53 protein-coding genes, 1 tRNA gene and 2 riboswitches (1 of these 56 running past the window's edge) are annotated in these 56,501 nt (G+C 67.8%); of the genes, 20 read left to right on the top strand and 34 right to left on the bottom strand.

Features of this window, described 5'->3' with window-relative positions:
* Both LSI54_RS04065 and LSI54_RS04060 read left to right on the top strand, forming a co-directional pair.
* Positions 1-347, top strand: the end of a protein-coding gene (locus tag LSI54_RS04065) for an acetyl/propionyl/methylcrotonyl-CoA carboxylase subunit alpha (RefSeq protein WP_241477816.1). Its footprint begins 1,447 nt before the window's first position; 347 of the gene's 1,794 nt are visible here — the last part of the coding sequence; the start codon falls outside the window, past its left edge; it ends in the stop codon at positions 345-347.
* A gap of 54 nt (positions 348-401) precedes the next feature.
* Positions 402-1,079 carry a GntR family transcriptional regulator gene (locus tag LSI54_RS04060; protein ID WP_241465301.1) on the top strand — a complete coding sequence of 226 codons (678 nt, stop codon included), beginning with the start codon at positions 402-404 and terminating at the stop codon, positions 1,077-1,079.
* An 81-nt stretch (positions 1,080-1,160) separates the two neighbouring features.
* On the opposite strand, the gene LSI54_RS04055 is transcribed toward LSI54_RS04060, so the two are convergent.
* The 4 genes from LSI54_RS04055 to LSI54_RS04040 form a co-directional block, all read right to left on the bottom strand.
* On the bottom strand, positions 1,161-2,012 hold the full coding sequence (locus LSI54_RS04055; protein ID WP_241465300.1) for an FHA domain-containing protein: 852 nt from the start codon (positions 2,010-2,012) through the stop codon (positions 1,161-1,163).
* A 27-nt stretch (positions 2,013-2,039) separates the two neighbouring features.
* Complete coding sequence (locus LSI54_RS04050) at positions 2,040-2,288, bottom strand: hypothetical protein (protein ID WP_241465299.1); 249 nt, start codon at positions 2,286-2,288, stop codon at positions 2,040-2,042.
* A gap of 148 nt (positions 2,289-2,436) precedes the next feature.
* Complete coding sequence (locus LSI54_RS04045) at positions 2,437-3,153, bottom strand: spermidine synthase (protein ID WP_241465298.1); 717 nt, start codon at positions 3,151-3,153, stop codon at positions 2,437-2,439.
* Positions 3,154-3,207: 54 nt separating this feature from the next.
* Positions 3,208-5,076, bottom strand: coding sequence for an ABC transporter ATP-binding protein (locus tag LSI54_RS04040; RefSeq protein ID WP_241465297.1), 1,869 nt, complete (start codon positions 5,074-5,076; stop codon positions 3,208-3,210).
* Positions 5,077-5,628: 552 nt separating this feature from the next.
* Between LSI54_RS04040 and LSI54_RS04035 the strand changes: the two genes are divergently transcribed.
* Together LSI54_RS04035 and LSI54_RS04030 are read left to right on the top strand one after the other, a co-directional pair.
* Positions 5,629-6,825 carry an NRAMP family divalent metal transporter gene (locus tag LSI54_RS04035; protein WP_241465296.1) on the top strand — a complete coding sequence of 399 codons (1,197 nt, stop codon included), beginning with the start codon at positions 5,629-5,631 and terminating at the stop codon, positions 6,823-6,825.
* Positions 6,822-7,724 (top strand): putative hydro-lyase, encoded by a 903-nt coding sequence (locus tag LSI54_RS04030; protein WP_241476015.1) that lies wholly within the window; start codon positions 6,822-6,824, stop codon positions 7,722-7,724. The genes LSI54_RS04035 and LSI54_RS04030 overlap by 4 nt, the downstream gene beginning before the upstream one ends.
* Here the strand turns inward: LSI54_RS04030 and LSI54_RS04025 are convergent.
* Positions 7,712-8,989 carry an MFS transporter gene (locus LSI54_RS04025; RefSeq protein WP_241465294.1) on the bottom strand — a complete coding sequence of 426 codons (1,278 nt, stop codon included), beginning with the start codon at positions 8,987-8,989 and terminating at the stop codon, positions 7,712-7,714. The two genes, LSI54_RS04030 and LSI54_RS04025, sit on opposite strands and share 13 nt — an antisense overlap.
* Positions 8,990-9,095: 106 nt before the next feature.
* Between LSI54_RS04025 and LSI54_RS04020 the strand changes: the two genes are divergently transcribed.
* From LSI54_RS04020 to LSI54_RS04010, 3 genes are all read left to right on the top strand, one after another.
* A complete protein-coding gene (locus LSI54_RS04020) occupies positions 9,096-10,469 on the top strand; it encodes a 5-oxoprolinase subunit C family protein (protein ID WP_241476014.1) in 1,374 nt (457 codons plus the stop codon).
* A 62-nt stretch (positions 10,470-10,531) separates the two neighbouring features.
* Positions 10,532-11,539 (top strand): DUF368 domain-containing protein, encoded by a 1,008-nt coding sequence (locus LSI54_RS04015; RefSeq protein WP_241477815.1) that lies wholly within the window; start codon positions 10,532-10,534, stop codon positions 11,537-11,539.
* Positions 11,540-11,541: 2 nt separating this feature from the next.
* Positions 11,542-11,958, top strand: a complete 417-nt coding sequence (locus tag LSI54_RS04010) for a hypothetical protein (protein ID WP_241477814.1) — start codon at positions 11,542-11,544, stop codon at positions 11,956-11,958.
* Between the two features lie 99 nt (positions 11,959-12,057).
* Here LSI54_RS04010 and LSI54_RS04005 read toward each other — a convergent pair whose 3' ends face one another.
* From LSI54_RS04005 to LSI54_RS03995, 3 genes are all read right to left on the bottom strand, one after another.
* Entirely contained in the window at positions 12,058-12,243 is a 186-nt protein-coding gene (locus LSI54_RS04005) for a hypothetical protein (RefSeq protein ID WP_241470529.1), read from the bottom strand.
* 15 nt (positions 12,244-12,258) lie between these two features.
* A complete protein-coding gene (locus LSI54_RS04000; protein ID WP_241477813.1) occupies positions 12,259-13,320 on the bottom strand; it encodes a glycosyltransferase in 1,062 nt (353 codons plus the stop codon).
* 217 nt (positions 13,321-13,537) lie between these two features.
* Complete coding sequence (locus tag LSI54_RS03995) at positions 13,538-14,242, bottom strand: class I SAM-dependent methyltransferase (protein WP_241465288.1); 705 nt, start codon at positions 14,240-14,242, stop codon at positions 13,538-13,540.
* A 154-nt stretch (positions 14,243-14,396) separates the two neighbouring features.
* Here LSI54_RS03995 and LSI54_RS03990 point away from each other — a divergent pair, with 154 nt between their 5' ends.
* From LSI54_RS03990 to LSI54_RS03970, 5 genes are all read left to right on the top strand, one after another.
* Positions 14,397-15,071 carry a M23 family metallopeptidase gene (locus tag LSI54_RS03990; RefSeq protein WP_241470527.1) on the top strand — a complete coding sequence of 225 codons (675 nt, stop codon included), beginning with the start codon at positions 14,397-14,399 and terminating at the stop codon, positions 15,069-15,071.
* A gap of 36 nt (positions 15,072-15,107) precedes the next feature.
* Positions 15,108-16,406 carry an FAD-dependent oxidoreductase gene (locus tag LSI54_RS03985; RefSeq protein WP_241477812.1) on the top strand — a complete coding sequence of 433 codons (1,299 nt, stop codon included), beginning with the start codon at positions 15,108-15,110 and terminating at the stop codon, positions 16,404-16,406.
* Between the two features lie 55 nt (positions 16,407-16,461).
* Positions 16,462-16,592: riboswitch (glycine riboswitch) on the top strand.
* A gap of 1 nt (position 16,593) precedes the next feature.
* Positions 16,594-16,718, top strand: a riboswitch (glycine riboswitch).
* A 36-nt stretch (positions 16,719-16,754) separates the two neighbouring features.
* Complete coding sequence (gene gcvP, locus LSI54_RS03980; RefSeq protein WP_241477811.1) at positions 16,755-19,700, top strand: aminomethyl-transferring glycine dehydrogenase; 2,946 nt, start codon at positions 16,755-16,757, stop codon at positions 19,698-19,700.
* Complete coding sequence (gcvT, locus tag LSI54_RS03975; RefSeq protein ID WP_241476008.1) at positions 19,697-20,848, top strand: glycine cleavage system aminomethyltransferase GcvT; 1,152 nt, start codon at positions 19,697-19,699, stop codon at positions 20,846-20,848. Before gcvP ends, gcvT begins: the two co-directional genes overlap by 4 nt.
* A gap of 24 nt (positions 20,849-20,872) precedes the next feature.
* Complete coding sequence (locus LSI54_RS03970; protein ID WP_241465283.1) at positions 20,873-22,378, top strand: L-serine ammonia-lyase; 1,506 nt, start codon at positions 20,873-20,875, stop codon at positions 22,376-22,378.
* A gap of 58 nt (positions 22,379-22,436) precedes the next feature.
* On the opposite strand, the gene LSI54_RS03965 is transcribed toward LSI54_RS03970, so the two are convergent.
* Together LSI54_RS03965 and LSI54_RS03960 are read right to left on the bottom strand one after the other, a co-directional pair.
* The gene (locus LSI54_RS03965; protein ID WP_241465282.1) at positions 22,437-23,678 is read right to left on the bottom strand and encodes an acyl-CoA dehydrogenase family protein; all 1,242 of its coding nucleotides are present in this window, start codon (positions 23,676-23,678) and stop codon (positions 22,437-22,439) included.
* Between the two features lie 296 nt (positions 23,679-23,974).
* A complete protein-coding gene (locus LSI54_RS03960; RefSeq protein ID WP_241477810.1) occupies positions 23,975-25,126 on the bottom strand; it encodes a sensor histidine kinase in 1,152 nt (383 codons plus the stop codon).
* A 434-nt stretch (positions 25,127-25,560) separates the two neighbouring features.
* Between LSI54_RS03960 and LSI54_RS03955 the strand changes: the two genes are divergently transcribed.
* The gene (locus LSI54_RS03955; protein ID WP_274617524.1) at positions 25,561-26,244 is read left to right on the top strand and encodes a response regulator transcription factor; all 684 of its coding nucleotides are present in this window, start codon (positions 25,561-25,563) and stop codon (positions 26,242-26,244) included.
* 33 nt (positions 26,245-26,277) lie between these two features.
* Here the strand turns inward: LSI54_RS03955 and thiD are convergent, their stop codons facing one another.
* The 9 genes from thiD to LSI54_RS03910 form a co-directional block, all read right to left on the bottom strand.
* A complete protein-coding gene (gene thiD / locus LSI54_RS03950) occupies positions 26,278-27,102 on the bottom strand; it encodes a bifunctional hydroxymethylpyrimidine kinase/phosphomethylpyrimidine kinase (RefSeq protein ID WP_241477808.1) in 825 nt (274 codons plus the stop codon).
* A complete protein-coding gene (locus LSI54_RS03945; protein WP_241465278.1) occupies positions 27,095-27,613 on the bottom strand; it encodes a hypothetical protein in 519 nt (172 codons plus the stop codon). Before LSI54_RS03945 ends, thiD begins: the two co-directional genes overlap by 8 nt.
* 33 nt (positions 27,614-27,646) lie before the next feature.
* The gene (locus LSI54_RS03940) at positions 27,647-28,186 is read right to left on the bottom strand and encodes an NUDIX hydrolase family protein (RefSeq protein WP_036473357.1); all 540 of its coding nucleotides are present in this window, start codon (positions 28,184-28,186) and stop codon (positions 27,647-27,649) included.
* Between the two features lie 54 nt (positions 28,187-28,240).
* Positions 28,241-28,984: an AMIN domain-containing protein gene (locus tag LSI54_RS03935; RefSeq protein WP_241477807.1), complete on the bottom strand. Its 744-nt coding sequence runs from the start codon at positions 28,982-28,984 to the stop codon at positions 28,241-28,243.
* 35 nt (positions 28,985-29,019) lie between these two features.
* Positions 29,020-30,750: a hypothetical protein gene (locus LSI54_RS03930; protein ID WP_241477806.1), complete on the bottom strand. Its 1,731-nt coding sequence runs from the start codon at positions 30,748-30,750 to the stop codon at positions 29,020-29,022.
* Between the two features lie 77 nt (positions 30,751-30,827).
* Complete coding sequence (locus tag LSI54_RS03925) at positions 30,828-31,481, bottom strand: DedA family protein (protein WP_241465275.1); 654 nt, start codon at positions 31,479-31,481, stop codon at positions 30,828-30,830.
* Positions 31,478-32,497, bottom strand: coding sequence for a pseudouridine synthase (locus tag LSI54_RS03920; RefSeq protein ID WP_241470519.1), 1,020 nt, complete (start codon positions 32,495-32,497; stop codon positions 31,478-31,480). The genes LSI54_RS03925 and LSI54_RS03920 overlap by 4 nt, the downstream gene beginning before the upstream one ends.
* A 37-nt stretch (positions 32,498-32,534) precedes the next feature.
* Positions 32,535-33,200, bottom strand: coding sequence for a VOC family protein (locus LSI54_RS03915; RefSeq protein ID WP_241465273.1), 666 nt, complete (start codon positions 33,198-33,200; stop codon positions 32,535-32,537).
* 85 nt (positions 33,201-33,285) lie between these two features.
* Positions 33,286-38,181 (bottom strand): DNA glycosylase AlkZ-like family protein, encoded by a 4,896-nt coding sequence (locus LSI54_RS03910; protein ID WP_241477805.1) that lies wholly within the window; start codon positions 38,179-38,181, stop codon positions 33,286-33,288.
* A gap of 140 nt (positions 38,182-38,321) precedes the next feature.
* On the opposite strand from LSI54_RS03910, the gene LSI54_RS03905 reads away from it, so the two are divergent.
* Positions 38,322-38,759 (top strand): dihydrofolate reductase family protein, encoded by a 438-nt coding sequence (locus LSI54_RS03905; RefSeq protein WP_342357795.1) that lies wholly within the window; start codon positions 38,322-38,324, stop codon positions 38,757-38,759.
* Positions 38,760-38,782: 23 nt separating this feature from the next.
* Here the strand turns inward: LSI54_RS03905 and LSI54_RS03900 are convergent, their stop codons facing one another.
* Together LSI54_RS03900 and LSI54_RS03895 are read right to left on the bottom strand one after the other, a co-directional pair.
* Entirely contained in the window at positions 38,783-39,499 is a 717-nt protein-coding gene (locus LSI54_RS03900) for an NADPH-dependent F420 reductase (RefSeq protein WP_241477804.1), read from the bottom strand.
* Positions 39,492-39,950: a 23S rRNA (pseudouridine(1915)-N(3))-methyltransferase RlmH gene (locus LSI54_RS03895; RefSeq protein ID WP_241465269.1), complete on the bottom strand. Its 459-nt coding sequence runs from the start codon at positions 39,948-39,950 to the stop codon at positions 39,492-39,494. Before LSI54_RS03895 ends, LSI54_RS03900 begins: the two co-directional genes overlap by 8 nt.
* Positions 39,951-39,986: 36 nt before the next feature.
* Between LSI54_RS03895 and LSI54_RS03890 the strand changes: the two genes are divergently transcribed.
* Positions 39,987-40,457, top strand: a complete 471-nt coding sequence (locus LSI54_RS03890; RefSeq protein WP_241477803.1) for a GNAT family N-acetyltransferase — start codon at positions 39,987-39,989, stop codon at positions 40,455-40,457.
* 54 nt (positions 40,458-40,511) lie between these two features.
* Here the strand turns inward: LSI54_RS03890 and LSI54_RS03885 are convergent, their stop codons facing one another.
* Complete coding sequence (locus LSI54_RS03885) at positions 40,512-40,769, bottom strand: hypothetical protein (protein ID WP_241477802.1); 258 nt, start codon at positions 40,767-40,769, stop codon at positions 40,512-40,514.
* A 17-nt stretch (positions 40,770-40,786) separates the two neighbouring features.
* Entirely contained in the window at positions 40,787-41,701 is a 915-nt protein-coding gene (locus LSI54_RS03880; protein ID WP_241477801.1) for a thermonuclease family protein, read from the bottom strand.
* A gap of 268 nt (positions 41,702-41,969) precedes the next feature.
* Between LSI54_RS03880 and LSI54_RS03875 the strand changes: the two genes are divergently transcribed.
* Complete coding sequence (locus LSI54_RS03875) at positions 41,970-43,178, top strand: globin domain-containing protein (RefSeq protein WP_241465265.1); 1,209 nt, start codon at positions 41,970-41,972, stop codon at positions 43,176-43,178.
* On the opposite strand, the gene LSI54_RS03870 is transcribed toward LSI54_RS03875, so the two are convergent.
* The 4 genes from LSI54_RS03870 to tadA form a co-directional block, all read right to left on the bottom strand.
* Positions 43,133-43,954, bottom strand: coding sequence for a helix-turn-helix domain-containing protein (locus LSI54_RS03870; protein WP_241465264.1), 822 nt, complete (start codon positions 43,952-43,954; stop codon positions 43,133-43,135). The genes LSI54_RS03875 and LSI54_RS03870 overlap by 46 nt on opposite strands.
* Positions 43,955-44,125: 171 nt before the next feature.
* Positions 44,126-44,216, bottom strand: a tRNA-Ser gene (locus LSI54_RS03865).
* 76 nt (positions 44,217-44,292) lie between these two features.
* Complete coding sequence (locus LSI54_RS03860) at positions 44,293-44,844, bottom strand: adenine phosphoribosyltransferase (protein WP_241470510.1); 552 nt, start codon at positions 44,842-44,844, stop codon at positions 44,293-44,295.
* Between the two features lie 10 nt (positions 44,845-44,854).
* Complete coding sequence (gene tadA, locus LSI54_RS03855) at positions 44,855-45,340, bottom strand: tRNA adenosine(34) deaminase TadA (RefSeq protein WP_342357800.1); 486 nt, start codon at positions 45,338-45,340, stop codon at positions 44,855-44,857.
* Between the two features lie 275 nt (positions 45,341-45,615).
* Here tadA and upp point away from each other — a divergent pair, with 275 nt between their 5' ends.
* From upp to LSI54_RS03840, 3 genes are all read left to right on the top strand, one after another.
* Entirely contained in the window at positions 45,616-46,251 is a 636-nt protein-coding gene (upp, locus tag LSI54_RS03850) for a uracil phosphoribosyltransferase (RefSeq protein WP_241465262.1), read from the top strand.
* Between the two features lie 221 nt (positions 46,252-46,472).
* On the top strand, positions 46,473-47,264 hold the full coding sequence (locus LSI54_RS03845; RefSeq protein ID WP_241465261.1) for a winged helix-turn-helix domain-containing protein: 792 nt from the start codon (positions 46,473-46,475) through the stop codon (positions 47,262-47,264).
* A gap of 7 nt (positions 47,265-47,271) precedes the next feature.
* On the top strand, positions 47,272-47,778 hold the full coding sequence (locus LSI54_RS03840; protein WP_241465260.1) for a SixA phosphatase family protein: 507 nt from the start codon (positions 47,272-47,274) through the stop codon (positions 47,776-47,778).
* 18 nt (positions 47,779-47,796) lie between these two features.
* Here LSI54_RS03840 and LSI54_RS03835 read toward each other — a convergent pair whose 3' ends face one another.
* From LSI54_RS03835 to LSI54_RS03820, 4 genes are read right to left on the bottom strand one after another with little or no spacing between them, the layout of a single operon-like run.
* On the bottom strand, positions 47,797-48,063 hold the full coding sequence (locus LSI54_RS03835; RefSeq protein WP_241465259.1) for an HPr family phosphocarrier protein: 267 nt from the start codon (positions 48,061-48,063) through the stop codon (positions 47,797-47,799).
* Entirely contained in the window at positions 48,060-50,105 is a 2,046-nt protein-coding gene (locus tag LSI54_RS03830) for a PTS fructose transporter subunit IIABC (protein ID WP_241477800.1), read from the bottom strand. Before LSI54_RS03830 ends, LSI54_RS03835 begins: the two co-directional genes overlap by 4 nt.
* A complete protein-coding gene (locus tag LSI54_RS03825; protein ID WP_241475992.1) occupies positions 50,102-51,172 on the bottom strand; it encodes a 1-phosphofructokinase family hexose kinase in 1,071 nt (356 codons plus the stop codon). Before LSI54_RS03825 ends, LSI54_RS03830 begins: the two co-directional genes overlap by 4 nt.
* A complete protein-coding gene (locus LSI54_RS03820) occupies positions 51,169-51,966 on the bottom strand; it encodes a DeoR/GlpR family DNA-binding transcription regulator (RefSeq protein ID WP_241477799.1) in 798 nt (265 codons plus the stop codon). The genes LSI54_RS03825 and LSI54_RS03820 overlap by 4 nt, the downstream gene beginning before the upstream one ends.
* A gap of 235 nt (positions 51,967-52,201) precedes the next feature.
* On the opposite strand from LSI54_RS03820, the gene LSI54_RS03815 reads away from it, so the two are divergent.
* On the top strand, positions 52,202-53,266 hold the full coding sequence (locus LSI54_RS03815; protein ID WP_241465255.1) for a universal stress protein: 1,065 nt from the start codon (positions 52,202-52,204) through the stop codon (positions 53,264-53,266).
* Positions 53,267-53,291: 25 nt separating this feature from the next.
* On the opposite strand, the gene LSI54_RS03810 is transcribed toward LSI54_RS03815, so the two are convergent.
* The 3 genes from LSI54_RS03810 to LSI54_RS03800 form a co-directional block, all read right to left on the bottom strand.
* Positions 53,292-54,278, bottom strand: coding sequence for a zinc-dependent alcohol dehydrogenase family protein (locus tag LSI54_RS03810; RefSeq protein ID WP_241470508.1), 987 nt, complete (start codon positions 54,276-54,278; stop codon positions 53,292-53,294).
* Between the two features lie 7 nt (positions 54,279-54,285).
* Positions 54,286-55,464 (bottom strand): DUF4389 domain-containing protein, encoded by a 1,179-nt coding sequence (locus LSI54_RS03805; RefSeq protein WP_241470507.1) that lies wholly within the window; start codon positions 55,462-55,464, stop codon positions 54,286-54,288.
* 79 nt (positions 55,465-55,543) lie between these two features.
* Positions 55,544-56,260, bottom strand: a complete 717-nt coding sequence (locus LSI54_RS03800; RefSeq protein WP_241477798.1) for an SRPBCC family protein — start codon at positions 56,258-56,260, stop codon at positions 55,544-55,546.
* Positions 56,261-56,501: the final 241 nt, after the last annotated feature.

Here is a 56,501-nt window from a genome sequence, read left to right as displayed (position 1 = left end):
CTGTGGAGATCGACGGCCGGGCGGTGAGCCTGGGGCTCCCTGCCGCCCTGCTCACCCTGCTCGGCAGCGGCACCGGAACAGGCGCCGGGACGACCACCGACGACGACGCTCCCACCACCCCCGCCGAGGCCGCGCCCGGCGCAGTGGTGACGAAGCTGGCCGGCAGCCTGGTCAGCTTCTCCGCCGTGGACGGTGCTGAGGTCTCCGCAGGGGATCCCCTCGCCGTGGTGGAGGCGATGAAGATGGAGTCCACCGTGGCAGCACCGCGCAGCGGGGTCTTCCGTCGGGAGGAGCTCGCCCCCGGCGCGGCGCTGCGGGCCGGCCAGGTGCTGGGTGTCATCGAGTGACCCGCGTGAAGCGAGGTTGAGGTGCGGGTTTCCCGTGTCCGCTAGATTGTTGTCATGACCGACGTGATGTGGAGCTCCTTGTCCGCCGAGGGACTCAGCGAGCATGCTCAGGTCCCGGAACGGGTGGCGGAGCTGCTGCGCGGGGCGATCTCGGCCGGTGCGATTCGTCCAGGCACCAAGCTTCCGGAGGTACAGCTGACCCGTCAGCTGGACATCTCGCGGCACACGCTGCGCAGCGGCTTCCAGATCCTGGCAGCTGAGGGTCTCGTGGAACGTCACCCCAACCGTGGGGTCTTCGTGCACCAGCCCACGGCCGCCGACATCGCCGAGGTCTACCGAGTCCGTCGGGTGCTGGAGGTCGGCGCGGTGCGCACCGCAGAGTTCCCCGCGGCGGAGCTGGAGCAGCTGCACCGAATCGTCTCAGCCGCGGAGGTGGCGCGCGAGCGCGGAGACATTCCCGCGATGGCCCAGGCCAATCAGGTCTTCCATCGGACCATCGCCGCCCAGGTTCGCAGCGCGATGCTCGATGCGCTCATGGAACAGGTGCTGGCGCGGATGCGTCTGGCCTTCCACGCCAAGTCCGAACAGCCCAGCTTTCATCACGCCTATATCGAGAGGAACCGCGAGCTGGCCCGGCTGCTCAGCCAGGGGGACCGGCGGGCCGCGGAGGCTCATCTGCTGGAATACCTCGACTCGGCCGAGGCTGAGCTGCTGGACCACCTGGGCAGCTGATCGGAGGAAGGTATCCGGGGGCCATGCTCGACCGAGTCCAGCCCCCAGATCCTTCAACGGTCTCCGGCTCCAGCTCCCAGCTCAGCTTCGCTGCCGATAGGGATCGTACTGCGGCTTCTGATACGCGAACTCCCCGCCCTGGCGTCCCCCGAAGGGCCGGCCGTGATCGGCGTACTCCTCGCGCAGGAACACCAGCCGCCACATGCCCAGGTCGATCCGCGACCCGGTGCGCAGCGTGACCGGCGCGCCGGGCTCGGCGCTGCGACTGCCGCCCATGGACCCATGGCGGACGATCACGTACTCATCGAACTCGTCATGGAGGATCTCGGCGTGGACCGGCTCCAGGCCCTTGAGCAACAGGTCCGAGGCTTCGTCGCTGCCGATCAGTGTGCGATCAGCCACCAGGTTGAACTCCAGCGGACCTGCGCCGGGCTGGTCGGTGCGGCTCATGATCAGCCGCGGACGTCCGGCCCCGCGGGGAGCGTGGGTGGTGGTGACCCGACGTCGGATTCTTCGGTTGAACGTCGGGGCCGGGGGCCACGGCGTCTCCGGAGGGATCAGCGACGATGAGCTCTGCGCGTCGCCTGAGCCGGTGCCGGCAAAGCGCGGCAGCGACTTCAGCGAACCCAGCCGAATGTGTTTCGAACGGGTGAGCGCCCGGCTCAGCACCGTGGTCTTCACCGCTCCCAGAGAGACGATCTCTCCTGCGGGACCGATCACGGAGAGCGTCAGATCGCGGGCCGCGAGCTGGCTCGCGAACACGTCGGCGGCTCGGGTGATCGAGCGCGGCATCCCGTCGAGCAGCGAGGAGTCCTCGGTGCGGACCTCGATGTGGCGGCCTGCCGCGGTGATGGTGGCGTTGATCGGTTCAGTCGGGGTGCCGTCTGCCCCGACCTGGGCGACGCTGAAGGCGAGGTCGATGTCTAGGCGCATGATGCCTCCTGCCTCAGTTGCAGTCGATCATCGGGAGCTCGCTTCGTCACTCGTGGTCACCCGCAGAGTCCCGTTGAACTTCCAGACCGCTCGTGGCGCATCCGGTCCGATGTCACGGGGGACCTCCACCGTCATGTCTTGGAGCGTGTAGTTCACCGCGGCGCCCCGGCCGGTGAGATAGGACCACATCTCTTGGCCCAGATCGGCCCAGTCGCCGATCTGGTGCGGCTCGTTTCCCTGCGGGTTCACGCTCTCGGTTCGGGTGCTCTCAGTCATGGCTGCGTCTCCTGAACAGTATCGGCGCCGCATCGCTGCGGCGCAGGTGGTGGGTGAGCTCTCGCTCACCGTCATCTTCACCCGGAGAAGCCGCTATTGGAAGACCTCGCGTGCCGCTGATCACACATTACGTCGTATTACGCAATGCTCAGTCGACGGGTTCGCGCTTGATCCCGACATAGACGGTGTTGGAGGAGGTCCTCCCGGTGAGGTGATTGGCGAACTCCACGACGTGGGCCTGGCAGTCATCGAAGACCGTCGAGAGCGTGACCATGAACTCCTCATCCGGCGGATCATCGGACCACAGCGTGAATACCCCGTGATCAGCGAGGTGCGCCGCCAGCGCGGTGAGCCCCTCGGTGGTGTAGAGGTCCGCGTGGCTCGGATCCAGCGTGTGCCGCGGGGAGTGGTCGACGTCGAGCAGGATCACGTCGTGGCGCTGCGCGTCCGGCGCCGGAGGCGTCCGCATCACGGCGAAGAAGTCATCCTGGCGCAGGGTGGTGCGCGCGTCCTCGACCAGCCGGCTCGAGACTGGCAGCAGCTTGCGCTGATGCCAGTCGATGACGGCCGGGAGCGCGTCGATGACCTCCAGCCGGTGGACCCGCTCATCAGCGAGCGCAGTGACCGCGGTGTAGCCCAGGCCGAGGCCGCCCACGACGACGTCGAGCTTGTCACCCGTCGCGGCGGCGAGGCCCAGAATCGACATCTGCTCCTCCGCCACGGTGAAGAGGCTCGACATGAGGAACTCCTCGCCGAGCTTCACCTCATAGATCTGCGTGCCCGTGCCGGGCTCGGTGCGCCGACGCAGCATCAGCTCACCCATCGGCGTCTGCTGCCAGTCAAGCTCTTCGAACCGTGCGATCATGCGGGTGCCTCTCCTCGATTGCCTGTCCATCCTACGCAGGGTGGGGGAGCGGCTTCAGGAGTCCTCGGTCGCGAACTGGGTCCGGTAGAGCTCGGCATAGCGCCCGTCGGCCGCGAGCAGCTCGGTGTGCGTGCCGCGCTCCACGATCATGCCTGCTTCGACCACGAGGATCGCGTCGGCGGCGCGCACGGTGGAGAGCCGGTGCGCGATCACCAGCGCGGTGCGGCCGACGAGCGCCTCGGTCAGCGCGGCCTGCACGGCGGCCTCGGAGGTGGAGTCCAGCGCGGCGGTGGCCTCGTCGAGGATGACCACCTGGGGCTGGGCCAGCAGCAGCCGGGCCAGAGTCATGCGCTGGCGCTCGCCGCCGGAGAGCCGGTAGCCGCGTTCCCCGACCACGGTGTCGAGCCCGTCGGGCATGGAGTGGACCACCGATTCCAGTCGGGCCCGGCGGATGGCGTCCCAGATCTGCTCATCGGTGGCGTCCGGGGCCGGCAGGGTGAGGTTGGCCCGGATGGTGTCGTGGAACAGGTGCCCGTCCTGGGTGACCACGCCCAGGGTGGCACGCAGCGAGGCGAACGTGGTGTCGCGCAGGTCCACCCCGGCCATCCGCACCGAGCCGGAGTCCACGTCGTAGAGCCGCGCGAGCAGTGCGGCGATGGTGGACTTGCCGGCCCCTGAGGAGCCCACGATGGCCACGGTCTGCCCGGGCTCCACGCGCAGGCTGATCCCATGGAGCACCTCTTCGCCGCCGCGCTGGTCCAGCGTGGCGACCTCTTCCAGGGAGGCGAGTGAGACCTTCTCCGCAGAGGGGTAGGAGAAGCTGACGTCGTCGAACTCGACGGCGGCTGGGCCATCGGGCAGCGGCTCGGCGTCTGGCTTCTCGGTGATCAGCGGTTTGAGGTCCAGGACCTCGAAGACCCGCTCGAAGCTGACCAGTGCGCTCATCACTTCCACCCGGGCGCTGGCCAGGGCGGTCAGCGGCGCGTAGAGGCGGGTGAGCAGCAGGGCCAGGGAGACCACGGCGCCGGCCTCGAGCTCTCCGACGATCGCGTAGAAGCCGCCCAGGCCGTAGACCAGCGCGAGGGCCAGCGCGGAGACCAGGGTGAGTGCGGTGATGAAGGTGGACTGCAGCATCGCGGTCTTGACCCCGATGTCCTGCACGCGGCGGGCGCGCCGCTCGAACTCTGCGGACTCCTCCTCGGGACGGCCGAAGAGCTTGATCAGCGTGGCGCCCGGAGCGGAGAAGCGTTCGGTCATCTGGGTGCCCATGGTGGCGTTGTGGTTCGCCGCCTCACGCTGGAGCCCGGCCAGCCGGCTGCCCATCAGACGGGCCGGCACCACGAACACCGGCAGCAGGACCAGGGCCAGCAGCGTGACCTGCCAGGACAGTGAGAGCATCGCGATGATGGTCAGGATGACCATCACCAGGTTCCCGACGACGCCGGAGAGGGTCCCGCTGAAGGCGCGCTGCGCACCGATGACATCGTTGTTCAGCCGGCTCACCAGTGCGCCGGTGCGGGTGCGGGTGAAGAAGGCGATCGGCATCTTCTGCACGTGATCGAACACGGCGGTGCGCAGATCCAGGATCAGGCCTTCACCGATCCGTGAGGAGAGCCAGCGGCTGAGGATGTTGAACCCGGCATCGGCCACGGCGATGATCGCGATCAGCACTGCCAGCCGGATCACGACCTCCACGGCGGCGGAGCCGGTGATCGCGTTGATGACCTGTCCGGCCAGCAGCGGGGTCGCCACGGCGAGCGCCGCGGTGACCACCGAGAGGATCAGGAACCAGATCAGCCGGGTGCGGTGGGGACGGGCGAACCGGCCGATGCGGCTCAGCGTCTCCCGGTTGAACGGCCGGTAGTCCTTCTTCGCGTGGGTCATGCTGTACAGCGAGCCCCATGCCGCGCGTTCCATGCTCACGCACAAACCCCCAAGATCTCCAGTGATGCCGCGCTGGCTGCAACGGCACCGTTGAGCCCACAAGCACCAACCGACGCAACGCTACTCGCATTCCGGAGGGCCCCCTCACCCCAGGTGAACCGACCCTTGAGGAGGATCTGGCTGCCGTCGCAGGGTCGTTGCCATGGGTTTCTGATGAGTCTGAGCGGATTCAGCGTCAGCCGGGGACCTGAGAATCCCCAGCGGATGAGACGACGCATGTGACAACCATGTAAAACGTGGGCGGATTGTTCCACAATCTCTTGCTTGGATTGTTGAACAACAGTACTGTGAGCGGTGATCCACGGAATAGACGTGCGTCACATGTGCACTGCGCACGGTGTCGGCTCCATTCCCCCTACTCACCCTCGGAGGGCTCCTGTGGCTGACGCCTCAACCCCCAGATCGTCTTCGGCGGATGCACCCCGCCATCCCAAGATCGAAGAAGACCCGCAGACCAATGGTGCCTCAGACATCGACGGCCCTCTGAGCGCCGGGCGCACGGAGTCCGACAGTCCGGAACCGAATGGTCCGATGCTGATCCGCACCCGCCGCACCGCGCTGCTCGGCGCGATGTTCCTGATGGCCACCAGCGCCGTCGGTCCGGGCTTCATCACCCAGACCGCGACCTTCACCTATCAGCTCGGCGCCGCCTTCGGCTTCGCCATTCTGATCTCGGTGCTGGTGGACATCGCGGTGCAGCTCAACGTCTGGCGGGTGCTCGGGGTCTCCGGGCTCTACGCCCAGACCCTGGGCAACCGCATCCTGCCCGGCCTGGGCTGGGCGCTCGCTGCGCTGATCTTCTTCGGCGGAATCGTCTTCAACATCGGCAACATCGCCGGTGCCGGCCTGGGCCTCAACGCGATGTCCGGCATGGACGCCCGCATCGGCGGCGGACTCTCCGTGATCCTCGCGCTGCTGATCTTCCTCTCCAAGAAGGCCGGCGTCGCGCTGGATCGGATCGTCGTCGCCTGTGGCGCGGTGCTGATCCTGCTGATGATCTTCATGGCCGTCACCACCGCCCCTCCGCTCGGTGAGGCGCTGCGCCAGACCTTCGTGCCGGACCAGGTGGAGTTCCTGGTGATCACCACGCTGATCGGCGGAACCGTCGGCGGCTACATCACCTATGCCGGCGCCCACCGGCTGATCGCCTCGGGCAACACCGGGGTCGAGAACGTCAAGGCGATCTCGCAGACCTCGGTGCTCGGGATCATGGTGGCCACCCTCATCCGCTTCCTGCTCTTCCTGGCCATCCTCGGGGTCGTCTCCACCGGTGTGGTCCTCGCCGAGGACAACGTTGCCGCCGATGCCTTCTCGGTGGCTCTCGGGGAGATCGGGCTGCGGGTCTTCGGCGCGGTCTTCTGGGTCGCCGCGATCACCTCGATCCTGGGCTGCACCTACACCACGGTGTCCTTCCTGACCACGAAGAACACCAAGGAGCGCACCAAGAACTGGTACTTCCTGGGCTTCCTGGTGATCACCACCGCCGTGTTCCTGATGCTGGGCCAGGCGCCCCAGACCCTGCTGATCATGGCCGGCGCCTTCAACGGCACCGTGCTTCCGCTGGGCTTCGCGGTGATCCTCTACGCCGCCTGGCGCCGCCGGGACCTGCTGCAGGGCTATAAGTACCCCAAGTGGCTGCTCATCCTCGGCTTCGTGGTCTGGCTGCTGACCATCTTCATGGGCTACAGCTCGCTGGGCGGTCTGGCCAGCCTCTGGACCGAAGGATGAGTCATCGCGCTGATCATTCCGGCCGTCGTCCTGGGCAGCGCCTCGCTCGAGAATCCGCCCGGGGTCACCGCTTCGCCGACGGCACGGTTCCTGAGTCGGGTCCTGGGCTGGAACAGCTGAGTCCCGCCGCGGCCCGGGCGCAGTTCCGCGCCGGGCTGCGGCGGCCCACCAGCGGGATCAGCCCGGGCTTCGCACAGGTGAACCTCCTGGCGCTGCCGCGAGAGCTGGCCTTCGACATGCTGCTCTTCGCCCAGCGCAACCCGAAGTCCTGCCCGGTCCTCGGCGTGTTCGAATCGGGCCAGTTCGACGACGCCGGCGCGGTGAGTCCGCTGCTGGCCCAGGGTGATCTGCGCACCGACATTCCCGCCTACCGGGTCTACCGCGACGGCGAGCTCATCGCCGAACCCGATGACGCCACCGAGCACTGGCGCGAGGATCTGGTCGCCTTCCTCATCGGGTGCAGCTTCACCTTCGAAACCCCGCTGCTCGACGCGGGGATACCGATAGCGCACATCGAGCAGGGCGTGAACGTGCCGATGTACAAGACCGCCATCCGCTGCGCACCGGCGGGCCGACTCAGCGGACCCCTGGTGGTCTCGATGCGCCCGCTGCCCGCAGACCTGATCGCCGACGCGGTGCGGATCACCTCACGCTATCCGGGCGTCCACGGCGCCCCGGTGCACATCGGCAGCCCCGCAGGCCTGGGGATCGCCGATCTCGGCGCCCCGGACTTCGGGGACCCGGTGGAGATCCCCGCCGGCTGGACTCCGGTCTTCTGGGCCTGCGGCGTCACCCCGCAGGCGGCGGTGATGGAGTCCAAGCCGGAGCTGGCGATCAGCCACGCCCCGGGGCACATGCTGATCACCGACCTGCCGAACGCGCAGCTTCAGGTGCCCTGAGGGCTGGGGATCACGCCGTCGTCGTCGGACTTTCTACCGTGCCCGGGGATCCGGCGCGCCACCCCCTGATGCACGTCATGGCGGCCGTGGACCAGCCAGTAGAGCACCAGGGAGAGCACGACGACCCCGGCGCACATCGCGTACATGAAGCGGTAGTCCGCATAGCTGACCAGGGGGCCCAGCAGCAGCGGGGAGAAGCCGAATCCGGCGTCGAGCATGATGAAGAAGGTCGAGATCCCGATGCTGGTGCGGTGCGCGGGCAGGTCTGAGGCGATGATCGCCTGGAGCACCGGCAGCAGCGAGCCGAAGCCGAACCCGGCCAGCACCCCGGCGGTGAGCAGCACCCCCTGGTTCGGCGTCCAGGCGAGCAGGCCCATGGCGATGATGTAGCAGATCACCGCCGGATAGACCGCCCAGTTGTCCCCGTAGCGGTCCTGGACCTTGCCCATGAAGAGCCTCGAGACCAGCACTGCGCCGGCATAGATGACGAAGAAGATCGAGGCCGCGTCGACCATGTCGAGGCTGCGTGCGTAGCCGTTGAGGAAGGTCATCACCGAGGCGAAGCCGATGCCCAGCAGCATCGCCACCAGGGAGATCTTGAAGGCTCGGGGCTCGATGATGTCCCGCGGGCGCAGGGTCAGCTTCTCGACCAGGCTGGTGCGCCAGGGCTTGTCCTCGGGCAGCCGCAGGAACAGCGAGAAGACCAGGGCGACCACCGAGACGATGGTGACCGCGACGAACATCGCCCAGAAGTCGTAGCGCTGGGTCAGCTGGATCGCGGCCAGCGGGCCGATGGCCGGGGGCAGCGAGTTCGCCAGCAGGTAGTAGCCGGCGCCCTCCCCGCGTCGGGTGCGCGGGATCATCGCGAAGACCCCGGCGTTGAGCGCGGTCTGCCCGAAGCCGAAGGAGATCCCGTGGACCGCGCGCAGCGCGATGAGCATCTCATAGCTGTCCACCACGAGGTAGGCCAGGCCGGCGAGCACGTAGACGACCAGACAGGCCAGCACGGTGCGGCGCCGGCCCAGGAAGTTCACGTACTTTCCGGCGAAGATCCGGGCCGCCAGCGCGCCCACCACGAAGGCGGAGGCGGCGAACCCGGCGGCGGTCTCTCCGGCGGAGAACTCCTCGGCGGCGTAGACCGCAAGACCGGTGACCAGCACGAAGAACACGATGGCCAGGAAGAGGTTGATCACGATCGCCAGCAGGAAGTCCTTGGTGAAGAGAGGCTCCTTCGGCGCAGCGGCAGTCTTCTTGGCGGCGATCACAGCCCGATTGTTTCATGGTCCGCCGGGGAAACGACCGCCGGGGCCAGTGTTCTCACCCATCGTCTGGATCAGGGGGATGACCACCCCGGTGTGGCACGCTGGGGGGATGATTCACAGCGTCCGGGAGATGGGGCAGCGGGCCCTCCTCATCGAGGTCACCGCAGAGAAGGACCGCCCCAGCCTGTTGGCGCATCTGGCCGAGCATCCCTTCACCGGCCAGCTCGACGCGATCCCCGGGGTCAAGACCGTCCTGGTGGACTTCCGTCGACGTCGCGACGCGCAGGCGGCGCTGAAGCAGGCGAAGCGGCTCAAGCTGCGACGGCGCAGATCCGGGGCTGCCGACGGCCCCGCCCGAAGGGACGCCGCCGGGAAGGACCCTGCCGGGACCTACGCGACTGCGGAGAACACCGCGCGGGAGCAGACCGGCGACGCGCGGCCTGAGGTCACGATCCCGCAGTCCTATGCCGAAGGTCTGCGGCTCGAGGAGCGCGAGGCCGTGCTGGAGGTGCTGCCGGCTGCAGCCTGTCAGGAGCCCGGCCAGACCCTGGTCCAGGACATGGGCCGCTACGGCTTCGGCGGCCTCGGCGTGGGCCGTGCAGGGCCGGCTGACTTCTCCGCCGCGCGCCAGGCGAACCGACTGATCGGCAATGACGACTCCGCCGCGGTCCTGGAGATCTGCGGGGGAGGGCTCAGCGTGCGCCTCTGCCAGACCTCGATCCTCGCCGTGACCGGCGCCGAGGTGTCCCTGGAGATCATCACGCAGGAACCGGTGCCGACCTCCCGCGGAGGCACCGAGGTGGCGCAGACCACCGAACGCAGCCGCACCGCCCCGGGCCGCGCCCCGTTCTGGGTCTTCCCCGGCGAGGTGCTGCACCTCGGACCGCCCCGGCGCGGGGTCTACAGCTACCTGGGCATCTCCGGCGGACTGGAGGCGCCCGTGGTCCTGGGCAGCGCCTCCACGGACACGGTGGCCGGCCTCGGCCCGGCCCCGGTGCAGGTGGGGGATCGTTTCGCGCTTGCCGGCGCGGCCTCGCGCTTCGTGGGCATCGCCTCCGTCGCGCCCACCCCGCTGCCGCTGCCGCAGGAGACCACGGTGCTGCGCTATGTGCCCGGGCCGCGGGTCGAATATTTCGGCACCCGCCGCGCCGGGGCCGCAGGACTCTCCCGACTGGAGGGTCAGCCCTGGGAGGTCATGACCGGATCCAGCCGGGCCAGCCTGGTGCTCGACGGCGACGATCCGCTCACTCGCACCCAGCCCGATGCCCTGCCGGCGGAACCGCTGATGCGCGGCGCCATCAGCATCGCCGAGTCCGGTCAGCCCATCGTGGCGCTGGCCGAACACCCGGTCACCAGCTCTGATCCGGTGCTGGGAGTCGTGGTGCGCGAGGATCTCTCGCTGGCGGCGCAGCTCTCGCCCGGTGCTGAGGTGCGGTTCCAGGCCGTGGACCCCGAGACGCTGGGTGCCCTCAGCACTCGATGAGATAATGGCCGACGTCGCGGTGCCCGGTGAGGTCACCATGTCAGCTTCCCCCCCCCACCTGTATGACCGAGGAGTCCATCATCTCTGCCGAGTCTTCCGCCTCCCAGACCAGCAACCAGGGCGACGTCGCGCCTGCGCAGCCGTGTGAAGGCTCCGCGTCGCCCATGGAGTCCCGCCGCACCTCGCTGCCGGGCAACCTGATCCGCGGCGCCATGATCGGTACCGTGGAGACCGTCCCGGGAGTCTCTGGAGGCACCGTGGCACTGGTGGTCGGAATCTACCGGCACCTCATCGATTCGGCCTCCCATGTGGTCTCCGCCGGGCGGGCGCTGATCAGCGGACCGGATCGGCGGGCAAGCTCCATGCAGCACCTGCGCCTGGTCGAGTGGAAGGTCATCATCCCGGTCATGATCGGGATGATCGTCGCCGTCTTCACCATTGCCGGTCCCATGTCGGACGCCGTGGAGGCCTACCCCGAGCTCACCCGGGCTGCGTTCTTCGGGATGGTGCTCGCCTCGATCTTCGTGCCGCTGCAGATGGCCTGGTTCGACCGTTCCGGCCCACTGAAGGCCTCGCATGTGCTTGCCGGCATCGCCGCCGCGGGGCTGACCTTCTGGCTGGTCTCGCTGCCACCTACCGCGGTGGAGCCCACCTGGTACGTGATCCTTCCGGCGGCGGCCATCGCCGTCTCGGCGCTGCTGCTGCCCGGGCTCTCCGGATCCTTCCTGCTGCTGACCTTCGGACTCTACGAGCCCACGCTGCGGGCCGCCGCCGATCGTGACCTCGCCTACCTGGGCATCTTCGCGCTGGGCCTCGCGCTCGGCGTGATCTCCATCGTGAAGGGTCTGAAGTGGCTGTTGGACCACCGTCACCGGATCACCATGGTGGTGCTCGCAGGGGTGATGCTCGGCGCGCTGCGCACGCTGTGGCCCTGGCAGGACGAGGGCCGCGGAATGTTGGCCCCGGGTGATGATCTCGGACAGGTGCTGCTGCTGGGAGCCGCAGGGTTCGCCGTGGTGCTGGTGCTGGTGCTGGTGGACTACCGGCTGGCCCAGCGCCAGGTGCGCTGACCATGGCGAGCGCGACGACGACGGCGCGCAATCAGTCACGGACGCTGCTGCTGGTCGCCGCGCTGCTGAATCTCGTCCCGCCGACCGCCTTCGCTCTGCCCGTGGTGCTCCAGGCCAGTCCGGAGCAGTTCAGCCTCGTGGCCGCGACGGGGTCCCTGGCCGCTGCGCTGTGCACGCTCTACGCGCTGCGCATGGCGGCGCTCCCGCGGAGGATCCGCATGCTCCTGGGTGGTGTGGCGGTGCTGGCCGCGGCGTTCTTCATCGGCGGCGATGCCGCGGTGCGTGCGATTCCCGCGGAGGGCATCGGGCCGGGACTGATCCCCTTCATGGGGATGCTGCTGCACCTCTGCGCGGCGGCCACCCTGTTCACTCTGGGGCTGGTGCACCCGCGTTCGAGAACTGCAGCCCGGCAGCACTGAGGGTAGGCAGCACTGCGGAAGGACGGGTCGACCCGGGAGGCCTCTGGGCTCGGGTCCTGCGGTGCAAGGTGGCGTGCTGGGCAGCGCCGCACTTTTCCGCTACCCGCAGATGTCCTGCCGCGGGGCCTGGTGGACAGCCGATGATCGTCGAATCCTGTGGATCAACACCGATGTGATCGTGCCCAGGGTCAGGGTCGCCATGAACAGCACGCCGACCGCGAGGAAGCCCCAGCCCACGCCGAAGGCGATGAACCCTGAGAGGGCAAGCTGGGAGGCTTGGGTCATGTCTGCGCCGTACACCTATGCCTCTTTCGTGGTGCTGTGGGGTGTGCCCAGGTGGGCCCAATCTCCGCTGGAGGAATTCAGCTTCTGCCAGACCGCACCGATGTAGGCGCTCTGCAGGATCAGCGCGTAGATCAGCTCGGGAATCACCATGGCCGCGAAGAGTCGTCGTCGCCAGGGCTGGTCCCAGACGGTGATCACGCGCTCCAGGGCGAACACTGCGCCGATGAGGAGCCAGAAGGGCTCCACCCCGAGGAAGCCGTTGACCGCATAGGAGACCGTCGTCAGCCCGATCAGGGTGCTCATCAGAATCACTGAGAGCGCGAGCATGACCTGTTGGTTGATGTAGCGCCTGGTCACGTGATTCCACCCCATCTCGGTGAAGTTCTGCAGGGCGCCGAGGTACCACCGACGACGCTGACGCCAGAGAGTCGGGATGTTCGGCATCGTCTCGGTGGTGCTCTGACACTCGACGGGGGACCGGACCTTCCAGCCGCAGGTCTTGAGCGTCATGGTCAGGCGCATGTCCTCGGTGATGGTCTGCTCGTCATAGATCGAGCCGAATCGCGACTCCACATCTATCAGGGCCTGCCAACGGATCAGGGCCGCGGTGCCCGACATGACGAAGGTCTTGCCCGTGCGCTCGATCTGCTCGGCATATCGGGTCCACTCGAGGAACTGGCAGAGCTCGAGATAGCCGGTGGGTGGGTCTGCGCGGAATACCGCCCCGACTCCGCCCACCTCGGGGTCCTCGAACTCTTGGAGTGCTCGTTCGATGAACCTCGGGACGATCTGGGTGTCTGCATCCATGATCAGCACGAGCCCTCGTCGCTCGAGCACGTCCAGCGCCTGGTTCAGAGCTCCAGCTTTGCGGGCCGTGTTGTCCAGGGTCTCCATGACGTCAACGCCGAATGCTTCGGCTATCTCCACCGTGTGATCGGTGGAACGATCGGAGACCACCAGAATCCGGTCGGGTGGGACCGTCTGGGCTCGCAGTGATGCGATGGTGGCAGGCAGGGCGCCAACCTCGTTGTGGGCAGGGATGACCGCGGTGACCTGCGGTCGGACAGGGGAGGACACAGAACGGGGTTTCCTTACTGCTGCCAGCCCGGGTCTGGTGCAAGGAGACCCGACTGGATGCGTTATATACTTCAACTTTGAAGTACTCTTCGAGATTAATCTAGCGCACTCTTCGCGTGTGTCCAGGGAACGTGATAAGAGTCACAGACGGGCATCGTCCCCGGTCAGGAGTGGTACCGGGGCGGAAGGCTGCCGCGAAGGTCCTGGATCGGGTGCCTCAGGGCTTGGTCCAGATGTGCAGCAGGTACCCATAGGACAGGCCCAGACGATCCGGATGGCTGCGCAGCCACTGCTCCGCGACGTCGGCTGGGAACTCCAGGTGTAGGACCCGCTCGAGGTCGCTTCGGCGGTGGAACTGCCAGCGACTCATCACGGCCGCGGTCCGTGCGCCCTTCTCCTGCCACCAGGTCGAGGGGTAGCTGTCCCGACCCTGTGCCGCGGCGGGCGCACTGGCGCGCAGCAGCGCCGCAAACTCGCCGAGCACATGGTCATTGTCGATCACCACCAGCTTGCCCCCGGGTCGCAGCACCCGGGCGACCTCCGCCAGCCCCGCCGAGGGATCGAAGAACTCGGAGGGAAAGAAGTAGGCGAAGCGGGCATGGACCACGTCGACGCTGGAATCGGCAAGCGGAATATGCTCGGCCGAGCCGTGAAAGACCTTGGCCCGTCGGCTGCGGGCCCGGGCCGTGTCCAGGAGACGCTCATCTGGTTCGATCCCGATGGTCTTCTCCGCCTCGGAGTACTTCGGCAGCCAGTAGCCTGCCCCGCAGCCGAGATCCACCAACACCTTGTGTCGCCAGTCCGCGGCCAGTCGCAGCGCCTCCCAGAGCGTCCCCTGCGGGTCGATCGCGCCGTTCTCAATCTCATAGCCCGCAGGGTCGCCGCTCTGGTTCGCTGCAGGGACGAAGTCGTTGAGCGTCATGACCTGATTCTCGCAGAGTCTGACGCGCTGACAAGGGGTATCTCCAAAAAATGAGGCCGGGAGGACAGACAAGTCGGGCCCTAGAGACTTCAACCCAGCACGGGGCTAAGCTTGAACCATGCCGCCGCGGCACCTGTCATCTTCGTTGCACCCTTTGGAGCTTTCTCTGCCCTTCACGGGCAGCTGGAAGGTGCAGAACAGTCCGGCCAGACGTGTCCCGAGCCACGGCACAGACCTCTTCGGGATCCGGTACGCCATCGACTTCGTCGCTGTGGACACGGACGGACGCACCGCCGGGTCGGTGAGTTGGCGCAGCGTGTTCGCCGCTGAGCAGCCGGAGCTGTTCTTCGCCTTCGGACAGGAGGTGTTGGCGCCGCGTGACGGCACCGTGCGGGTTATCCACGACGGCGAGGACGACCATGCGGCCAGGCGCTCCCAGCTCAGCCTGATCCCGTACCTGCTCGGACAGTCCTCCCGTGTCCGCGAGGGCCCGGTGGCAGTGGCGGGAAACCATGTGATCATCGAGGACCCGCGGAGCCGGTGCTTCATCGCCCTGGTGCACCTGCGGCGCGGATCGATCCGGGTCCACCCTGGGGAGCAGGTCAGCTCAGGCGAGATCCTCGCAGAATGCGGCAACAGTGGAAACTCCACCCAGCCGCATATCCATCTCCAGGCCATGGACAGCCTGGACCTGCACCGCGCCCACGGCGTCCCGATCGTGTTTCGCGGCTTCCACGAGCAGATCCGCAGCGGCGAAGCCGCGGTGATCTGGCACGGCGTTCCCGCGAATGCCTCCGTCGTCCAGCCGGTCCGGCCAGCCCGAGCCTGATGCTGATGCTGATGCTGATGCTGTGAGGAGGAGGCTATGCCGATGACCAAGCTGCAGCGCGACTGTGTGATCGCTGGAGGAGGCCCTGCCGGGCTGGTGCTGGGCTGCCTGCTCGCCCGCGCAGGGCTGGAGGTCACCGTGATCGAGAAGCACCCCGACTTCTTCCGCGACTTCCGCGGAGACACCGTCCACCCCTCCACGCTCACCCTCCTCGGCGAGCTCGGGCTGCGCGAGCAGTTCCTGGCCCTGCCCGTCAGCCGGTTCTCCACCCTCGATGCCGTCATCGAGGGCGAGCGTCTCACCCTGGTCGACTTCGGAGTGCTCCGCGGACCCGATGACTTTCTGGTCCTCGCCCCGCAGTGGGACTTCCTGGACTTCCTGGCCCGCGAGGCGAAGGCCTTCCCCGGCTTTGATCTGCGGATGCACACCGAGGCGACCAGTCTGATGCAGTCCGACGACGGTGCCGTCGTCGGACTGCGCGCCCGCTCGGCTGACGGTGAGCTCCAGATCCGGGCGAGACTCACGGTGGCCGCCGACGGACGGGCCTCGGTGCTGCGCGCAGCCGCCGGGCTCACCCCGGTGGAGTCAGGAGTGCCCATCGATGTGCTCTGGTTCAGCCTCCCGCAGCCCGCCGATCCGCCCCCGCCCACCCTGGGCCACCTCTCCTCGGCCGGGATGGTCCTGACCATCGATCGCGGGGAGACATACCAGTCGGGCCTGATCATCAAGAAGGGTGAATTCCGGGAGCTGCAGCAGGCCGGACTGGAGGAGTTCCGCGCCCGGCTGATCCAGGCGGCCCCGGTGCTGGATGAGGTGGTGCAGACCCTCACCGACTGGAAGCAGGTCAAGCTGCTGACGGTGCAGATCAACCGGCTCCACCGCTGGCACCGGCCGGGGTTCATCGCCATCGGGGATGCGGCCCACGCGATGTCCCCGATGTTCGGGGTGGGGGTGAACTATGCGATCCAGGATGCGGTGGCGCTGGCCAACGCGATCACCGCACAGCTGACGCAGGGGACCGTCCCGGAGCAGACGCTGGCAGCTGTGCAGGCCCGCCGGGAGCGGCCGGTGAAGCTCATGCAACGGATCCAGGGGCGCGGACATCGGGTGATCGCTCGCTCCACGACCGGGCGCCGGGTCATCCCGGCCCCGGCCGCGAAGCTGCTTCGCCTCTTCTCACCGGTGCTCCGCCGACTCACCGCGCGCGTCATCGGGGTGGGTCTGCTTCCGGAACACGTGCGCACCCCCAGCGCGGCACGACCCGGCGCGTCACCGGGCCCGATCCCGGGACCGGGCAGAGGATCGGGCGAACCAGGCCGAGTGAGCACATCGTGAAATGTGTCGGAAAACACCGCTGTGGCACAATGAGGACAAATTGAATCATCGCCACGTCCCCTGTGTGGGAGAGTCCGGCTGGCGCCCAGAGCAGTGCAGTCCCTGCACCCCTGGGCGCGGATCCGGCGCCGAAGGAGCAATATCCTCCCCGGGAACCTCTCAGGCACTCAGTACCGTGCAGGGGTGGCAACTCTGGAAAGCAGCACGTCAGGTCTACAACCCTGATGTGCTCACCGAAGGTGCAAGCCGGTTCTGCCCCCGTCTGACGGCGGCGGCCGGTGAATCTCTCAGGTCCATCACAGAGCGGGGGAGGAACCCGCGCCATCTCCATGCCTGGAAGGTTCCTCCATGACCGTCACATCTGTCCGTCGCAGCTCCACCCTCGCCCCCGATGCCACCGAGTTCTCCGCCCGGCACATCGGACCTACCTCCGCGACTGCGGCCACCATGCTGGGTGCCCTCGGCTATGACTCACTGGCCGACCTCGTCGACGCCGCGGTGCCCGAGGCGATCCGCCAGCCCGGACCGCTGAACCTTCCCGAGGCCCTCACCGAGGCCGAGACGCTGCAGGCGCTGCGCGGCTACGCCGAGAAGAACCAGCCGCACACCCAGATGATCGGGCAGGGCTTCTACGACACCCACACCCCGCAGGTGATCCTGCGCAACGTGCTGCAGAACCCCGCCTGGTACACCGCCTACACGCCTTATCAGCCGGAGATCTCCCAGGGCCGGCTTGAGGCGCTGCTGAACTTCCAGACCATGGTCGCTGACCTGACCGGCCTCGACATCGCCAACGCGTCGCTGCTGGACGAGGCCTCCGCCGTGGCCGAGGCCATCCTGCTGATGCGCCGCGGCAACAAGAAGCGCGCCACCGCGAAGATCGTGCTCGACGCCGACATCTTCCCGCAGACCCGCGCCGTGGTCGCCGGCCGGGCCGACGCGCTGGGCATCGAGATCGAGACCGTCGACATCGCCGCCGAGGGGCTGCCCGCCGGTGAGATCTGCGGACTGGTGCTGCAGCAGCCGGCCAACTCCGGCGCCGTGGTCGACCACCGCAAGGTCATCGCTGAAGCCAAGGAGCGCGGGGCGATGGTCACCATCGCTGCGGATCTGCTTGCGCTGACCCTGATCACCTCACCCGGCGAGCAGGGCGCCGACATCGCCGTGGGCAGCTCCCAGCGCTTCGGGGTCCCGCTGTTCTTCGGCGGACCCCACGCGGCCTTCATGGCCGTGAAGTCCGGGCTGCAGCGCCAGCTCCCCGGCCGGCTCGTCGGAGTCTCCAAGGACGCCGAGGGCCGCCCCGCCTACCGGCTCGCCCTGCAGACCCGCGAGCAGCACATCCGCCGCGAGAAGGCCACCTCGAACATCTGCACCGCCCAGGCGCTGCTGGCCGTGGCGGCCTCGATGTACGCCGTCTACCACGGCCCCGAAGGCCTCACCCGGATCGCCGAGCGGGTGCACGGATCCGCCCGCACCCTGGCCGCCGTGCTGCGTGAGGCCGGCCATGAGCTGATCGCCGAATCCTTCTTCGACACCATCCAGGTCCGGCTGGCCTCCCACGAAGCCGCCGAGGATGTCATCGCCGCCGCCGAGGCCGCAGGGGTCAACCTGCGCCGCGTCAACCAGGACGTCGTCGGGATCTCCACCGATGAGACGACGACGACCGCGCAGCTCGCCGCCGTCGCCCAGGCCTTCGGCGTCAAGGATGTCGCAGCGCTCCCCGAGCAGCTCGGGTCCTCCAGGCAGGAGCAGGACTACGCCTTTCCGGCGCAGCTGACCCGCACCTCGGAGTTCATGACCCACCCGATCTTCCACGAGATCCGCTCCGAGACGCAGATGATGCGCTACCTGCGTCGGCTCTCCGACCGCGACCTCGCCCTTGACCGGACCATGATCCCGCTGGGCTCGTGCACCATGAAGCTCAACGCCGCCACCGAGATGGAAGCCATCTCCTGGCCCGAGTTCGCGGGGATCCACCCCTATGCCCCGGCCCCGCAGACCACCGGCTGGCGCGAGATGATCGCAGACCTCGAGTCCCGGCTCGCCGAGGTCACCGGATACGCGGCGGTCTCGATCCAGCCCAACGCCGGCTCCCAGGGCGAATACGCCGGACTGCTGGCCATCCGGCAGTACCACCTCGCCCAGGGCGACTCCGCCCGGGACATCTGCCTGATCCCGGCCTCGGCCCACGGCACCAACGCCTCCTCGGCGGTGCTGGCCGGACTGCAGGTCGTCGTCGTCGCCACCGCAGAGGACGGCACCATCGACATGTCCGACATGGAGGCCAAGATCGCCGCGCACCCAGACCGGATCGCCGCGATCATGCTCACCTACCCCTCAACCCACGGGGTCTACGAGACCGAGGTGCGCGAGGTCTGCGCGAAGATCCATGCCACCGGCGGACAGGTCTACATCGACGGCGCGAACCTCAACGCCCTGGTCGGCCTCGCCCAGCCCGGCGAGTTCGGCGGCGACGTCTCCCACCTGAATCTGCACAAGACCTTCTGCATCCCGCACGGCGGCGGCGGACCCGGCGTCGGCCCGGTGGCCGTGGCCGAACACCTCCAGCCCTTCCTGCCCAGCACCTCCGTCGGTGCCTCCTGGGCCACCGGGGAGCATGAGGGAGAAGGCCGCGACGGCGCCCCGGTCACCGCCACCCCCTTCGGCTCCGCCGGGGTGCTGCCGATCTCCTGGGCCTACCTGGCGATGATGGGCTCCGAGGGACTGACCAGCGCCACCGCCCATGCGCTGCTGAGCGCGAACTACATCGCCGCGAAGCTGAAGGAGCACTTCCCGATCCTCTACACCGGGGAGCACGGGCTGATCGCCCATGAATGCATCCTGGACCTGCGCGAGCTCACCAAGGCCTCAGGAATCACCGCCGAGGATGTCTGCAAGCGCCTCATCGACTACGGCTTCCACGCGCCCACCCTGGCCTTCCCGGTGAACGGGACGCTGATGGTGGAGCCCACCGAGTCTGAGGACCTGGCAGAGATCGACCGGTTCATCGCCGCGATGATCGGAGTGCGCGCCGAGATCCAGGACCTCGTCGAGCAGAAGATCAGCGCGGCGGAGTCCCCGCTGCGCCTGGCACCGCACCCGGCCGCCGTCGTCGCCGGTGACGCGTGGGACCGGGCCTATCCGCGCGAGCAGGCGGCCTTCCCGGTCAAGAACCTGCTTCAGGACAAATACTTCCCTCCGGTGAGCCGGATCGACGGCGCCCACGGCGACCGCAACCTGATCTGTTCCTGCCCCCCGCCGGAGGCCTTCGAACTCGAGGAGAGCACCGCATGAGAGAGACCGCGCTTACTGCCGCCCACGCCGAGCTGGGTGCCAGCTTCACCGACTTCGGCGGCTGGAAGATGCCGCTGAAGTACACCTCCGAGTTGGAGGAGCACCATGCGGTGCGCACCACCGCCGGGCTCTTCGACCTCTCCCACATGGGAGAGATCCGGATCATCGGGCCCGACGCCGCCACCTTCCTGAACACCGCGCTGGTGGGCAACCTCGCGGCGGTGAAGATCGGCAAGGCGAAGTACTCGCTGATCTGCCGCGAGGACGGAGGGATCCTCGATGACCTGATCGCCTACCGGATCGATGAGAACGAGTTCCTGCTGGTCCCCAACGCGTCGAACCGTGAAGTGGTCGCGGCGGCGCTCACCGAGCGTGCTGCGGCTGGCACAGGTGCTGGGGGGACAGGCTTCGACGTCGAGGTCTGGGACGAATCGGAAGGCATCAGCCTGATCGCGGTCCAGGGACCTGCCGCGCAGAAGATCATCAGCTCCGTGGTGCGCGCCAATGAGACCTTCCTGGTCGACGAGCTCAGCTACTACGCGTTCACCACCGTGAGCATCGGCGGCGACGAGATCCTGCTCGCCCGCACCGGCTACACCGGGGAGGACGGGTTCGAGCTGTTCCTGCCCAATGAGAAAGCCCACGCCCTGTGGCTGGCGCTGTTGGAGGCCGGGTCCGACGACGGCCTGGTCCCCTGCGGGTTGGCCTGCCGAGACTCGCTGCGCCTCGAGGCCGGCATGCCGCTCTACGGCAACGAGCTCTCCACCGAACGGGTCAGCTTCGAAGCCGGACTGCCGGTGGTCTCCTTCACGAAGGCGGAGAACTTCACCGGACGCGCCGCCCTCGAGGCTGCCAAGGCGGCGGGTCGCGGAAAGACCTCGGGTCAGCGGCTCGTCGGGCTCAAGGGCCTCGGCAAGCGCGCCGGCCGCGGCGGCTACCCGGTGCTCGCCGTCGAGGGGGACAACCCCGGTGAGACCGTGGGGGCGGTGACCTCCGGGCTGCCCAGCCCGACCCTGGGCCATCCGATCGCGATGGCCTATGTCGACATCGCCCACACCGAACCGGGCACGCGGCTCGACGTCGATCTGCGTGGAAAGCCGCAGCCCTTCGAAGTGGTCCCGCTGCCCTTCTACCGCCGCGCACGCTGACCGGGACAGGATTCGAGACACTCCATGACCATCAGCATCTTTGATCTGCTCCGGGTCGGCATCGGTCCCTCCTCCTCGCACACGGTGGGGCCGATGCGCGCCGCCCGGCGCTTCGTGACCGAGCAGCTGGGAAGTCCCGAGGTGCTGGCCCGGACCGAGTCGGTGCAGGTGGACCTCTACGGCTCGCTCTCGGCCACCGGACGCGGCCACGGCACCTTCACCGCGGTGCTGCTGGGCCTGGAGGGGTGGGACCCGGAGACCATCCTGCCGGACCAGGTCGACTCCCGACTGGCTGCCATGGAGGTCTCCGGCACGGTGCAGCTGGCCGCCCAGTGCGAAGACGACGGTGCTCCGAGCGATCCGGACGGCGCCCACGGGGACGCCCACAGCGCCGGCAAGGAGATCCCGCTGCGGGTGGAGGACTTCATCCAGCGCCCGCTCACCGTCATGGACCGGCATACCAACGCGATGACGCTCACCGCGCTCGACGCCGCCGGAGAGCAGGTGGCCAAGGAGATCTATTACTCCATCGGGGGAGGGTTCGTGCTCTCAGAATCCGATGCGGTGGCCTCCGACGCGTCGCTGGGACAGGCGCTGGCCACCCCGGACGCCGAGGTGCCCTACCCCTTCATCACGGCCGCCCAGCTCATGGAGCACTGCGCCCGCTCAGGCCTGCCGGTCTCCCGGGTGATGCTGGCCAATGAGCGCGCCCTGCACCGCGCCCGCCACGGCGGCACCGAGGAGGAAGCCGAAGCCGAGATCACCGGTAAGGTGCTGCACCTCTGGCAGGTCATGGAGGACTGCAAGAACAGCGCCCTGGAGCGCGAGGGGCACCTGCCCGGGGGGCTGAAGGTCCGGCGTCGTGCCCCTGACTGGCACGCACGGATGTGGAAGGACGATCCAGGCCGCACCCACGCCTATTGGCAGGAGTGGGTGAACCTGGTCGCGCTGGCGGTCAACGAGGAGAACGCCTCCGGGGGACGGGTGGTCACCGCGCCCACCAACGGTGCTGCCGGAATCATCCCTGCCGTGGGCTTCTACGCCACCCATTACGGGCCCGGCGCCAGCTACGCGGGGGAGGAGGACCGTGAGGACATCGCCGTGCGGTTCCTGCTCACCGCCGCCGCCGTCGGGGTGCTCTACAAGGAGCAGGCCTCGATCTCCGGCGCCGAGGTCGGCTGCCAGGGGGAGGTCGGCTCGGCCTCCTCGATGGCGGCCGCCGGGCTCTGCGAGGTCCTGGGCGGCACTGCCAAACAGGTGGAGAACGCCGCCGAGATCGCGATGGAGCACAACCTCGGGCTCACCTGCGATCCGATCGGCGGACTGGTGCAGGTGCCGTGCATCGAGCGCAACGCCATGGCCGCGACCAAGGCCGTCAACGCCGCGCGGATGGCGCTGATGGGCGACGGCGAGCACCGGGTCTCGCTGGACGAGGTCATCGTGACGATGCGCGAGACCGGCAAGGACATGTCCTCGAAGTACAAGGAGACCGCCCTGGGCGGACTCGCGGTCAACGTCGTCGAGTGTTGAGCGCTGGACGTCGAATGCGCAGTGCCGAGCGCCGTATCGTGGGCGCCGAGCGCGTGTCCTAGGCGAAGGCTGAGTACCCGGTCAGGTCGCGCCCGATGATCAGGCTCTGCACGGATTCGGTGCCCTCATAGGTGTGGATCGCCTCGATATCTGCCATGTGGCGCGGCACCTTGTTCTTCAGCAGGATCCCGTTGCCGCCGAGCATGTCGCGGGCGACCTGGGCGATCGCCCGAGCCTTCCGGGTGTTGTGATACTTCGCCAGGGAGGCCTGCGGGCCGGTGAGCGTGCCGGCCATATCCCGCTCGGTGACCGCCCGGACGTGCAGCTGCATGGAGGTGAGCTCCGAGACCATCCAGGTCAGCCGCTCCTGCACCAGCTGGAAGCTCGCCAGCGGACGGCTGAACTGCTCACGCTGCTTCGAATAGCTCAGCGCCGCCTCCACCAGCGCAGAGGCATGCCCGACGGCGGACCAGGCTACTCCCAGCCGGGTCGCGAAGAGCACCTTGGAGGCGTCCTTGAAGGTCTTTGAACCCGGCAGTACGGCGTGGGCGGGGACCTCGACGTCCTCGTACTGGATCAGCGCCTGGTGGATCGCGCGCAGCGAGGCCTTGCCCTGGATGACCTCGGCCCGATAGCCGCGGGTGTCCTGGTCGATCAGGAAGCAGCGGACGTTGCCGTCGTGGATGCCGCCGGCGACTCGGGCCCAGGTGAACGTCAGGCCGCCCGAGGCGCCGTTGCCGATCCACTTCTTGGCGCCGTTGATGACGTAGTAGCCGGAGTCCTCGTCGCCGACCAGCCGGGCGGTGGTCTCCAGCGAGACCGAGTCCGAGCCGTGCGTGGGCTCGGTGAGGGCGAAGGAGCCCAGCGTCTCGGCCGTGGCCAGTTTGGTGAGATGCTCAGCCTTCTGGTCTGCCGAACCGAAGTACGCCAGGGTGCGCAGCGCGAGCCCGCCCTGCACCGCCAGGGCCGTGCCCAGGGAGCCATCGGCACGGGAGGTCTCCATGTTCACCAGGCCCGCGGCCATCGGGGAGAGCGTCTCCATCGAGGCTTCGGAGACGTCGACGCCGTCGGTCAGCAGACCCAGGCCGCCAGCCTTGCGGACCAGGTCAACCGGGTACTCAGCGTGTTCCCAGTGCTGCGCCATCCGCGTCTCCAGTCCGGTGGAGAACTCACGGGCGCGAGTCCACCACTGCCGGTCTGCCGCGGGGAGGTCGTCGAAGACGCCGTAGTAGTCGAGGTCCTGCGCGGTGGAGACGTCGTAGATCGGATCAACGGAAGCATCGGGAGCATGATGTGTCATGGCACACATGTTACTTGATAGTCACAAGGTGGGGGAGCTTTGGTTTCACCTGCAAACTGTGGACAAAAGTCCACTAGTCAGAAGACGGGCACTCCCCAATACTTATAAGTGGACGTGCATCAGTGGTGCACGATTCAGGGGAGATGACATCGGCCTTGAGGTGTTCCGAGTTACGGTGCAAGGGTTCGGAGCAGGACCTCGGCGGATGTTAATGCTCGGGCGGTGGGAACGGCACCGCCCGAGCCTCTCTGTGTCCGGGGTCTTTTCGCCCTATGAGCAGCGGGACGATCGATCGGTCAGCGAAGCAGCCGCATCTGGATTCCGGTGACCTGCACACTCCAGATGCCAGCAGCTGGAGCTCCGGCATCCACGGTGCCTCCGAAGGTTGCCGCGCGGTCCTCCATGCTGATAAGCCCAGTCCCCGAGGAAGGGTGTTTGACTGCCGGTGTCTGGGTGTCGTCAGTGCGGTTCGTCACTGCCATATTCACGGTGTCGGTCTTGACCTCGATCTCGATGGTGCAGTCACTGGTGGCGTGTCCCTTGGCTCCATGCTTGACCACATTGGTGGTGGATTCCTGAAGAATTCTGTAGAGGCAGGCCTCCACGGACTGTGAGAGCGAGCTCAGATCTCCGTGGACCGCAGTGTCAACTTTGAACCCCAGATCCTCAAGGCGCTCGGTGAAGCGCTGAAGACCTGACTCTAGGTCCAGCTCCGGGGCGTCCCCCGGGCCCGCCTCGATGATGTTTTCGCGCTGGAGCACCTGCAGCACGCGGCGAAGGTCGTGGAGCGCTGCGCTGGCGGAGGTTGAGATCTGGGTCAGTGCTGCCGCACGGGATTCGGCGGTGCCTGTTGCGGCTGCCACCTGCGTCTGCATCGAGATTACCGTGAGGTCGTGCGCCAGGATGTCATGAAGATCTCGGGCGATGGACCTGCGCTCAGCATCCAATGCATCTTGATGTGCGGAGCGCAATTGTTCCAGCTCTGCTCTGGCTTCCAGGCGCGTAGCCAGCTGCCGTCTAGTTGCGCGCCCGATCAGGTAAGACGTGACCATTGTGCCGCCTGCGGAGATTCCGAACCCTGCGGCCAACACCGGGTCCTCCTGGATCATGCCCACATTCATCGCGAGGATCAATGCAAGAACCAGGTACAGCCGACGCAGCCACTGGGCGCAGTACATCGCGGTGAGTCCACAGAAGAGAATCACCAGCAGTAGGGTGCCGATCTGGAAGCTCATCTGTGTCCCGATAAGCGCTCCGATGAGGGCCGCCATCGCGCCCATGCCCGGGTGTAGCCAGAAGAGCGATACCGACAGGATCCACATGAGGTAGACGGCCAGCAGGGTCGCGCTGAAGTCCAGGTTGAGAATCAGGGCCAGTGACAGGTCGGCGAGAATGGCACCGATGGTTGTCAGCGTAAGAACATTTAGGACTCTGCGGCTGGGAGTCACATCGCTCGAAAAGGTCACTCTCAATGATATGTCACCGACTTGATGGCCAGTCAGTTATCAGCACCCGGAGGCCCTCGGGAAGGCGCGGCAGAAGAAAGTCTGCATAAAGCTGCCAACTTCAAAATTGGCAAGATCCAAAAATGTGATAATAGCTGTGAAAAGAAGGGCTGAAATAGCTGCGATTCGGTATGCAAACAAAGTGATAGCCATGTTGTTGTTCTCTTTCGATATATGTTTCAACTGGATAAGCGTGTATTGTTATATTAACCTCTGTCTAAATTCAGTGATAGTAGACTAAAGTAGCTAATTCCTTGGCTAGGCATCAGTTCTTGTGTGATATCGACTAGATGTGCTCGGGCCGTCTATTCCAGGAACTTCGGATAATCTGGAGAACCGCGCCGAGTCCATAGGCCGAGGAAGAAACGGGTTCAACCATGCTCCGTCTTGTTGTTGCAGACGACCATCCGATCATGCGCGCAGCATTGCGCGCCTACGTGGATTCGGCTCCCGATATGGAATGCATCGGGGAGGCTGCGAACGGGCTCGAGGTCATCGAGCTGGTTCGTGAGACCAAGCCCGACGTCGTCATCATGGATCTAAAGATGCCCAAGATGGGCGGTGTCGAGGCGACGGCTGAGGTGATGACGATTGCCCCCAACACCTCAGTGCTCGCGGTCACCACGTTCAGCTCCGAAGGCCACGCACTACAGGCGCTCAATGCGGGGGCCAAGGGTTACATCGTGAAGGACGCCACGGCAGAACAGGTCTTGGACGCGGTCCGGCAAGTCCACTCTAGTTCGGTGCCGATCTCGCCGGACATAGCACGACGACTTGAATTTAACCCGATCAATGAGGCGGAGGAGTTCTCCCTGGCGCTCGCAGGATCGGACTACCTGCCGCGGACACCACCACGAGAGACAGAAGTCCTGAGTCTCTTGGCGCGGGGATACAGCAATCGAGAGATCGCAACGCGGATGGTCCTGACCGAGGGTGCGGTCAAGGCACACCTTGGTCGGCTCTGCGTCCGGTTCGGCGTGAGGGACCGCGTCCAGCTGCTCATCCGCGCCACGCAGCTGGGCCTCATCGAGCCGCAGCTAGAAGATGGTCGAGAAGAGTAGACCGCTGGCTGAGCGAAGCTCCGTCCGCCCCCGTCAGCCGCGCAGGCCGCCCTGCCACAGTGCATCGAACGGGGTATTCCCGGCGACCCGCTGACGAATGCCTGCAGTGACGAACTCCTTGGCCCGGCGCGCGGCGTCTCGGACGGAGCTGCCCTTGGCCAGTTCGGCGGTGACCGCGGCCGCCAAGGAGCAGCCTGCGCCGGAGACCGCGTGCTCACCGATCTTGGGCGCGCTGAGCACCTCGATGCCGTCTGCGTCGACGAAGACGTCCACCGCCTCGGGTCCGGCGAGTCGGACTCCGCCCTTGGCGAGCACGGCAGCGCCGGAGAGTCGATGGATCTCCGCCGCGGCGGCCTGCAGGTCGTCCAGGGTCTCGACCTTCATCCCGGAGAGCTGTTCGGTCTCGAAGTGGTTGGGGGTGACGAAGGTGGCGAGTGGGAGCAGCTCGGCCTTCAGCGCCTCGTCGGTGTCCTGCGCGTGACCGGGCTCCTGGCCCTTGCAGATCAGCACCGGATCCAGCACCAGGTGCTTCGGCCTTCGCGCGGTGATCGCGGCGGCCACGGTGGAGATCGTGGCGGGGGAGCCCATCATCCCGAGCTTGACGGTGTCGAGCACCTCGGGCCCGTAGTTGCCGAAGATCGCTTCGATCTGGTCCTCGATCACCTGGGACTCGACCGGGACGAAGCGATGGTTCCACTCATCACCCGGATTGAAGGACACGATGCAGGTCAGCGCCACCATGCCGAACGTACCGAGCTCCTGGAAGGTCTTCAGATCCGCCTGCGCCCCGGCGCCGCCGGTGGCTTCCGAACCCGCGATGCTCAGCGTCATCGCGGGAGATGAAGTGGTCTCAGGCATGCTCAGCGTCCTTCGGTTCGGGGGTCGCAGCGGGGTCGGGCTCTTCAGCAGGGTTCTCCACGCGGGCCAGCGGCTGCGCCATCCAGCGACCGATCCCGAGCAGGATGCCGGCGGGGAAGCCGATCAGCGGGATGAGCATCGGGATCAGTCCTCCGGCCCCGACCACGAGCACGACAGGACCATAGAGGAGCCCCACGAGGACGTAGCCGAGGATATGCACGGTGGGGCGCACCTGGTGTCGGTAGAGCCAGCTCACCAGCAGGGTCCCGGGAATGCCGACGACGACGGCCGCCGCGGCGATCAGCGGAATTAGCGGGGCGAGGAAGCCGTCTTCGTTCAGGCCGGGGATGAGGCCCAGTGCGAGCAGCAGGCCGCCCATGACCGCTGTGGGGACAAGCCAGGAGACGATCCACCCTGCGGCTCCGAGCCGCAGCACCGGACGCGCTGCGGTGTCCTGCTTGCGGGGCGGCCTTCTGCGGCGGACGGGCTTCTCTGGGGCGGGAGTGGTCATTGGCCTGATTCTACCGGCCGGAGCTGGTGTGGCTCAGCCGGTGTGACCCAGATGGGCCAGGGCCTGGCGGATCAGCTTCTCGCGGCCGCCGAGGAACTCCGCCTGCACATCGGGGCTGAGCACCTGATCCGGTGTCATCCAACTCAGCTCCAGGGCGTCCTGGCGCGGTGAGCATTCCCCGGAGACGGGCACGATATAGGCCATCGAAACCGCATGCTGCCGGTCATCGACCAACCCGGTCTCAGAGGGGTAGGGAAAGTATTCGGCCACGGCGAACGGCACCGGCGAAGCGGGGATCTGTGGCATCACCATCGATCCCAGGTCCTTCTCGATGTTGCGCAGCAGAGCCGCCCTGATGGTCTCGCGGTAGATCACACGTCCGGAGACCACGGTGCGGTAGAAATGCCCCTCGGCGTCTGCGGTGTAGAGAAGACCCAGCTCGGTGATGCAGCCGAGGGGATCCAGTCGAACTGGGATCGCTTCGACGTAGACCATGGGGAGCCGTCGTCGTGCCTCGTAGAGGTCATCCTCGTTCAACCATCCGGGGTTCGGATCTGGGGTTCGAATGCTCATGGTCCCATCATGCACCACAACGGAGCCCGAGGCCGGTCAGGGCTCAGTGCCGGGTCATTCCGCGTTGGCGATGTCCACCACGAGCCGGGTCGGCTCCTCGAGCAGCTGCATCTGGAACGGCCGTTCCTGGTCCAGGCCGATCAGGTACTGGGAGTGGGCTTCAAATGGTCCTTGGATGAAGATCTCCTCGAAGGCTCCGCCGCGATCGCGTTCGTAGTACTCCTGGGCGGGAAGCTCGTCTTCTGGCTCGTCCTCCGGAGCCCACGAGGGTCCGTTGACGTTGATCTCGAGAATGTGTTCGCCGGCTACCTCGATGGGTTCGCCGCGGCCCAGTTCGGCCGCGGCATCTGTGTACTCTCCGCGCCAGCTGGGGGTGCCGTCCCCGGAGTACTCGAAGACCACACGGTCGTATCCCTCATGGACACCGGAGCGGATCTCCACCAGATGATTGGGCTCCTCGCCGCGGGTGAACTCCCCGGGGAAGCCGTCAGACTCCTGGGCGTCGGTGCTGAAGTCCGCTGAGGCGGCGTCGTCGCCCTGGTCCTGATCCTCGTCTTCGGGTGCCGCGGAGGCCCCGGACTCGTCAGGCTGCTCAGACTCTCCAGGATCTTCAGACTCGGACGCCGGGTCCGGCTCTTCCGAGTCCTGCGCGCCCTCGGTGTCCTCAGTGGGCTGCTCGGAGGCGGCGTCCTCGGCGGGGGCGGGGTCCTGGCCCTCCTCCGGGGAGCCGCAGGAGGCGAGCAGCAACAGCATGGCTGCTCCGAGTGCGGTGATCTGGCTTCTGTGCGGGTGCCTCATCGTGCCTCCTGTGCGGTGGTCCAACCGGGGCTGGTTCAGATGATGTCTTCGAGCGGACGCCCCATGGCGGCGCGACGCTCCGCGTGGTTGATCTTGTGCCGGCGGGATTCGGTCGCGAGGATGACCACGAAGGCTCCCATCGCGGCGGAGATGGCGACCCACACGGAGGTGACGTCTGAGAGCAGCCGGGGGAAGATCAGCCAGAACATGCCCCAGCCCATGCCGAGGGCGACCGCGATCCTGCCGCGTTCGGTCATCGCGTAGTAGGCGGCGGCCCAGATGCAGATGCCCAGGCCGAGCAGCGCCCAGAGCACCGCAGGGATGCCGGGGACGCGCCATCCCATGGCGGTCAGCCAGATGGAGAGCGAAGACATCGCTGCGACCATCGCCCAGCCGGTGAAGAGACCGGTGGTGGTATCGGAGAATCGACGTTCCAGACCGGTGCGGGCGGTGCGGAAGGTGAACTGTCTGATCGCGTCGATCAGCGCCAATGCCGCAGCGAGGGAAGCCAGCGCCGCGAGGGTGAGCATTCCGTGGTGGATGCTGGCCGTCCAGATGAGCATGAACAGCGACGCCGAGCCGACCTGCCAGCCAGAGCGGCGCTGCCGTGGGGTGGAGATCTGGGTGGTGGTCCACTGGTGGACCGCGTGGGCCAGCAGGCCCAGCACGATGATGGGCCAGAGCCAGTAGAAGTTCGCGTTCGGGGAGAGCAGCGCCTGTCCGCCGGAGTACCAGCCGCCGGCGAGCTCATCGAGCCCATTGCCGCCCAGGATGGCGGGGGAGCCGGGGAAGATGCCGAACATCCAGATCAGCGAGACCAGGGCTGCCAGGGCGCCCAGGGTGACAAAGATCTGTCGGTAGAGGTCGCTGCGCACCGGCGCGGGGTCGGGGTCCCTGGAGGGCATGTTGTAGGGCGGGATGTAGGTGAAGAGGTCTTCTTCGTCATCGGCGGACTCGATGTAGTCCCGGCCGGTGGGCCGGTGGTTCATCGCGGTGGCCGCCTCGATGGCTGCGGCCTTCTCCAGGATGACGTCGCGCTGCCGCTGCTCATCCAGGGCGCGGCGAGGCCGGGGCAGGCTCAGCGGGGACGACTCCGGCCCCCGGGCGGCGCTGCCGAGGGCAGAGCCGGAGTGGTCCACGCCGTTGGAGGGTGCTGCCGCGGGGCGTGTGGCAGGCGGGCTCTGCGCGGCGCCCGCGGTGGACTGGCCCGATGCGGGTCGGCCGTTCTTCCTGCCGTTCCTGCTGCGCTGCTCGTCAGGACCGGGCTGATCCTGCGGGGCGGACCGGCGGAAGGCGGCGCCGACGCGGCGGGCGGCGCCCAGGAACTTCTCGTCAAGGTCGTCGAAGAAGCTGCTGAGGTCGGTCTCAGGAGCGCTGGCCTTCGACGGCGCGGGCCGCGCCGGCGTGGGGCGGCTCCAGCGCACCGAGGGTGCGGAAGGTGCAGGGGTCGGCGACTGGGCAGCGGCCGGTGTTGAATCTCCGGCCGGTGTGGAGTCTTCGGCGGGCGTGGTGTCTGAGCCGGACACAGAGTCTGCGGCAGGCGAAGAGTCTCCAGCAGGCGCGGAGCTCTCGGCGGGCGCTGAAGCGTCAGCAGGGGCCGCTGAGGCGGTGGCGGGATCCTGCTTCCGGGCAGGATCTGCGCGCTCGGCCGAGGTGTCCTCGGCGGAGCTGTCCTCGGTGGACGCAGGCGAGATCTCGGTGTCCGCGCCGGATTTCTCGGCGACGGTGAGCGTCTCGGCGGACTCGTCCTGGGACTTCTCGGTCAAGCCCGGGTTCCCCCCTCTAGGTCATGGCTGGCATATGCAGTAGCTGTCGGAGCGTGGTGCCCGGACATCGTCGCTGGTCAAGCGGCTGCCGACTCTCTTCTGGACCCCCGACGCGAACGCTGTCGGGTGATCAGCACGGTGATCCCCAACCCCACCAGGGTACCCACAACGATCGCGGCCGCCGTGCTAGCCCAGGGTGGGAGCCCTGTAGTTGTTCCCGTAATGTAACCTAACCCGACCAGCCACAGGCTCCACGTGAGTGAGCCCAGCAGGCACAGCGCCACGATGGAGCGGCCGCCGAGACGCATGATCCCGGCCGTTGCCATCGAGGCGGAGCGGCCCCCCGGAATCCCGCGGATGAGGAGCAGGCCCGCCCAGGTGGAGGCGCCGCCGGCGCGCAGCGAGATGCGCAGCATCTTCCGGTGCAGCCGACGTCCCCACCTCCAGCGGTAGAGCAGCCGGATGAGCTTGTAGCGGAAGAGCAGGTAGACCCCGATGTCGCCGATGAGGCAGCCGATGAAGGTCACGGCGAGGACCAGCAGCAGCGGGAAGATCTCCTCGGCGGCCATCGTGCCTGAGGCGATCACCATGACCTCGGAGGGAAACGGCGGCACGATCGCGGTGAACGCCACCGCCACTGCCATGAACAGGAAGTAGTAGAGCCCCCACTCCTGATAGAGCGCCGGATCGCCGAGGTCACTGATGCCGAAGGCGATCGCGGGATTGGTCACTGCGGGGTCTCCTGAAGGGTTCGAGACGAGATGAAGCTGCGTGGCACCCCGGTCATCGGGTCGGTGAAGGCGAGTGTCTTGGCCAGCAGCTGGAGCGGCTTGTCGAACTCATCAGGGGCGTCATCGAGAAGTTCGGGATAGAAACGATCATTCAGAATACCGAGACCGAGAAGTGCCATGTGAATGCGCAGCTGGTGAGTCTTTCCGGTGTGTGGATTGAGCCGGAAGTGGCCGACGTCGTGCCCTGAGCGGCTGCGTCCGGTGGAGAGCAGCTCGATCTGGGAGGAGGAGTTCGCACCGGGGATGGCCTCGGTTCGGCGCTTGCCCTGCCGGGCTGTGCGGTCATGCGGGCGCTTGCCGGAGTGTTCCGGGGCGTATGAGGCCAGTTGGGAGACCACCACGCCCTTGGTCTTCTCGATCTTGTTGCGCACGGTGAGCGGGAACCGCGAGGCCATGGTCTCGGGGCTCATCCCCGCCGGGGTGGCGCTGACGCATTCGTAGGACTTCTCCACCACGCGGTTCTCGAAGAGCAGCTGATACGCCCCCCGGGTGTCGGGCTGTTTGGAGAACAGCACGACGCCGGCCGTGCCCCGGTCCAGCCGATGGATCGGCACCAGGTCCGGGAGGTTGAGCGTGTTCCGCAGCCGTACCAGCAGCGATTCCTGGACATAGCGGCCTGCCGGGGTGGTGGGCAGGAAGTGTGGCTTGTCCACCACCACCAGGTGTTCATCCTCATGGATGAGCTCCTCGGTCACCGGCAGCGGGATCTCCTGGCTGACCGAGCGGTAGTACCAGAGGAACTCGAGGTCGCCCAGCGGGGTGGACGTGCTCAGCGGCGCCCCGTGGACGTCGACGACGTCGCCGTCATCGAAGCGCCGGGTGATCCCGCCATGGTCGATGTGTCCGAAGGTCTCCAGCACGTAGTCATGGACGGTGTGCCAGGGCCCGTTCAGCGGGACCCGCAGGCGCGTGGCATTGACGCCGTTGCGCACGGGGAGAGGAGACTTCTGCGTCACAGGTCAGTTTCTGGGCAGGTCAGCGAGCCGGGGCGGCTCAGCCCCAGACCGGCGCCTCGGCGCGGGCGGTGGGCTCGGGCTGCCCCAGGGGCTGGTTGACCTGCCAGGACATGCCGAAGCGGTCCTTGATCCAGGCGAAGTTCGTGGCGAAGTCGTAGTCGTCGGGCTCCATGAGGAACTCTCCGCCCGGGGCCAGGCTGTCCACGATCTGATGGAACTCCGCCGCGGAGTCCACGACCACGGCCACGGAGATCGAGGGGGTGAAGCTGAACTGATGCTTCATCAGGCTGTCCTGGATCATCAGCACCTGCCCGCCGATCCTCAGCTGCGCGGTGGCGACCAGCGGGACTGGAACGGTGATGACCTCTTCGTGATCAGAGGCGTCCTGGGCATGCTTGACCGTGATCAGCGTCGTGTCGGTCGACTCAGCCTCGGTCTGCTCAGCCTCGGTGGACTCAGGCTGGGTCGGCTCGGTCTCCTTCACGGCGTCCGAACCTTTCCCGCCGTCGGAGTCCTCTGGGACTTCGGTGTCGGCAGGGTCCACGGGCTCAGCGGAGGGCCGCGGGGTGGGGTCGTAGATCTCGGTGCCCGCGGGGTGGTGCACGATCTCCAGCAGCTCAGCGTCAGGGAAGACGTCGAGGTAGTGGTCGATCGCTTCTTGGGCCTGACCCTGGAACATCAGAAACGGAATGCAAAGAGTCATGACTTCACCCTAGCCGGAAATCCTGTGTTCTCTATGACTGCGCGCTGCGCGGGTGAGGCGTCATGGCAGTGATCCGATGCGGCGATCATGGCGCGAATCTCAGCCCGGAGGGCGAGGAGTTGAAGCCGGCGTCGCGCAGCAGCTGTCCCAGCGGGTGGGTCAGGATCCGGTCTCCGTTGACCCGTTCCACCGCGATCCGTCCGGTCTTGGCCGCGCGCAGGGCCGGCACCAGCGCCCGGGAGATCAGGTCCATGGTGGATTCGTCCTCGGTGAAGAGCAGCAGGGTGCGGCCTCCGCGCTCCATGTAGAGCACCAGCCGCCCGCGGTAGATCACCACGACGGCGCCGGCCTTGCGTCCAGGTCGGTGCGTGGAGCTCTCCAGCTCCGGCCAGTCCAGGGCCGCCCCGTAGGGATTCGCCGGGTCGGTGGCGGCGAGCACCACCGCAGCATCCTGCTTCTTCCCGCCGCCCGATGTGCTCGAGCCGGAGGCTCCCGTCCTGGGCGTCCCGGTGCCTGATTCGGCGCCGGCCTGTTCGGCGGCGTCCTCGAGGCGTTCGGAGATCCAGCGCAGCTGATCGATCGTCGCCGAGGAGGTGAACTGGGCGGCGCCGAGCTGTTCGATGAAGTATCCGCGCCGGATCTGCCCGGAGTCCTCGGCCGCGGAGAGCACCTTGTAGACCGCCGCGAAGCCGCCCTTTGCGGAGGCGCCCAGACCTGACTGCTGCTCGGACATCACCGAGCCGCGGGTGACCACCCCGTAGCGGTCCAGCAGGATCTCGGCGCGGGTGTGCGCGGCGACGGTGGCATCCACCGAACCGTTCGGGACGAGCTGCCAGCGGCCGCCCGCGCCGCCGCCGGTGGGTCCGGAGGCGGCGTTCCCGGCGATCCGGGTGCGGTGTGATTCGGTGGCCCGGCGCAGCGCCATCCGCCGTGAGGTGTGCCTCGGTCGCGCCGGTGTGGGCTGCTTCTTGTGCGCGGTGGTCCCGGTGGACATGAATCTGCGCAGCGCGGCGAAGCTGTCGGGGGCGACCCGTCCCGCCCAGAACAGCTCCCAGAGCGCGTTCTTGGTGCTCTCCCGGGAGCCTGTGAGGTCGGGGTCGAGCTGGTCGTGCAGCGCCTCGATGAACCAGGCGCCGCCGCGGGCCAGGATCTCGAGGATCGACTCCTGCAGCGCGGTGGGGGTGAAGTCTTCTCCGTTGCTGCCCAGCCCGGTGCTGCCCGGCTGGTTCAGCAGCGTCTCGGCGTCCTCCCGCGGGTAGAAGGCCAGCCAGCCGTCATGCCCGCTCAGCGCCCCCTTGCCCACGGCGAGGAACTCCCCGGCGGAGAGCAGCTCGTCGAGCATCCCCGGCCGGTAGTCGGGGATCCGCGCCGGGAGGATATAGGACTCCCAGGCGCTGGCCGGCGCGGCTGCACCGGAGAGCTGGGCCAGCGATTCCGCCACGGCGGAGACCCCCGAGGAGGAGGAGCCTTTCCCGCGGGCCGCGGTGATGCCCTGCCATTCGAGCAGGAACTGGGCGTAGGCGGGGGTGGGCACCGGCTCCACCTGGGCGCGCAGGGCGGCCAGGGAGCGGCGTCGGATCCTGCGCAGCATCTCGGCATCGCAGTACTCCACCGTGCCGGGCCGGGCATCGGCGGGGATCACCCGGTCGGGTCGGAACAGTCCCTCCACCACCCGGTGCTCGCGCACCAGCCGGGTCAGCGTGTCCACGACGACGGCGCGGCTGAGTCCCAGCTCGGCCGCCGCCTCCTCCACCAGGAAGGGTCCGTGGGTGCGGGCATAGCGCCCGACGAGATCGCCGAGCGGATCCTCGACCGGGTCCAGGAAGGCGTAGGGGATGCCGACCGGGATGGGCGTGCCCAGACCGTCGCGCAGCCGTGAGGCGTCCTCGATCGCGGCGTAGCGCTCCTCAACCTGATCCTGCTCGCCGTCGGCGCCGGACTCTGGAGAGGTGCCGGTGCGCCACATCACCCGGAAGGCGCGCTGATTCGAGACCAGGGCCTCGGCATGGTGCTTCGCGGGCTCACCGTCTTCGAGCCGGGCGGCGAGCTGCTCTTCGGTCAGCGGGCCGAGCAGGCGCAGCAGGTCCGCGACGCCCTCTTCGCCGCGCAGGTGCCGGGAGGGGAGCAGCCGCTGGGCGTAGGCCTCGGAGTCGGCGATGATCGCGGCGTCGAGGAACTCACGCAGCTCCACCCGGCCCAGCAGCTCACCCAGCAGGGCCGGGTCCACCGAGAGCGCGGCGGCCCGGCGTTCGGCCAGCGGGGAGTCCCCCTCGTAGAGGAACTGCGCGATGTAGCCGAAGAGGATGGACTGGGCGAAGGGGGAGGGCTTCGAGGTGGTCGTCTCCACGATCTTGAGCCTGCGCTGGGTGATGCTGCGCAGCAGCTCCAGCAGGGCCGGCATGTCGTAGACGTCCTGCAGGACCTCCCGCATGGCCTCCATGATCACCGGGAAGTCAGGGTAGCCCGAGGCGACCTCCAGCAGCTGGGAGGATCGTTGGCGCTGCTGCCACAGCGGAGTGCGCTGTCCGGGGTTCTGCTTGGGCAGCAGCAGGGCCCGGGCGGCTGCCTCGCGGAACCGGCCGGCGAACAGCGCAGAGGAGCTGACCTGGCCGGTGACCAGATCCTCAAGCTCGTCGGGGTCGAAGACGAAGAGCTCCGCGCCGGGCGGGTCTTCGTCCATCATCGGGACGCGCAGCACGATCCCGTCGTCGCTGGCCATGGCCGAGCCGTCCAGGCCGAACCGGTCGTGCAGGCGTTCACCGACCGCCAGCGCCCAGGGGGCGTGGACCTGCAGTCCGTAGGGCGAGAGCAGCACGATCCGCCAGTCACCGAGCTCGTCCTTGGTCTGTTCCACCACCAGGGTGGTGTCGCTGGGGAGCACCCCGGCGGCCTCCTGCTGTTCGGTGAAGTAGCGCAGCAGGTTCTGCTGCGCCCAGGTGTCCATGCCCAGCGCGGTGAGCCGCTCGGCGGTGGGCTCTGCGGCGCCGGCGTGGACCTCCCGGGTGAACCGGCCCAGCGCGCGGCCGAGCTCGGCGGGACGGCCGAAGCCGTCGCCGCGCCAGAAGGGCAGCGAGGCGGGCTGCCCGAAGGCCGGGACGACGAGCACCCGGTCGAAGGTGATCTCCTGGATCCGCCAGCTGGTGGCGCCCAGCGCGAAGACGTCGCCGACCCGGGACTCGTAGACCATCTCTTCATCGAGCTCACCGACCCGGCGGCCGCCGGAGCGGGCCGATCCGGAGTCTTCTCCGCCGGCGAGGTAGACCCCGAAGAGCCCGCGGTCGGGAATGGTGCCGCCGGAGGTGACCGCGATCCGCTGTGCGCCGGGGCGCCCGCTGATCGTGCCCGCGTCGCGGTCCCAGATCACTCGGGGGCGCAGCTCGGCGAACCGGTCGGAGGGGTATTTGCCGGCGAGCAGGTCCAGGGTGGCCTCATAGGCCGAGCGCGGCAGCGTGGCGAAGGGGGCGCTGCGGCGCAGCGTCTCGAACCAGGACTCCACATCCAGCGGGTCCATCGCGGCGGCGGCCACCGTCTGCTGGGCAAGGATGTCCAGCGGGTTGCGCGGGATGTGCAGGGCCTCGATCTGCCCGGCGAGCATCCGCTCGACGATCACGGCGGTGCTCACCAGGTCCCCGCGGTGCTTGGGGAAGAACCAGCCGACCGAGACCTCACCCACCTGGTGCCCGGCCCGGCCGATGCGCTGGAGCCCGGCGGAGACCGCGAAGGGGGCCTCCACCTGGACGACCAGGTCCACGGCGCCCATGTCGATGCCGAGCTCGAGGGAGGAGGTGGCGACCACACAGCGCAGCTGGCCTGATTTCAGCGCCTCTTCGGTGAGCTTGCGCTGTTCCTTCGAGACCGAGCCGTGGTGTGAACGGGCCAGCGGTGCGGGCTCGCCCGCGTCCCCGTCATCCCCGGGGGCGGATGCGGCGGCGTCGTCGGTGTTCTGAGCGGTGGGCGCCTGGCGTTCGGACCAGATCTCGTTGATCCGCCCGGTGAGCTTCTCCGCGAGCCGACGAGAGTTCACGAACACGATGGTGGAGCGGTTCTCGGTGACCAGATCCACGACCCGGTGCTCCACGTGCGGCCAGATGCTGGGCTGCAGCGGCTGGTCGCTGAGCAGCGCGTCGTCGGGCGGGAAGTCGATTGCAGGAGTGCGCGCAGGGATGCCGGCCGCGGCGTCGGGGTCTCCGCTGCCGTTCGAGGCGGCGGCGAACGGGGTCGCGCTCTCGGGCGGGGCGGTGCTGGGGGAGGCCAGGTCCTCCACCGGGACCGAGACGGTGATGTCCCATTTCTTCTCCGACTTCGGTGCGACGATCTCCACCGTCGCCGAGCCGCCCAGGAAGCGGGCCACCTCCTCGCGGGGTTCCACCGTGGCGGAGAGCCCGATCCGCTGGGCCGGGGCTGCCAGCAGGTTGTTCAGCCGCTCCAGCGAGACCGCCAGATGGGCGCCGCGCTTGGTGCCGGCCAGGGCGTGGACCTCATCGATGATCACGGTCTTGATCCCGGTCAGCGTGCTCCGGGCCTGGGAGGTGAGCATCAGGTAGAGCGATTCTGGGGTGGTGATCAGGATCTGCGGGGGCTTCCGAACCAGGTCCCGACGCTCCTTGGGCGTGGAGTCGCCGGTGCGCACCCCGACGGTGATCTCCGGCGGCTCGTCCGCGGCGCCCTCGGCGGCGAGGCGGCGGGCGGTGTGCGCGATCCCGACCAGCGGGCTGCGCAGGTTGCGTTCGATGTCCACGCCGAGCGCCTTCAGAGGCGAGATGTAGAGCACCGAGGTGCCCGCGGTGGGTGCGGCGAAGAGCTGGTCGATCGACCAGAGGAAGGCCGAGAGCGTCTTGCCCGAGCCGGTGGGCGCGACCACAAGCGCGTTCTTGCCCTGCGCCACGGCAGCCCAGGCGCCAGCCTGCGCGGCGGTGGGTGCACCGAAGGATGCTTGGAACCAGCGCCGGGTCGGCTCGGTGAAAGGTTCCAGGGCGGTCATGGTCTTACTCTAGAGGCCGCCACGGACATCCATAGACGCATCTCACCCCTCATGAATCGGGCGGGATGAGGTGGAATGCGCGCTCGCCGGAGTCGTCATCCTGACGCGAAACGCCGACGATCCGTCAGACGCCGCGGTTGATGGAGTGGGCGTTCGAAACCCGCACCTTCCGCGAGATGGGCTTACATGGCAAGACCGAGGGGTCCCGCGGTGTCGATGAGGCGTTCGCGAGCCGGTGGGGGCGAAGCATCGGCGTGGAGATCATGGGACGACACAAGTTCGGCCCGCAGCGCGGCCCATGGGCGGATGAGGAATGGAAGGGCTGGTGGGGCGATGACCCGGTCTTCCACACCCCCGTGGTGGTGCTGACCCACCACCCGCGGCCGATGCTCGAGATGGCAGGCGGCACGACCTTCCATTTCTTGGATACCGACCCGGTCTCCGCACTGGATCACGCGCGCGATCTCGCCGGAGGCCTTGACGTGCGGATCGGCGGCGGGGTGGCCACGCTGCGGCAGTTCCTCGAGGCGGATCTGATCGACTACATGCACCTGGTCTTCACCCGCCGCACCGGGTGATCTTCATCGCCACGGCCAGCGGCTCAGCGGGCGAAGCGCAGGATGTCCTCGCGGCGCAGCGGGCGGTTGAACAGAGGCCCGTCGGGCTCCATGATCCGTCCCGCGGCCAGCGCGCCGAGGGAGACCGGATCGAAACCGATGCGGTCCAGCAGTCCCATGACCAGTCCGCGGGCGGCGTCGTCATCTCCGGCGACGGCGAGCGCTCGGCGCTGGGACAGCTCGGCGGCGGGCCGGGCGGCGTCGTCGATATCGGCGTGGGCGATGTGGTTCAGCGCCTTGATCACCCGCGCGGAGCCGAACCGTCCGGCCAGTGCCATGGAGGTCGGCAGCTGTTCATCCACCGCGGCCTGCAGCCAGCCCGGGAGCAGCTCGTCCTGCCAGGTGTTGGTCGCGTCGATCAGCACGGTGCCGACCACCCAGTCCGGGTCCACCTCATCGAGCTCCTCCTGCGGGACCGCGAGGATGACGATCCCGCTGGAATCCCGGGCACGCGCGGCGATGTCCGCACCTACCACCGGGACTGCACCGGGGGCGTAGATCTTGAGGTGATGCTGCAGCGCTCGGGGCGGGCGGGTGGAGGCGATGTCCACAGCGACCCCGGCGCGCAGCAGGGCCCGGGCGAAGGCGGTGCCGGCTCGGCCGGCCCCGAGGATGCCGACAACGGGTCGGGTGGTCTCCGAGGCTGCGGCCGCCGTGGGTTCGGGGTAAGGCTCCGCGGCGGGTGCAGACCGCTCAGACATGGTGATACGCCCGCCCTCCGGAGATCTCCTGGGCGCGGTAGACCTGCTCGGCGAGCAGCATCCGGACCAGCTGGTGCGGGAAGACGAGCTTGGAGAGCGACCAGACGAAGTCGGCGCGGTGCTGCAGCTCATCGGTGACACCATAGGCCCCGCCGATGATCACCACGACGTGCTGCCCATTGTCGAAGCTGGCCTGGAGATGCTCGGCCAGGCCCGTCGAGCTGATGTTCTTGCCGCGCTCATCGAGCAGGATGACGTGATCCTTGGTCTTCAGCGCGGCGAGGATCCGTTCGGACTCCTCCTGGCGGGCTGCATCATGCTCGCGGGAGGAATGCGGAAGCAGCTTCCAGTCCAGGTCATACGGCTTGCGGAGCCGCCTGGTGTAGCGCTCGATCCCCTCCGCGGCCCACTTCTCATGCTTCTTGCCGATGGCCAGGGCAGTGATGCTCATGGGTCTGAGACTACCGGCAAGCCTAGGATGGAGCCCATGCCTGCTCAGTTTCACGCTGCCCCCGTGGCCCAGATGGATCCCGTCTCGCTCTACCTCATCCTGAAGCTGCGCACCGATGCCTTCGTGGTCGAGCAGCAGTGCCCGTACCCGGAGCTCGACGGTCGAGACCTGGAGCCCGGTGCGGTGATGTTCTGGGCGGTCAACGGCACCTCGGGCGAGGAGTCCGGAGACGACGCCGCGCCCACCGCCACGCTGCGGATCCTCCACGAGTCGGCGGGCTTCCGGATCGGGCGTGTGGTGGCGGCCCCTGACGCGCGCGGGACCGGAGTGGCCCGTGGGCTGATGAAGCGCGCGCTGGAGTTCTGCGCCGGGCAGTCAGCTGAATCGCAGGTCGTGCTCGACGCCCAGGCGCCGCTGCAGGGCTGGTATGAGGCCTTCGGCTTCGTCCGGTCCGGGGAGCAGTTCCTGGAAGACGGGATTCCCCACGTGCCGATGCGTCGAGGCTGACGTTCAGGTCTTGGAAGTTCCCAGGGTCTGACTTCCCTCAGGCTTCATGATGTTTCAGAAGCGGCGGCGGATGCGGCCTGCCGCGGTGGCGACCACGAAGATCGCAAGCCAAGAGACCAGATACCAGCCGGGGCCCAGCTGGAGGTCAGACGGCGCGAGGTACATCCAGGCGATGAGCGGGATGCCCATGATCGCGACCGCACTCTGCCAGCTGGTCCAGAACTTGCCGCTGGAGGCCCACTCGACGGTGGATGGATCAGCGGTGAAGTGTTCCACGCGTTCATACTCGCTGGACCTGGAGCTTTTCGCCATGACAGCACGATAGCGCCTCAGCCGTTGGCCTCGCATCCATAACCGTCGCCATCGCCGTCCAGACCATGCGGGTCGGCACCGATGACTCGGACCGGGAAGTCCAGATCGCCACAGTTGATGTCCGGCGGGTAGACCGGGATGCAGGGCGTGTAGTTGGGATCGCAGTTTCCGCCCTGCTGGCCGGACGGTGGAACCGGGGCGGGCTCGGGGGCGCAGGTCTGCAGCGGGGCGCCGTCGTCGGCCGCGATGTAACCCGGTTCCCGGGTGTGGAAGCCATAGCCGTCCCGGGAGTCATACCGGGCGACCGCGAGGCCCTCCTCGATCAGGGTCTTGCCCGCGTCGGTCCCTCCGACGTCCACGTAGCGCAGGATTCGGTCATAGCGATCGGTGTCCTCACCATCGCGGGTCAGTGTGACGGTCCTGCCCAGCACCAGCTCGCTCATCCGGGTGGATGCGGTGTCGAAATGGCACTCGCCACGTTCAGGAGTGTCAATCCCGCTCACCCTGACAGTGTCCCCGGAGTCCAGCTCCACGGTGTCTCCGTCGATGATGCGCACGACGACGGCGGTGTGCTCGTTCGGATCAGCGGTGGGGGTGGGCGTCGGAGTGGGGGAAGGCGAAGGAGTCGGCGTCGGACTTGGGGTCGGAGTCGGAGATGTCGAGGGCGTCTCGGACTTGGAGGGCTCCTCCGAAGGCTCGTCGGTCTCCTCAGGTTCCGCAGGGTCCTCAGACTCCTCGACGACGAGCTCCTGCTCCTCCGTCGCGGCGGCGCGTTCTTCAACCTCGTTGGGGTTCACCATGAATGCGACGAGGCCGATGATCATCAGCAGAACGAACAGCGCGATGAATCCGCCACAGCCGATGGTCGCAATGCGGAGGATGATCGGCCAGCGCTGGAACTTCTGCCAGGCCGTGAGCTTCTCTGCACCCACGCCAGGAGGGTTGCTGGGCAGGGGGTATTGCCCCGGGAAGCGCTGCGACATCGATTGAACCTCATCTGGTGCGGGCGAGAGACCCGTGCGGAGAGCGCGGCTCCCGCACCACAGTAGGTGCCCGTGGGGTGATAGATGCCGAGACGCGCCTGCAGGCAAGGCCGATGAATAAACGCGGTGAAACCGCCTACGCCACGAGGAGGCAGTGCGAGACCATCGAAGAGTCCACCCGGTTCCTGGTGGCGAAGAACCAGAGAGAGGCCACCCGATGAGACTGTCTCCAGAGTCCACCGACGTCGTCGAGCAGACTGCGGGCGTCGTCGCCGAGCATGCCGAAGCCATCAGCACGCTCTTCTACGCGGACATGTTCGAGGCCCACCCCGAGCTGTTCAACGTGTTCAACCGGGCGAACCAGGCGATCGGTGAGCAGCCGAAGGCGCTCGCGGCGTCGGTCGTGGCGTTCGCGGTGCATCTGATCGACCCCGACGCGCCGGACTTCACGCCGGTGATGCGGCGCATCGCCCATAAGCATGTCTCACTCGGCATCCAGGCGTCCGAGTATCTGGTCGTCGGCCGGTACCTGCTCGCTGCGGTGAAGAAGGTGCTCGGTGACGCGATCACCCCCGAGGTTGCGTCCGCATGGGACGAGGTCTATTGGCTCTTCGCTACGGCCCTGATCGCTGAAGAGGGCAAGCTCTACGCCGAGGGCGGCACAGATCCTGATCACCCATGGGGCAGATATCGGGTCGTGGAGCGTTTCGAGGAGTCCGGAGAGGTGTTCTCTCTGCTGCTTGCCCCGGTGGACGGCCAGGTGCCAGCGCATCGGACGGGACAGTATGTCGCGATCGCTGTGGATCTTCCGGACGGGCTGCGTCAGCCGCGGCAGTACACGATCTCATCGGGTCCGCGCGGCGATTCCCTGCGCGTGACGATCAAGCGGGTCCGTGGCGTCGACGGGATGCCCGACGGGCAGGTCTCGGGCTGGCTGTACGAGAACGCCCAGCCGGGCACGATCCTCGATGTGTCACAGCCCGCGGGCGACGTGGTGCTCGATGAGACCGATGTTCCGCTGGTGCTGGTCTCTGCGGGAATCGGCATCACCCCGGTGGCGGCCATCATGGAAGACCTCTCGCGTCGGCAGCCGGAGCGCACGGTCCGGCTCTTCCACGCCGACAAGTCGCATGCGCACCACGCGCTCTACGACGGACTCCGTCGGCAGGTGCTTGCGATGCCGGATGCTCGTGCCCAGAACTGGTACGAGAAGGACGCGGAGATCGCGCCGACCCTGCATCCGGCAAAGTCGGGATTCATGAACCTCTCCGACGTGGAGCTTCCCGAGGAGGCGCAGGTGTTCATGTGTGGACCGCTGCCCTTCATGCAGAGCGCGCGGCGCTCGCTGATCGACCAGGGCGTGCCGAGCGAGAACATCCACTACGAGGTGTTCGGCCCGGACCTCTGGGCACAGCAGCCCGCATAGCCTCCCCCGGAGGCGGGTGGGGTGTGGTCACAGCACGCTGGATCTCCAAGGCTCTCATCGGCCGAATGATCCAGTGTGCGCTTTGCCCGCACCGCGCCCTGCTCGAGTGCTGCATCGTCGCAGTCGCCGTCAAGACCGCCGGGCTGAGTGGAGCGGGCCGCTTCCCCTTTGAGAGCAAGCACGATCACACACCGTTTCGGACTGAGGAAGGGATGCAGACGGCGCAGCTCCAGTGGGCCGGAGACCTGCGCGAGCTGGTCCCGGACGAGCTTCGCGTGCACAGAGCAGACGAGCGGCCGCTCTTCGTCGATCATCTCCTCATAGAGGCAGGGCAGCAGCCCGACTGTGAGTTCCTGTTCGTCAAGCTCAGGCTCCATGCCGGCATCCTCCAGATGCTCGTACAGGGCATCGAGCTGGTGCACCGCTTTCGTCCCGAGTGAGTCGCTGTGGTCGAGTTCAGGGGCGAGGTCGCGAAGCAGGTCGCCCCGCGCTCTGGCTGCAGCTGCTCGTCGTTCGGCCGCCTGGCTGTGTTCGATCCGCTGGACGGGGGAGTACCCGTGCGGCGGGCGGCCTCGACGGCCGGTGTCCACGGGGGCGCTCGCGATCAGTCCCTCGTCCTCGAGCACGCGCAGATGGTCTCGTGCAGTGCTGACTGGGACGCAGGCTTCCTCAGCGAGCTCCTGCAGCCTGCGGCCGGGGACCCGCTGGACCGCATGGAGCAGTCGCAGTCGACTCTTCTGCGTGAGTCCCCGATAGTCATCCACTCGCCGAGGCATAACTTCCAGGATACGTATCGCGGCCACAGAATCGAAGACCACGTCCTGCCGGCCTCTACCCGTTCTACCGGCGCTTCGGCGGTGCCGCCAGGCCGCAGAAGCACCTTGAGGGCGCTGGGGGTGCAGAAAACCCCGCCGGCTGCATGACTGCAGATCAGCGGGGCTCTCGGTTGGCGGTGACGGTGGGATTTGAACCCACGGTGCGGGGTAACCGCACACAGCATTTCGAGTGCTGCACCTTCGGCCGCTCGGACACGTCACCAGGCCCGTTGAGTATACGCAAACATCTCGCGCTCACCCAAAAGCACCCACGGCGAGCACGGTCTCAACAGGTCAGCTCAGCCCTGGAACAGGGCGTGCACCTCGCCGCAGAGCAGGCGTCCGCCAAGCCCTCCGATCTCCAAGACGACTGCGGCGCCGGCCACCTGACAGTCAAGCTGGCCGATAAGCTCCCGGGTCGCTGCCAGGGTGCCGCCGGTGGCCAGCACGTCATCGACGATCAGCACCCGGTGCTCGGGCTTGAGCACATCGGGAGCCTCGATCACCGCGGTGCCGTACTCCAGCGTGTACTCCACCCGCCCGGCAGGTGCCGGCAGCTTCCCTGCCTTGCGGATGGGCATGAATCCGGTGCCGGTCAGCGCGGCGATCATCCCTGCCAGGGTGAACCCGCGGGCCTCGATCCCGGCGACCATGTCGAAGCTCCCGGCGAAGGGGGCCAGCAGGCCCTCGGCCACCGTGCGCAGCGCGGCCGGATCCGCAAGCACGGGGGAGATGTCCTGGAAGAGGATGCCTGGTTCGGGGAAGTCGGGGGTGACTGCGAAGAGCGACTGCGCATGGGCCAGCCGCTCGGGCGAGGGCGCGGAGAGCTGTGGTGAGGAAAGTGTGGACACGACCGCAAGCCTATCTGCGGAACTGCTCGAAGAACGCGCGCAGCTGGTCGGCGCACTCCTCGGCGCGCACCCCAGGATGGACCTCCACCCAGTGGTTCAGCCGGGGCTCGCGCAGAATGTCGAACACCGATCCCGCAGCCCCGGCCTTCTCATCCCAGGCGCCGAAGATCACGTGCCCGATCCGAGACTGATAGACCGCTCCGGCGCACATCGGGCACGGCTCCAGGGTCACCGCGAGCACGCAGCCGTCCAGCCGCCAGCTCCCCAGACTCGCCGCGGCGGCCCGCAGGGCGGTGATCTCCGCATGACCGGCCGGGTCGTCGTCGCGCTCTCGGGTGTTGAAGCCCTCGCCGAGCACCTCACCGGCAGCGGAGAAGACGACGGCGCCCACCGGCACGTCCGCGGATGAGGTCGCCTCGGAAGCCAGCTCCAGACAGCGCCCGATGGCCTTCTCCTGATCGGCCCGCGCCCGTGGGGACCACGCTGAAGAATCAATGGACTCAGCGGGGGCCGCTTGTGGCTTGGGCGGGATGTTCTCGGTCACAGCACCAGCCTATGGGGCCGATGCCAGCGGTGCTCGACTCGCGGGACCTCGGTCAGATCGATCGGCGCGGTTCCCGCCGCGAGAGACGCGGATGCAGAGCCCCGTGGCGATGATAAGGGCGACCATGAAGACTGCAGCGGCTGCTCGAACGCTGACCCCCGAAGGGGTGGCTGCCGCTGCGGGCACCGACGGCCGGCTCCCGCGGGCGTGCTGGTAGTTTTGACACTATGCGCGTACAGGTTGTGGAACACCCACTGATCTCCCATAAACTCACCCAGCTGCGACGGGTGGAGACCGCTTCGAACCAGTTCCGCGAACTGACTCGCGAGCTGGTCATGCTGCTCTCCTATGAGGCCAGTGGTTCCATCGCCACCGAGTCGGTGGAGATCCAGACCCCGGTGGCCACGATGACCGGCACCCAGCTGGCGGACCCCAAGCCCCTGGTGGTCCCGATCCTGCGCGCCGGACTGGGGATGCTGGATGGGATGACCGCCATGGTCCCCACCGCAGAGGTCGGATTCCTCGGGATGGCCCGGAACGAAGAGACCCTGGACATCATCACCTACGCCGAGCGGCTTCCGGAAGACCTCACCGGGCGCCACGTCTTCGTGCTGGACCCGATGCTCGCCACCGGCGGCACCCTCGCCGAGGCCATCCGTTTCCTGAAGAAGGCCAACGCCGCGAAGATCACCTGCATCTGCCTGCTGGCGGCCCCCGAGGGGATCGAGCGGCTGCGCGAAAAGGTGGGCGACATCGAGGTGGAGCTCTACCTCGCCGCCATCGACGAGAAGCTCAACGAGAAGTCCTACATCGTGCCCGGTCTCGGCGACGCCGGCGACCGCCTCTACGGCCTCGCTCAGTAGGCCCAGCACCCTCTGCTGGCGACGCCGCCCGCAGGCCTGTTGCATGTGAGGCGAAGCCGGTCAACGCCCCCATCCGTTGAAATAGTGTGATCCCGGTCACAAAAAGGTCACTCCATCTCATTATGTGGAAGATCGCCCCTTTTGTTACTTGCGGATTCCAAATGTGACGGACACCCTGTAATGGATACCACCGTCCACCTGCAGCGGGGGAGTTGCCACCAATGTCCGCACACCTGAGTCAGCCACAGAATCCCGGCTACGTCCATGTCTCGGTGCGCAACGCCGCTCGCCGTGCCGAGATGGCCCGCCGAATCCGCGCTGCCAACGCCAGCGACGAAACCAGCGGCGCGCATCCGCGCACCGCACCCGTGCCGGTGGTCGCCCAGAACGGTGGAGGGCCGCAGATGGTCCAGCCCGATATCGTGACCCGCGGCTTCGTCGTCTACGTCGGCCTCGACGAGGATGCCGCCAGTGCGGCCGGGACCTCGCTGCACAAGATCGCCACCGAGCTGCGCGACTACGTGGAGCACATCGCCGCCGATGCGCAGGTGCACATCGCCATGGCCTTGGCGTCGGCGGCCCACGAGGGCAGCGATCTGGAGGTCGTGCGGCAGGCGCTGGGCGATCCCACCGTCACCCACCGCGGCGTCGAGGTCCCCATCAGCACCCCGCCGGCGCCCACCAGCTCCGGCGTGCTGATCGACCTGTCCCGTCGGGAGGTCCGCCTCGACGGCGAGGGTCTGAATCTGACCTTCAAGGAGTTCGAGCTGCTGAACTACCTGGTGGACAACGGATCTCGCACCGTGGGACGCGAGGAGCTGCTCAAGACCCTGTGGCGCAACGTGGACCCGGACCAGATGCCCAACGAGCGCACCATCGACGTGCACATCCGCCGGCTGCGCTCCAAGCTGGGGCGCCTTGCCAATACGGTGCGCACGGTCCGCGGACAGGGCTACCGCTTCTACGAGCACCCTGAGGTCACCGTCTGGGCAGCCCCCGAATACTCGATCTGAGTCCTGGATGCCTGAACTGCTGATCCTGCGCCACGGTGAATCCGGGCATTCCTTCTCAGGGGACGACCACGGCCGCACCCTGACCCGTCACGGGCAGGAACAGGCGCGTGCCGTCGGGCGCTGGCTGGTGAGTTCGGGGAACCTGCCGGACAACACGGTCTGCTCGGACTCGATGCGCACCCGGCAGACCTGCATCTGGGTCAATCATGAGCTGGGTGAGAAGGCTCCGACGCCGTACCTGGACTCGCGGCTCTACCTCGCGGCGCCGCGCTCGATGCTCTCGATCATCAACGAGGTGCCCGAGACGGTGCGCACGCTGCTGGTGGTCGCCCACATGCCGGGAGTCCAGGAGCTCAGCATGGACCTGGCCTCGGCGCGCTCCCAGGAGGACCCGGTGATCCAGATGGCCGGTTCCTGGCCGCCTGCCGGGCTCGCCCGGTTCCAGGTGCACAAGCCCTGGGCCGAGCTCGACGGCCGCGACGCCGAGCTCACGGACTTCTTCACCGCCGGCTGAGTCAGCCTGCCGGTCGGATCAGTCTGCCTCCTCCAGCAGCTGCACCAGCGTCTCCAGTGCCTGCTCCGCGCCCTCGCCGTGGGCTCGCAGGACCACCTGATCCCCGTGTGCCACATCGAGGCTCATCACGCCCAGCAGGCTGTCCGCCTGTGCGGACATCCCTGGCTCGGCGGCCTTCGCGATCTCCACGGAGACCGGCTGTCCCGCAGCTGCAGACGCGAAGGCCGCGGCAGGCCGGGCGTGGAGCCCGGCCGCCGCGGCGATCACCGCAGTGCGTTCAATCATGCAGCAGAGGTTACACTCTTCCGCACCCAGCGCTTCAGCGCGATCACCGTCAGCGCGGTGACGACGGCGCCGACCATCACGGAGAGCAGGAAGAGCCAGAAGCTCTCGATGGCGAACGGCACGAAGATGCCGCCGTGGGGCGCATAGGAGGTGACCCCGAAGGCCATGGTCATCGCGCCGGTCACGGCGCCGCCGACCATCGAGGCCGGCAGCACCCGCAGCGGGTCAGCCGCGGCGAACGGGATGGCGCCCTCGGAGATGAACGCCGCGCCGAGCAGCACGGCGGTCTTGCCGTTCTCCCGCTCGGCGGCGCTGAACAGGCGAGCGTCGATGAACGTGGCGAACGCCATGCCCAGCGGCGGGACCATGCCGGCGGCCATGACCGTGGCCATGATCATCAGCGGTCCGGTGTTGCCCTCGGCGACTGCTGCCGAGAGGCCGGCCACGGCGAAGGAGTAGGCGACCTTGTTGACCGGTCCGCCGAGGTCGAAGCACATCATCAGACCCAGCACGATGCCCAGGACGATGGCGGCGGAGCCGGTCATCCCGGAGAGCCAGTTCTCCAGGCCGGAGGTCAGTGCGGCGATGGGACCGCCGAGCACCAGCAGCATCAGGCCGCCGGCGACCAGCGAGGCCACCAGCGGAATGATCACCACGGGCATCAGGCCGGCCAGCCAGCGCGGCACGCTGAGCCTGCGGAACCACAGGGCCACCGCACCGGCGAGGACACCGCCGACGATGCCACCGATGAATCCAGCGTCCATGGTCAGCGCGATCGCGCCGGCGGTGAAGCCGGGGGCGATGCCGGGGCGATCGGCCATGCCGAACGCGATGTAGCCGGCCAGTGCGGGAACCAGGAAGCCCATGGCCGCCCCGCCGATGGTGAAGAACACCGCGCCGAGGTATCCGCCCAATGCGCCGAATCCGAGGAACTCCTCGGGCAGCTGGTCAGGGGTGGGAAGGTTCCACAAGGAGTTCCCCAGCGCCACATCTTCGGCGACCTCGGTGATGTTGTAGCCGCCGAGCAGGAACCCCAGCGCGATCAACAGGCCGCCGGCGGCCACGAAGGGGATCATGTAGCTGACGCCGGTCATCAGGACCCGCTGGGTGGCGCGGCCGAAGCCTTCGCGCTCCCCACTGGCAGCGGTGCTGCCATCGGAGTCTCCGGACCCGCCGGAGGCGACGACGGTCGCGTCCGGGTCCTTCGCCGCGGCCAGCGCCTCGGCGATCATCTTGTCCGGCTCATCGATGCCGCGCTTGACCCGCGAGGTGATGACCGGCTTGCCGGCGAAGCGGTGCCGATCGCGGACGTCGACGTCGGTGGCGAAGATGACGGCGTCCGCGGCGGCGATGGTCTCGGCTCCCAGCGGGGTCGCGCCGGAGGAGCCCTGGGTCTCCACCTGGATCTCCACGCCTGCTTCCTTGGCGGCCTTCTTCAGCGAGTCGGCTGCCATGTAGGTGTGGGCGATGCCGGTGGGGCATGCGGTGACGGCGACGAGGCGACCGACCGTCGTCGCGGTCTGGCTGGTGCCTTCACCGTCCCCTGCGGGTGCACCGGAGCCGCGGCTGCCGGCGTTGGCGGTGACCGGGGCCGGCTGGACCGCCTCGGCGACCAGGTCGACCACGCGCTGCTCGGTCTCGGCGCTGCGCAGATCCGCGAGGAACTCGTCGTTGATCAGCGAGGTCGCCAGCGCGGAGAGGATCTTCAGGTGAGCCTGGTCCGCGCCGTCGGGGGCGGCGATCATGAAGACCAGGTCCGCCGGGCCGTCGGTGGAGCCGAAGTCCACCGGCTGGGCCAGGCGGGCGAAGGCCAGCGTGGCCTCGGTGACGGCACCGGTGCGGCAGTGCGGGATGGCGATGCCACCAGGCATGCCGGTCTCGGAGGTCTCCTCGCGAGCCCAGACGTCGGCGGCGAGCTCAGCTGCGGCGACACTGCGTCCGGCAGAGCCGACGAGTTCGGCGAGGGCATCGATAACCTCGCGCTTGTTGCCGGCGGTGAGCTTGTCGAGGCTCACCAGCCCCGGCGTGATGATCGTATTCATGATGTCTCCACATTCACGGTAGTGGTCGTGCTTGGATTGAGGGTGAGGTGTTCGGTGCTGAGTGCTTCGGTGCTGAGTGCTGAGGTGCTGAGGTGCTGCGGCGTCGGCATGATGGAGCCGGGCAGTTCCGCCGCGGCTCGTCCCATGGCCATGGCGTGCTTGAGTGAATCGGTCTCCGAGGCGCCGGACTGGGCTGCGGCGATGAACCCCGCGAGCGAGGCATCACCGGCTCCCACGGTGGAACGCGGCACGATCGCCGGGCCCCAGGCGCGCAGCGCGGCGGGCTCGCCGTCGCTCGGCGCGGTCTTCAGGTTGGGGATGAACACTGCGCCATGGGCGCCCAGGGTGACCAGTGCGGCGCGTGCTCCGTGGTGCTGCAGCTCGGTGGCGAGCTGCACGGCACGGGCGGGGTCGGTCTCGAGCTCATCGGCCAGACGCTGAGCCGTGTCAGGATCGGTGGCGGCCGAACCGGTGAAGGCGGCGTGCAGCTCGAGCAGCTCCTCGGCATTGGGCTTGATCAGGTCTGGCGCCGCGGGCAGAGCGGCGGCCATCGGCTCCCCTGAGGTGTCCAGCGCGATCTTCGGCGCCTGTTCCCCGAAGGTCCGCCGCAGCGCGGTGATGGCCTGGGCGTAGAAGTCCACCGGGACTCCGGGCGGGAGCGACCCGGCCAGCGCCACCCAGGAGGCGCCCTCCGAGGCCTGAAGCAGCAGCTGCAGCAGGGCCCCGGTGAGCGCGGCGTCGAACGCCGGTCCCGGTTCGTTGATCTTGGTGGTGACCCCCTGTGGGTCGGTGATCGCGGTGTTGGTGCGCAGCGGTGCGCCCAGCGGCAGCGCCCGGGCCTCCACGCCGAGCTCCTGCAGGGCGAGCAGCACCGGATCCCCGGGGTCACCGGGAAGCACCGCCAGTGACCGGGTGCCGGCGGCGGTGAGCGCCCGAGAGATGTTGACGCCCTTGCCGCCGGGTTCGGCGGTGTGGCCGATCGCGCGCTGGACCGCGCCGGTGCGCAGCGGGGCGTCGAGCTCGAGCGTCTTGTCCAGACTCGGATTGGGAGTGAAGGTGACGATCATGGGGCGACCGCCACGATCACTCGGACGTCGGCCTCGTCCAGCGCGTGGGCCAGCTCAGGGTGCGGTGCGGCATCGGTGATCAGCACATCGATCTCCTCAAGGGTTGCGAACTGTACGAGGGTGCGTTGACCGAGCTTGCTGGAATCTGCCAGCAGGACCACCTGGCGCGCGGCGTGGACCAGGCCCGACTTCACCGCGGCCTCAGCGGTGTCTGGGGTGGACAGACCGAAGCCCGCATCCACCCCATTGGTGCCGATGAACGCCACATCGGCCTGGCGGCGAGACAGGGTGGCCACGGCCTGCGCCCCCACCACGGTGCCGGTGATCCCGCGGACCTTGCCGCCGAGCACCTCCACGTCCAGGGAGCTGACCTCGGCGAGCTTCTGCGCGATCGGGACCGAGCTGGTGGTCACGAACCGGGTGTGGCGCTGCTCCTCGCCGGCGCCGAGCAGCTCGGCGAGCGCCTCAGTGGTGGTTCCGGCGTCGAGCAGCACGGAGGCATCGGGGGAGGAGGGCACGAAGCTCATCGCCTCACGGGCGATCACGCGCTTCTGCTGCGAGTGCTCGCTCTGCCGCTGACGCAGCGAGGTCTCGCGCCGGGAGGGTGCGGAGCTGACGACGGCGCCGCCGTGGACCCGCTGCAATGAGCCTGCGGTCTCAAGCAGGTCCAGGTCGCGGCGGACGGTCTCTCTGGTCACTTTCAGGTCGCGGGCGATCTCCTGGACCGTGATCGTGCCGGTGAGGCGCAATCGGTCGAGAATCCGCTCGTGCCGCTCGGGGGCGAGCAACGTCATGCTGAGCTCCTTTTCAGTGACCCAGACCACTTTTGTGTGGGTTTAGACACACTTTATCTGTGTTTGCCTGTGTATGCAACAGGTTTCGTCCGACTCACAGCAGGCACCTGCCGGTGTTCGGCGTGTCGCGGACCACCCGAGGGGATGGGTCGCGGTGATTGGATGCGCCAAAAAAATGATCTCAATGTGAAAACAATCCCTACAAAAATTTCGAAATTCGACGTAACCTTGTGCCATGGCTCATGCACACGAAGCCACCAGCAGCGGCGTCCCAGGCGTGCTGGTCGGTATTGACGGGTCGGCGGGCAGCGAGCGCGCCTTCAAAGTGGGACTGATGATCGCAAAGCAGCGCCAATGGCCGCTGCGTCTTATCGGAACATTCATTCGACCAGTCGTGACCGACGACTATTACGTGCGGCAGCTGGATCAGTACCGCTCCGAGGCCGCCAATACGGTGCAGGACCTCCTCGACACGTACTCGGCCCGAGCGGCCGAGGCAGGAGTCGAGGTCAGCACCCGCACCGCTGAGGGTGACGCCGGAGCAACTCTGGTGGATGAGAGCAGCGAGGCCCGCATCGCCGTCGTCGGCAAACGTGGCCGCAACCGGTTCGCCGGACGGTTCCTCGGCAGCGTCTCCGCGAAGCTGACCGCACACGCGCACTGCCCCACCCTGGTGGTCCCGGAGCGGTGGGTGTCCGACTCTGAGACGGAGCTGCTCGCCCCGCATCAGGACCGCCCGGGCGCCGAGGCGGCCCACGAGGAGCCGGTGACCCTGATGGAGGAATCGGCTGCCCGGGAACACACCCGCCGGTCCTTCGCGAACGTCACCGACGAGCTCAACTTCGACTCCGAGATCGTGGTCGGCGTCGACGTCGGAGACCGCGCCGCCGACGTCGTGCACCTGGCGGCTGAGGCCGCGGAGCTGGTCAACAGTCCGCTCACCCTGGTCTCGGCGGCACCGCTGAATGCTCAGGGGCACTGGTATCCCAACACCGTGGAGCACAACCTCGAGCTGCCCAATCTGCGCCGGCGCTACACCGATCACCTCGAGGCGATGACCCAGGAGGTGGCGGCGAAGTCCACCGGGGTTCCGGTGCGCTGGCAGTTCTTCGACGGCTCACCCGCCGGGGTGCTCTCCGAGGCCTCGCGCACCGCGGCGCTGCTGGTGATCGGCACTCGAGGGCATGGCGGGTTCGCCGGGCTGCTGCTGGGTTCGGTGAGTCAGGCGGTGCTGAACCGGGCGGTCTGCCCGGTCCTGGTGATTCCCACGCAGAAGCCGCACAAGCTGCGCAAGCACTGAAGGTCTGCGTCTGAAGGGTCCCTGGTCAGAAGGTGAGCACCAGGGACCCTGAGACGCGACTGCGGCGAAGGTCCTCCAGCGCGACGGGCAGTTCATCGAACGGGTAGGGCGTCACCTCGGCCTGGATGCCGAGTCGCTGGGCCAGACGCAGGAACTCGATGCCGTCCGCACGGGTGTTGGCCGTGACGCTGCGGAGATCCCGTTCATAGAAGAGGTGCTCCTGATACGGCATCCGCGGGAGATCGCTCATGTGGATGCCGGCGATGGTGACGGTGCCGCCCCGCGTCGTCGCCTTCAACGCGGCCGGCACCAGATCCCCTGCCGGGGCGAAGATGATCGCGGCGTCCAGGGGTTCCGGCGGTTCGCCGAAGGCATCGCTGACGAAGTCCACCCCTAGGCGGCGGGCCAGCCTGCGGTTCGTCTCCCCGCGGGTCATCACGCAGACCTGTGCGCCGGCCGCCATTGCGAGCTGCGCGGTCAGGTGCCCGCTGGAGCCGAAGCCGTAGATCCCGAGCCTGCCTCCAGGAGGAAGCATGCTGCGGGTGAGGGCTCGGTAGCCGATGATCCCGGCGCAGAGCAGCGGAGCGGTCTGGACTGGATCGACCCTCGGGTCCAGGGGGTAGGCGAAACTGGCCGGGACGGTCGCATACTCGGCGAAGCCTCCGTCGGCGTCCCACCCGGTGTAGAGCGAATCGGGACAGAGGTTCTCGCGGCCGGCCCTGCACCAGGCGCAGATGCCGCAGGTGCGGCGAAGCCAGGCGGCGCCGACTCGATCACCGAGCTCGATCCGCCGCACCGCCGATCCGCGCGCCTCCACGATCCCGATGATCTGATGCCCCGGCACGACATCGGCGCGGCGCGGCGGGAGCTCATGATCGATCACGTGCAGATCGGTCCGGCACACTCCGCAGGCCTCTACGCGCAGCAGCACCTCATCGGGCTCAGGGGTGGGCACCGGCATCTGGGCGCATTCCAGGGTGGAGCTGATCGAGCTGCTTCGCCAGGTCTTCATAGCGCGCCTAGACCCAGTCGGTCCAGGTCGACGGGTCGGTCCGGGTGCGTTCCGGGGCGGGGCCGGTGTCACTGACGGAATCCCGCTCGGGTTCAACCGGCCCCTGATCGAGCCGGAACGGCGGGTATTCATCACGCATCAGCAGCACATAGGCGGCGACCCGATGGCCCCACCGGTTCAGCCCCATCACGAAGTCGAAGATGCCGGAGCGATAACGCCCGGTGAAGAGCAGGATGATGACGGTGATCAGCAGCAGCAGGCCCAGCAGCGAGAAGCCGCCGCCGGGGCCGGTGGTCTGGCCGGTCGCGCTGCCGGTCTCGTCCCAGCTGCTCTGCCAGCCGGTGCCCGAGGGACTGGTGAAGATCCCGATCAGCAGCAGGTGCGGGAGCGCCAGCAACCAGGACTTCACCAGCACCAGCCCGTTGGTCAGCCGCTCCGGGTAGGCGATGCTCAGATCCGCCGGGTAGTTCGCATGGGCCAGCGTGAACGGAGGGTAGCGGTCCGTCGCCAGTGCTGAGTAGCCGTAGAACGCCACGCGCCAGGACCAGCGCAATACGCCCACGTTGAAGCAGAACCACGCCCGGGGGTACCGCCCGGTGAAGAGGATGACCACCCCCGCGGCGATGGTGGTCACGAAGGCGGTGAGCCAGAGCAGGGCCAGCACGAGGTAGTGCGGGATCGCCAGCAGCCACTTCACCAGCCACAGACCGCGGGAGGGTGCGTCGAGGTATCCGGTGAGCCGGACCGGATAGACCGGAGTCATCCGCGCTGGGCCGGCGCCGCCCGGGACGCCCTCGATCGGGCCCGCGTCCCCGCGTGCGGCGGTCATCCGCTGAGGGTCGATGTCGCGGCCGAGCCCGGCCGCGCCGAAGAGCAGGGCGACGACGCCGATCACGAATGCCGCCGCGCCGATGATCAACAGCGTGGGGATCGTGTCCTGCAGCTGTTCCCACCACTCCGCGGCCTGCTGCGTATCCCATTCGGTCATGTAGTCGACCCGGTAGTACGGTCTGAACTTCCATTCACCCGGTTCCGGGACCAGACTCGCCACCGCCGCGGCAAGCAGCAGGGTGCTGCCTGCGCCGTGCAGGAGCGCGCCGACGATGAGCAGAACCCATTGCCCCGGTCTCATCTTGGCGGAAGTGGGTGAGTCCTGGGTCGGCGCGGGCGAAGGTGTCTCTGCCATCACAAGCTCTCTCGGCTGGATCTCCCAATGGATCTCATCCAAGGATAGGGCTGGGAAAACGCCAGGGGAACCCTTGGAATCAGGCCAATGTCTGCTCCACGAGGTGACCTTCCCTGGAGACAGAGGCGACCTTGCCATGTTCTGCCAGAGCCTTGATGTTGCGCAGCATCTCTTTGCTCATCACGAAGCTGATGGGTTCGATCAGGTGACGGGAGCCGAAGATCCGCTCCGGCAGGGAGTGTGCCCTGGCGTAGCTGAGCCGCTCGATCAGACGCGTGCCGCCGTCGGGGTCCGGCCGCAGATGCAGGGACCAGATTCCCGCCACCGCCGCGGAGGTCTCTGGGGTGGAGGATCCGGCGATCCGGGAGTCCGCGACCAGGACCAGGTCAGCGACAGGTTCGACTCGTGCCACTCGCATGGCCACCTGCGGTGCCAGCCGGACCTCCCCGGCGGCCGCGATGTCCTGGTGCTCGGGAAGTACCTGGTCGACGTTGTGGATCTGACACCCGATGAGGTTCTCCAGCCGTTCGAAGCTGTAAAACCCGCCGCGGCCCTGTCCGAGCTGCGCCACCCAGGGCCAGATCTGCGCGGGGGAGGCGACGATGGTCACGGCATGGGTCGCGGTCCATGCCGGATCCGGGAGCAGCTCACTGCCGGGCCAGTCGGCCTCGACCTCGGCGCGGGCGGCACCCCAGCCCATCCTGCGCTGGCGCAGCAGCGGCCCGGTCACCAGATGCCCCAGAATGCGGACACCGGCGAGGCCATTGGCCAACCATCCTCGTCCCACAGTGGTCATGGCGGAACCTCGATCCCGGGAGAGACGCTCGGAGCTGATCGGCTTGCGGCGAGACTAATCACCCGGTGGCCCAGCTTCAAGGGCTGAGTGGCTTCCAAGGCTGACCTGCGTCAAGGGTTATAGGAACAAATGTGTGTACAGCACGGCCCTGGATCCCTGACCTGACGCCGATGTAGAGGGTTTCACATGCTTTGAAAGCATGTGCTGTGACTCCTCCCTCGAATCAGCCGGTCTGTGGTGT

It is taken from the genome of Nesterenkonia sp. AY15 (assembly GCF_022565855.1).
Lineage (GTDB): Bacteria > Actinomycetota > Actinomycetes > Actinomycetales > Micrococcaceae > Nesterenkonia.
Note: the sequence above shows the minus strand (reverse complement) of the source record. Positions and strands in the feature narration are given on the sequence as shown.

Coding starts and splice junctions, on each gene's coding strand:
- LSI54_RS03910 (WP_241477805.1), bottom strand. CDS start 38,181: ATGACCGCCCTGGAACCTTTCACCGAGCCGACCCGGCGCTGGTTCCAA.
- LSI54_RS03955 (WP_274617524.1), top strand. CDS start 25,561: ATGCTCCGTCTTGTTGTTGCAGACGACCATCCGATCATGCGCGCAGCA.
- LSI54_RS03815 (WP_241465255.1), top strand. CDS start 52,202: ATGGCTCATGCACACGAAGCCACCAGCAGCGGCGTCCCAGGCGTGCTG.
- LSI54_RS04035 (WP_241465296.1), top strand. CDS start 5,629: ATGCTGATCCGCACCCGCCGCACCGCGCTGCTCGGCGCGATGTTCCTG.
- LSI54_RS03840 (WP_241465260.1), top strand. CDS start 47,272: ATGCCTGAACTGCTGATCCTGCGCCACGGTGAATCCGGGCATTCCTTC.
- LSI54_RS03830 (WP_241477800.1), bottom strand. CDS start 50,105: ATGAATACGATCATCACGCCGGGGCTGGTGAGCCTCGACAAGCTCACC.
- LSI54_RS03825 (WP_241475992.1), bottom strand. CDS start 51,172: ATGATCGTCACCTTCACTCCCAATCCGAGTCTGGACAAGACGCTCGAG.
- LSI54_RS03965 (WP_241465282.1), bottom strand. CDS start 23,678: ATGACACATCATGCTCCCGATGCTTCCGTTGATCCGATCTACGACGTC.
- LSI54_RS04010 (WP_241477814.1), top strand. CDS start 11,542: ATGGCGAGCGCGACGACGACGGCGCGCAATCAGTCACGGACGCTGCTG.
- LSI54_RS04050 (WP_241465299.1), bottom strand. CDS start 2,288: ATGACTGAGAGCACCCGAACCGAGAGCGTGAACCCGCAGGGAAACGAG.
- thiD (WP_241477808.1), bottom strand. CDS start 27,102: ATGCCTGAGACCACTTCATCTCCCGCGATGACGCTGAGCATCGCGGGT.
- LSI54_RS03870 (WP_241465264.1), bottom strand. CDS start 43,954: ATGCCTCGGCGAGTGGATGACTATCGGGGACTCACGCAGAAGAGTCGA.
- LSI54_RS03895 (WP_241465269.1), bottom strand. CDS start 39,950: ATGAGCATCACTGCCCTGGCCATCGGCAAGAAGCATGAGAAGTGGGCC.
- LSI54_RS03805 (WP_241470507.1), bottom strand. CDS start 55,464: ATGGCAGAGACACCTTCGCCCGCGCCGACCCAGGACTCACCCACTTCC.
- LSI54_RS03940 (WP_036473357.1), bottom strand. CDS start 28,186: ATGAGCATTCGAACCCCAGATCCGAACCCCGGATGGTTGAACGAGGAT.
- LSI54_RS04020 (WP_241476014.1), top strand. CDS start 9,096: ATGATTCACAGCGTCCGGGAGATGGGGCAGCGGGCCCTCCTCATCGAG.
- LSI54_RS04005 (WP_241470529.1), bottom strand. CDS start 12,243: ATGACCCAAGCCTCCCAGCTTGCCCTCTCAGGGTTCATCGCCTTCGGC.
- gcvP (WP_241477811.1), top strand. CDS start 16,755: ATGACCGTCACATCTGTCCGTCGCAGCTCCACCCTCGCCCCCGATGCC.
- LSI54_RS03970 (WP_241465283.1), top strand. CDS start 20,873: ATGACCATCAGCATCTTTGATCTGCTCCGGGTCGGCATCGGTCCCTCC.
- LSI54_RS03935 (WP_241477807.1), bottom strand. CDS start 28,984: ATGAGGCACCCGCACAGAAGCCAGATCACCGCACTCGGAGCAGCCATG.
- LSI54_RS04015 (WP_241477815.1), top strand. CDS start 10,532: ATGACCGAGGAGTCCATCATCTCTGCCGAGTCTTCCGCCTCCCAGACC.
- LSI54_RS03900 (WP_241477804.1), bottom strand. CDS start 39,499: ATGTCTGAGCGGTCTGCACCCGCCGCGGAGCCTTACCCCGAACCCACG.
- LSI54_RS03810 (WP_241470508.1), bottom strand. CDS start 54,278: ATGAAGACCTGGCGAAGCAGCTCGATCAGCTCCACCCTGGAATGCGCC.
- LSI54_RS03875 (WP_241465265.1), top strand. CDS start 41,970: ATGAGACTGTCTCCAGAGTCCACCGACGTCGTCGAGCAGACTGCGGGC.
- LSI54_RS03820 (WP_241477799.1), bottom strand. CDS start 51,966: ATGACGTTGCTCGCCCCCGAGCGGCACGAGCGGATTCTCGACCGATTG.
- LSI54_RS04030 (WP_241476015.1), top strand. CDS start 6,822: ATGAGTCATCGCGCTGATCATTCCGGCCGTCGTCCTGGGCAGCGCCTC.
- LSI54_RS04055 (WP_241465300.1), bottom strand. CDS start 2,012: ATGCGCCTAGACATCGACCTCGCCTTCAGCGTCGCCCAGGTCGGGGCA.
- LSI54_RS03995 (WP_241465288.1), bottom strand. CDS start 14,242: ATGACGCTCAACGACTTCGTCCCTGCAGCGAACCAGAGCGGCGACCCT.
- LSI54_RS03835 (WP_241465259.1), bottom strand. CDS start 48,063: ATGATTGAACGCACTGCGGTGATCGCCGCGGCGGCCGGGCTCCACGCC.
- LSI54_RS03885 (WP_241477802.1), bottom strand. CDS start 40,769: ATGGCGAAAAGCTCCAGGTCCAGCGAGTATGAACGCGTGGAACACTTC.
- upp (WP_241465262.1), top strand. CDS start 45,616: ATGCGCGTACAGGTTGTGGAACACCCACTGATCTCCCATAAACTCACC.
- gcvT (WP_241476008.1), top strand. CDS start 19,697: ATGAGAGAGACCGCGCTTACTGCCGCCCACGCCGAGCTGGGTGCCAGC.
- LSI54_RS04045 (WP_241465298.1), bottom strand. CDS start 3,153: ATGATCGCACGGTTCGAAGAGCTTGACTGGCAGCAGACGCCGATGGGT.
- LSI54_RS03915 (WP_241465273.1), bottom strand. CDS start 33,200: ATGACTCTTTGCATTCCGTTTCTGATGTTCCAGGGTCAGGCCCAAGAA.
- LSI54_RS03985 (WP_241477812.1), top strand. CDS start 15,108: ATGCCGATGACCAAGCTGCAGCGCGACTGTGTGATCGCTGGAGGAGGC.
- LSI54_RS03800 (WP_241477798.1), bottom strand. CDS start 56,260: ATGACCACTGTGGGACGAGGATGGTTGGCCAATGGCCTCGCCGGTGTC.
- LSI54_RS03890 (WP_241477803.1), top strand. CDS start 39,987: ATGCCTGCTCAGTTTCACGCTGCCCCCGTGGCCCAGATGGATCCCGTC.
- LSI54_RS03845 (WP_241465261.1), top strand. CDS start 46,473: ATGTCCGCACACCTGAGTCAGCCACAGAATCCCGGCTACGTCCATGTC.
- LSI54_RS03905 (WP_342357795.1), top strand. CDS start 38,322: ATGGAGTGGGCGTTCGAAACCCGCACCTTCCGCGAGATGGGCTTACAT.
- LSI54_RS03945 (WP_241465278.1), bottom strand. CDS start 27,613: ATGACCACTCCCGCCCCAGAGAAGCCCGTCCGCCGCAGAAGGCCGCCC.
- LSI54_RS04060 (WP_241465301.1), top strand. CDS start 402: ATGACCGACGTGATGTGGAGCTCCTTGTCCGCCGAGGGACTCAGCGAG.